Below are 57,671 nucleotides of genomic sequence, written 5' to 3'. Positions count from 1 at the left end.
GGCACGCGATGCCACTTCCGATCTTAGTCGGGTCGTCGCCGGTGCGTCGACGCCGGACGGGTCGGGCCGGCCCTTCCTCACCCGCCCCGGTGCACCACATGCCCGCCGGTCACCGTCAGTGCGACCGGGGCCGCGGCCAGCTCGTCGCCGGGGGCCCGTACGGGGTCCACGGCCAGCGCGGTGAGGTCGGCCCGGCAGCCGGGTGCGATCCGGCCGGCGACGTCCGACTCCCCGGCCGCCGCTGCCGCGTGGCTGGTGCAGCCCTCCAGCGCCTGCAGCGGGGTCAGGCCGGGCCGGTGCGCCGCGGCGCCCTTCGGCCGGCGGGCGGTGGCCAGGACGGCGCGGACGTCGTGGTGCGCGATGGGCCAGTCCGAGCCGAGGGCGAGGGTGGCGCCCGCCTCGCGCAGGTCCCGCAGCCGCCAGGCGCGCCCGGCCCGTTCGCCGCCCAGCCTGCGGGACCACTCGTCGGTGCCGTCGTCGCGCGTGTATCCGGTGTGCGGTGGCTGGAGCGAGGCCGCCACCCCCAACGCGGCGAAGCGGGGCAGGAGTTCGTCGGGAGCGGTCTCGACGTGCTCGATCCGGTGGGCGCCGTACCCGCCCGGCCCGAGGGAGGCGACGGTGTCCAGGACATGCCGTACGGCGGCGTCCCCGATGGCGTGCGTGGCCGTGCGCACACCGGCCGCGTGCACGGTGCGGACGGCCTCGGCGTAGGCCCGCGGGTCCGGCCAGAACGCGGCGGTGCCCTGCCCGTGGCAGTCGGGGTGCTCCAGCCACGCCGTGCCGCCCTCGACGGTGCCGTCCATGAAGAACTTGACCCCGCCGACCCGCCAGTGCCGCCCGCCCCGCCCCTGGAGCCGCACCAGCTCCCGCAGCGCGTCGGCGTCGGCACCCGGCATGCACCACGGCGCGAACCGCAGCCGCAGCGGCAGCACCGTCTCGCGCGCCACCGCCTCGACCAGGTCGAGGTCGCCGCCGTCCATCACATGGGCGCCGGTGAGTCCGGTCGCGGCCATGGCGGACAGCAACTCCAGCAGCCGGAACCGCCGTTCGGCGTGCGACGGCAGGGGCGCGCGGTCCGCCACCAGGTCCATCGCGGCATGCTCGACCAGATGGCCGGTGGGCCGTCCCGTCGCGTCGCACACCACCTCCGCGTGCTGGGCGAAGGCGCGCGGACCGGTCACCCCGGCGGCGGCCAGCGCGGCGGCACTGGCGAGCGCCGAGTGGCCGTCGTAGAGGCGGACGAAGGCCGGGGCGCCGTCGAGGACGTCCGCGATCAGGTCGTGATGGACCGGGCGGCCCTCGAACGCGTTGTGGTCGAGGCCGTACCCGAGGACCCAGCCCCCGATCCGCTCGGCCCGCGCCAGCGCCGCGCGCAGCCCGGCCAGGTCCGTCACACCGGACAGGTCCACACCCGTCGCCATGTCCAGCCCCCACACCGGATGGCTGTGCGCGTCGACCAGACCGGGCACGAGGTGCGCACCGTGCAGGTCGACGACCTCGGTGCCGGGCCCGCGCCAGTCCCGTACGTCGGCCGCCTCGCCGACCGCGGTGATCACCCCGTCGCGCACGGCGACCGCGCGGGCGGTGGGGCGGGCGGGATCGAGGGTGCGGACCTGGGCGCCGGTGAGGACGAGGTCGGCAGCGGGCATGGTGACAACTCCATTACGGATGGCGGGTGTTGACGGTGGTGGGGGTCAGTCGGCGGGTTCGGCGGCGAACCGCGCGTACACGTCCGGGCGGTGCCGGCGCAGCCACCGGGCCAGCGGCAGGCCGAGCAGGAAGACGGCCGGTGCCAGGACGACGAGGAGGGTGTTCACCGCCGGGGAGGCGCCGGTGAACAGGTCGATGTGGGCCACGACCAGCGTGATCGCGGTCGCCAGCAGCACGGCGGCGAGCACCGGTGCCACGACCGTGCGCACCCTGCCCTCCGTGTGGCGCACCCGCCGGAAGTAGCAGGGCACCGCGAGCGCCGCCAGCAACTGGAGCAGCAACAGGCCGATCATTCCCGGGGTGTTCACCCACAGGAGCAGTTGCTGGTACGGGTCGGCGTGCGCCGCCCAGAACGCGAGCACGACCACCGCGCCGAGCACGGTCTGGGCGAGACCGGCGAGGTAGGGGGAGCGGTGCCGGGGGTGGATCAGGCCGAGCCGGCGTGGCAGGACGCCCTCCTCGGCGAGGGCGAGGGCGTAGCGGTTGATGGCGTTGTGGAAGGCGAGCAGGGAGGCGATGACGCTGGTGACGATGAAGACGTGCATCAGGTCGGCGGCCCAGCCGCCCACATAGGTGGTGATCGCGGTGAAGAACAGCCCGGCCGGGTCCTTCCCGGCAGCGCGTACGACCTGGTCGTCGCCGAAGGCCTGGACGGCGATCCAGACGACGAACGCGTAGAACAGACCGAGGAATCCGACGGCGAGGTAGGTGGCGCGCGGGACGGTGCGCCCGGGGTCGCGGGCCTCGCGGCGGTAGATCACGGTCGACTCGAAGCCGGTGAACGCCGCGAAGGCGAAGGCGAGTACGGCCGCCATCCCGGGCACCAGCACGTGCGACGGCGCCAGCGACGCCGGGGACAGCCCGTGCGCGCCGCCCTTCACCAGCACCCCGCCCGCGAGCAGCACGAGTATGCCGGTCTCGGCGACGAGCAGCACGCCGAGCACCTTCGCCCCGAAGTCGATCGAGCGGTAGCCGCCGTAGCCGATGAGCAGGAGCCCGGCCAGCGAGACCGGCAGCCAGGGCACGTCGGCGCCGGTGAGGGTGTGCAGGGTGTCGCGGGCCGTGGTGGCGAGCAGGCCGTAGACGCCGATCTCCATGCCGTTGTAGCCGATCAGCGCGAGGAGGGCGGCGCCGATGCCGGCCGGCCGGCCGAGGCCCCGGGTGATGTAGGCGTAGAAGGCGCCGCCGCTGGTCACATGGCGGCTCATGGTGGTGAAGCCGACGGCGAAGACGGCGAGGGTGAGCCCGGCGAGCAGGTAGCCGACGGGCGCGCCGATCCCGCCGAGCAGGATCGCGAGCGGGGCGACCCCGGCCATGACGGTCAGGGGCGCGGCGGCGGAGACGACGAAGAAGGCGATGTCGGCGGTGCCGAGGGAACCGGGCCGGAGGCCGGGCGCGCCGGACGGCGCCCGCTCCTCGGGGAGGTCCTCCGGGAGTTCCGAGGTGGACACGGACATGCGGGGGAGCCCTTCTGGCGGCGGAGGGGAGGGGGTCCCGGTGGTGGGGCGTCCGGGTTCGCGGGCGCCGGCGGGCGCGACGGGGTGGGCGGGGCGCGCCGGCGTCTCCCGGTGCCCGAGAGGGATGGCGGGCGCCCGGAGCCGTAAACCTAAAGGCTTTCGGTTTTCGCAATGTAACCTGCCGTTGGGCATCCGGGAAGACCCCGGGCGGACCTCAGGGAGAGACGACGACCATGGGACGGCCGCGCACACCGCTCCTCGACCGCGAGCGCATCACCACGACGGCGCTCCAACTGATCGACGAGAGCGGCGACTTCAGCGTCCCGCAGATCGCCCGTCGGCTCGGCGCCCAGACCGGCTCGGTGTACCACCATGTGGACGGCCGCGACGGCATAGTGGAACTGCTGCGCGAGCGCGTCGCTTCGGCGATCGATCCGGGCACCCTGGAGCTGACTCCGTGGGACGGGGCCCTGGAGGCCTGGGCCCGCTCCTACCGCGCCGCCTTCGCCGCGCACCCCCGGGCCATCCCGCTGCTCATGACCTCGCCGGTCCGTGCGCCCCGGGTCCTCGCGCAGTACGAGCGTGCGGTGAGCCTGCTGCTCGCGGCCGGTTTCGGCCATGCGCAGATCATGCCGCTGATCATCGCCCTGGAGAACCTGGTGCTGGGCTCCGCCCTCGACCTCGCCGCGCCGGAGACCATGTGGGAGCTGACGGACCACGCGCCGACCCCGCGCCTCGCGCAGGTGCTCGCCGCGGTGGGCGAGGGCCGTGCCGACCGTGCCTTCGAGGTGGGGCTGACGGCGTTCCTGAACCACGCGCGGGCGCTGCGCGAGGACGGCTGAGGGCGCTTCGCGAGCGTGGTTACCGGCGAGTTTCCCAGTACCGCCAGTAACATGATCACCTTGGCTCCGGTGTTACTCGTCAGTCAACCAGGCGTCGTCCCGCGTGACGCGCCCTGCCCGGAGATCTCCATGTCCTCTTCCCACGAAGCGCTGGAAAACGCGCGCCTCACCTATGAGCAGCACGTGCGGACGTGCCGTCAGTGCCAGGCCGACGGTGCCGCCTGTGCCGTGGCCAAGCTTCACCTGCGGGCCTACAACAACGCCCGCAGGGAGCACATGCGGTCGGGCGGACAGGGCATCGCGACCGGCTGAGCAGTTCTGCCTGACGTCACGTCAGGTGTCGTACACCGCACGCACGTTGGCCCGCGGCCGCGGGGCGTGCCGGGCCGCCGGTCCACGGGCGAACGTGCGCAGGAGGTTCTCCGTGGTGCGGGTGACGAAGTCCCGGGTGCGGCCGTCCATCCCGTGGTCGCCGCCGAGCACGCCGGTCCCGGCCACCAGGCCCTCCACCCAGCGCATGGTCCCGGTCGCGAACACACCCGACCCGGCGGCGGTCGTGTAGTAGGCCGAGTCGCTGTGGCTGGGCCGCCCGCCGCACACCAGCGGCGAGTGCGCGGTGATCTCCAGCGGGCCGGGCGTCGGTGCGCCGGGCGTCACCCGGTCGTACTCGACGCCGACGAGATGCGCGAAGCCCTCGCCGGAGCGCACACCGGTGCCCTCGTACAGCCAGTGGTCGGCGGCCCGGACCGCATAGGGCGCGTCGACCGGATAGCCCTCGTAGAGCACCCCGGTCAGCGAGGACTCGGGGTCGGGCGCGGGCGGCAGGCGGTAGTCGGTGGTGACCAGCGCCGGCCGCGAGCCGTAGAGGGGATCGGCGCGGCAGTCGGACTTGTAGCAGACCACCGTACGGTCGTCCGCCCCGTCCCCCGCCGCGAGCCGGATCCGCCGGAAACACGTGTTGGCGCCGAGGAAGGCGATGTTGGTCCCCGCGTCCCGGGCCGCGGTGACATGGGCCCGCTGCTCGGGCGTCCAGTACTCGTCGTGCCCCAGGCAGACGACCGCGTGCGCGCCTCGCAGCACGCCCGGATCCCGGTGGACGTCGATGCCCGTGCTGTAGGCGAGCGGGACGCCCAGCCGCTCGGCCAGCACCACCAGCGCCCGCTCGTACACCAGGAACTTCTCGGCGCCGTCGGCGTCGTAGGGCCGGTCGAAGCTCACCGCGAGGGACCGCGTGGCGTACGCCCCGGACGCACCGGCGTACAGACTGCTGCCGCCCCAGCGGTTGTACGCCTGCCAGGTCGCCGGCGCGTGCAGCAGGACCGTACGGCCCGCACCCTCGGTGGAGCGGACGATCAGCGGCACGTACCGCTGGTGGCCGGTGTCCGCCTCCAGCCGCAGCAGATACGCGCCCTCCGGCCAGCCCGTGGTGTCCACGGTCAGTGCCGCCGGCCAGTCCGCGCGCACGGTGCGGGTGGCGGGCAGGACGCGCGGGGCCGGCCGGGCACGGCCGGGGATGCGCCGCGACGCCCAGATCCGGCGGGCCTGCCGGCCGCCGTACCAGCCGACCCGGAACGCGGACACCCGGAACGACGCGGCGGTGGTCGACACATGCAGCGCGAAGGTCTCGCCCGGGGTCACGCTCACCCGGTCCGCGTACCCGGCCACCGCGTCCGCCGGGCCCGTCGAGCCCAGCCGCCAGTCGGCCGTACCCGGCGCGTCCCGCTCCGACTCGGGGCGCAGTCGTCCGCCGGGGGAGGCGCCGGGGCGCGTGTGCGGAGGTGCGGCCGTGCACGCGGCGGCTGTGCCGAGGCCGAGGCCCGCGCACACGGTCAGGAAGCTCCGGCGGCCGAGACCGGAGCCGTCGCGCGCGGGTGTGGGGCCGGGTTCCAGGGCCACGTCACCTCCCGGATGCGCCCGTGCCGGATACGTCTGTGCCGGATACGTCCGATACATCCGTGCTCCAGCGTCCGGGAGCTCACCCGTCCGGCGCAACCGCAGGGCGGCGCCGACGCGGGAACGCCGGGGCCGGGTGCGTCCGTACGGGTGACGGCAGGTCCCGTCAGGTACGGAAGCCGACGTGCACGTGGTCGTGGTGGGTGGCGTCGCTGAAGAACTGGTCGGCGCCGCCGCCGGACAACAGCACCGGGCCGCCCACGTTGTACGACCCGGCGGCGGCCGCGTCCCGCATGAACCGCTCGATCAGGGAGCGCGGGGTCGCCGGGTCGACGACCGCGTGCCCGTCGATGCGCCACACGTCGAAGGCCCGCCCGCGCGGATGGTCGCTGGGCCGGCCGGTGCCGAACACGTCCAGCGGATGCCCGGAGCGGACCACGCTCACCTCCAGCCGGTACGTCCGCGCCAGCGCGAGCATCGCCTGCGCCACGCTGCTGTGCACCTGACCGCTGCGCAGGTCGGCCGCGGCGGCGGGCGGCAGCACGATCCGGTCGTCGGCCAGCGCCGCGCGGACGTCCGAGGCCAGTGAGCGGGCCGCAGGTCCGGGCCGCGCCGGATGCAGCGCGTCGACCGTCCAGGCACCCCCGGACGCGGAGAGCCGCACGTCGAGCGTCGTCCCGCCGGCCCGCACCGTGCCGCCGTGCCGGGTCCACTGCCGGCAGACCACCAGCACACTGGCGGACCGGGAGAGGATCCCGCCGTACTGGGCGTCCACGACCTGAAGGGCCGCCTGGTCGGCCGTCGGCAGCAGCGGGCCGGCCTGCCCGACGAGTCCGCTCGGCAGCCCGAGCGCCGCGACCCGCGCCCGGGCCGCCGCCGCTCCGCCCCGCCCGGCGGCCCAGGCGCCGATGGCCTCCACCAGTTGTACGGCCCGCAGCTTGGCCGCCGGCTGCACCTCGGCCGAGGTCGGACGCCAGGGTGTGGTGTGCGGCAGAGCGGAGGAGGCCGAGGCGGGTGACGGGGACGAGGAGGCGGGCGCGGGCCGCGATGCCGACGGTGCCGGTGTGCCGGACTGCCGCGCCGTGCGGGACGCAGGCTGCGGCGTGTGACGGGAGCAGCCCGCGACCGCGATGCCGGCCAGGGACACGAGTACGGCCCGGCGGCCGGGCGGGGGAGCCGCGGGCACGGGAGTGCGGGTCATACGGTCCAGTGTCCGCCGTGGGCGGGGCGTGGGCGAGGGCAGGCGCGGGTCCGGCTCGCGGCGGGACCCTGGAGCAGGCCGTCCCGCGTTGACGGGGTGGCCGGTCAACGTGCCGGGAACGGCGGCTCGTTGAGGAGTTCCAGCAAGGACTGCGCGCCCTGGGCGGCGACCGGGGGCGGGCCCGACGGGCCGGGGAAGACCCGGCCCCAGGACGCGGCACGGCTCAGGGCGCTCAGCCGCCACCCGAGCCGGGCCGCGCGCCGCAGGTCCGCCGGGGTGCGGCCGGGCCCCGCCCACGGCTCCAGATAGGCGTCGAGCAGCCGCGGCAGGACGTCCGGGCCGTACCGCGCCATCGCCTTCTCGGCGGGGATCCGCAGGCTGCAGAACGGGTGCGAGACGGCCGCGTCGCCCCAGTCGAAGAAGGTGAACCGGTCCGGCGCGGGCCGGAAGAGCTGGCCGTCGTGCAGGTCCGCGTGGTCGAGGGTGTCCTCGATGCCGAGGGACGCGAGTTCGGCACACCAGTGCGCGAGGCGGGGCCGCAGCCGCTCCAGCCGGGCGCGCGCCTGCGGTTCCAGCGCCGACGCCCCGGCGAGCAGCCGGTCGAAGACCTCGGGCAGAGCGGCGGTCCGGGCGCAGGGCACTCCCAGTCGCTCGATCTCGCCCGCGTACGGGACCAGCGCCCGCTGCATGCGCGCGTACTGGCCCAACAGCCGCTCCCAGACGAGCGGTTCGACCGCGGCCCGGGACAGCGCGGTCCGCAGCAGCTCGCCCCCGTCGGGCAGCAGCACCCACGCGCGCCCGGCGTCGACCGCCAGCGGCTCCAGCACGTGCTCCGGCACCCAGCGGGCCAGCGCGGCCGTCAGCGGGCCCTCGAAGGCACTGGCCGGCGGATTGGCCTTGAACCAGACCGCGCCCGGCCCCTCGGCACCACGCCCGTCGACGGGCACCCGCACCAGCACCGACCACGGTCGCAGCCGCACCGCGAGGTCACCGCTCACCCGCAGCCCTCGCTCGGCGAGCCGCTCCTTCACCCAGTCGAGCGCCGAGGCCCGCCAGGGCTCCTGCTCCCACGGAGTCACCGCGTCCGCGTAGGCTCCCCGGTCGACGGTGACCGAACGCCGTTGTCGCATCGTCACCACACCATCCCACCAGCACGAACGCCCCATGGCCAGCCATTTTCCCGCTCGGCCGCCGGTATGCGGACGCGCCCCCGGTCACCGACCGGGGGCGCGTCGTCATGCGATGGATCAGGCGCGCTGCTTGCGGCGCAGCGTCAGGTACGTGCCGGTCGCGCCCGCGGCCAGCAGGGCGCCCACGCCGAGGCCGACCGGGAGGGTCGGGAAGCCGGAGGCGTCCGTCGTGGCGGCGGCGTTCTGCATCGCCGGGCCCGGGGTGATGCTGGTGCTCACCGGGGCGACGTACCGGACCGGGCCGACGTGCTTGACCGACCCGTCGGAGTTCAGCAGCACCTGCTTGTCGTTCGGGTGCCGGAAGTCGAACATGCCGGACAGGGAGCCCGCCGTGGCGTCGAAGGAGTGGTCACCGATGCGGCCGGTCTTCCAGTTGTCCTCGATGAAGCGGGTGATGGACGCCTGGTCGGTCAGCGTGTGGTCGACCTTGTTCACCTTGCTGTACGGCGAGACGACGAGCAGCGGCTGCCGGGTGCCGGGGCCGCAGCGGTCGGCGTAACCGCCGGCGGCCTTCGGGCCCTTCTGGCAGGCGGGGCTGTCGGTCGCCTTGCCGTTGGAGGCGGTCGCGGAGTCCGTCGAGCCGTTCTTCGGGGTGACGTAGGCGTGGTCGTACCAGCCGTCGGAGTCGTCGTAGGCGACCACGATCGCGGTGGACTTCCACTGCGGCGAGCTCTGGATCGCGTTGATCTCGTTGACCAGGAAGTGCTGCTCGTCGGTCGGGTCCGAGTAGCCGGCGTGGCCGTCCTGGTACTCGCCGGCCTTCAGGAAGCTGACGGACGGGAGCTTGCCCGCCTTGAGCGCGGCGGAGAAGTCGGTCAGGTCGTAGTTGTGGTTGGCCTGACCGTTGTGGCCGATCTCGGAGACGGACTTCGGCGCCAGGTGGTGCGGGTTGGCCGTCGACTTGTAGTACGAGAACGGGTTGTGGTGCGGGCTGTAGTCCGACACGGCCGCGCCGCCCACGTTGGTGTGCGTGGTGTCGCACTTCGCGTACGAGCCGGACGCGCCGTTCCACGCGGTCGAGGGACGGAAGCCGCCCTGGAACCAGCCCCAGGTCACCTTCTTGCCGTTGAGCAGGTCACCGATGTTCCTGCCCTGCAGCGACGCCAGCGCGTTGGTGCTCGTGTGGTCCTTGCCGGAGCAGTCGTCCCAGGCCGGGTCGGGGTCGTTGATGACCGTGCCGACACCCTTGGCGTCGGGCGACTGGATGGCGTACGCGTCCGGCTTCGCGGTCTGCTGCCCGGTCTTGGGGTCGATGGAGACCGCGCCGTGCGTGTTGCCCGAGATCAGGTTCAGGGCACCCGGCGTGGACGGGCCGTAGTTCGAGCTGTAGGACCGGTCGCTCAGCGCGTAGTGCTGGGCGTAGTTCCACAGGCCGGTGACGGTGTTGCCGTCGTAGTAGTCCATCGCCAGGCCCGGCTCGCCGAACAGGCCGCCGCTGCACTTGTCGACCTCGGTGTTCTGCACGAACTGGTCGGCCTTGCCGCCGTTGTACGCGTACTGCTCGGCCCCGTACGAGTGGTTCTGGTCGCAGGTCATCGCCTGCGACGGCGAGAGCCGCTTCGGTGCGTACTGGTTCGGGTTCTTCGTCAGCAGACCCGCGTGGGCAAGGGTGTCGATGTCCTTGGGGGTGTTCTTCGACGCCGTGAACTTGGTGCCGTCGGTGTTGGCGGCCTTCGGGTAGGTCGCGAAGTAGTGGTCGAACGAGATGTTCTCGTCGAACAGCACGACCACGTGCTTGATCGGCGTGGCGGTCGAGGAATGCCCGCCGTGCGTCTCGGGCGCCGCGGCCCAACCGGGCGCGTTGCTGCCGAGCACGGTGAGCGCGGCGGCGCCCGCGAGCGCTCCCAGGCTCCGCATAGCGGCTCGTCTTCCTCTGCTGGCCATGATGGTCAACCCCTCCGGACAGAACGTCTGTACGTCGTACGAGCACGGATGCTGTGCCTGTCGCGCGGCGCGCCGGCGGAGCCATGATGGCCTGCGAGTGAACACCGAGTCATGGATGTTGGGGCAAAACTTGACTGTGTGTTGACCCTACGGGCCGCCAAGTTGTCCGGACAGGTTCGGCCGGGCGGAGCGCGGCGGGTTCAGCCGAGCAGGGCCCGTCCGTACCAGTCGGCCGCGTCCCGTACGCCGGGCAGGGCGAAGAAGTAGCCGCCGCCGAACGGCTTGATGTAGTCCGTCAACGGCTCGCCCGCCAGCCGGTGTTGCACGGTCTCGAACTGCCGCTTGAGGTCCTGCTGGTAGCAGCAGAACAGCAGGCCCATGTCGAGGTTGCCGTTGGCGTCCATGCCCCGGTCGTAGTTGTAGGCACGGCGCAGCAGGCGCTGGTCGGCGGTGGCGGGTGTGCGCGGGTTGGCCAGGCGGATGTGCGCGTCCAGCGGGATGACGTCACCCTTGGGGTCGTCCGCGTACTTCGGTGTGTCGTGCTCGTGGTCGCCGTCCAGCGGTGCGCCGGAGACCCGGGCGCGGCCGAACATCCGCTCCTGCTCGCCTAGCGAGACCCGGTCCCAGAACTCCACCAGCATGCGGATCAGCCGCACCACCTGATAGCTGCCGCCGACCGCCCACTCCGGCTCGCCCGCGCCCGTGCCGACCCAGATCAGCCGGTTCATCTCCCGGGCGCTCGTGGCGTCCGGGTTGGCGGTGCCGTCCTTGAAGCCCAGCAGGTTGCGCGGGGTGCCCGACGGGCGGGGCGGACTGCTGAAGCCGTCCAGCCGCCAGCGCACCTGGAGAGCGCCCCGGGTGTGCCGGGCGATGTCCCGCAGCGCGTGCAGCGTGGTGTCCGGGTCGTCGGCGTGCAGGTGCAGGCTGAGGTCGCCGTGGCACCAGTCCGCCCGGAGGTCGTCGTCCGGGAAGGCGGGCATCGCGGTCAGCCGCCGGGGCCTGCGGGCCGCGAGCCCGTACCGGTCGTCGAAGAGCGAGGCGCCGACGCCCACGGTGACGGCCAGCCGGCCTGCGGGCAGTCGGTCACCGAGGACCCCCGAGTCGGCGGGCGGACCGGTGATGCCGACGGGCGCCGGTGTTCCGCCGGCGGTGAGGAAGCGGGCCCGGTCGGTCAATGTGCGCAGCACGTCGGCGAGTTCGGCGCGCGACTCGGCGGTCACGTCCAGGGACGCGAAGACGCTGGTACGGCGCGGGGCGGCGATCGCCGATGCCTGGTGCACCCCGTGGAAGGGAGCGATCGCGTCCGGCGTGGCGGCGGTGGTCTCCGGTGCGGCCGCGGCACTCGTGGCGAGACCGGCCCCCGCCAGGGCGGCACCCCGCAGGAAGCCGCGCCGGGCCAGGCCGTCGGGTCGTCCGTCGCCGCTCACACGGTCCTCCGCGGGTCGCACAGGGTGGCCACCGACGCCAGTCGCTCCACCAGATCTCCGAGGACCGCGTCGCCCTGCTCCCGCTGGGCGCGGGTCAGTTCGTCGAGCGAGGTCCAGCCGTCACCCTTCCGGAAGCCGTCGAGGGTGTGCTGGGCCCGGTCCAACTCCTTGTCCAGGCCCGGCAGATCGGCGTACCGGGTGGTCAGCAGCGGGCGCAGCCGGGACAGCACCTCGCGGGTGCCGTCGAGGTTGGCGCGGGCGGTGGCGAGGTTGCTGCCGCTGCCGTAGTCGGTGCGGCCGGTCAGCTCGAACTGCACGGTGTTCTCCAGGATCTCGTGCGCGCGCAGCCCCAGTTGGGCCGGGTCCATCCGGGTCTGCGACCAAGTGTCGCGCAGCCCCGTCACGGCCTTGACCAGCGCCGTCGCCGGGGCGCGCAGCCCGTCGGCCGACTCGCCGTGCCACAGCCCGTACTCGATCCGGTGGAACCCGGCGAATCCCTTGTCGTGCACCCCGCCGGCGAGCCCCGCGTCCGTGCCGTTGACCTGCGCGTCCGCGTCCCCGAATGCGTCGTAGGCGGCCCCGAGGCGCTCGTACTCCAGATGTGCGGGCAGCCAGTCCGTGCGGGCGGTGGCGAGGTCGCCGCCGTCGATGTCCCGCTGCAGCCGCGTGGTCAGCCGGACGACGTCGTCGAGTCCGCCGCCGACCCACTTCTGGTAGGCGAGGGCGGGCGGGATGAGGTCGTGTTCGGTGACCGGGGCCGCACCCGGGCCGCGCTGCCCCGAAGCGATGTGCACGGTGGGCCCGGTGACCGCGTCGGCGTCGTCCGGGACGCACTTGAACGCGTACGCCCCCTTGCCCAGCCGCACGGTCAACTGCCGTGTCGTGCCGGGCCCGATGCCCTCCACCTCGCCGTACACCGCATGGCTGGCCGGATCTTCGAGATAGACCTCGGCGGCGCCGTCGGAGGAGTTGTGCAGATCGAAGGTGCGCACCCCGGGCCCGGGCCGGGTCCAGCCCCTGCCGCAGTGGCTCTGCGACACGTCGATCACGGTGTGCCGGGTCGCGTCGGCGCCGGTGTGGCCGCCGCCGGGCCCGTCCCCGGGGGACAGCGCCAGGGCCGTGCCCGCGAGGGCCACGGAGAGGGCGACGAACACGACGGGTGCCGTCCGGAGACGAACGGACCGCGTGCCGAGGCGAGGCAACGGCATGGCGAGCCTTTCCGGAACGACGTGTGCAGTGGCCTCATGGTAGGCGTCGCTCCGGATCCGAACAGCCGCACCCAGGAATCGGTGGCCAAGATTTCGCCCTGGGTTCACCAGGGTGTTCCCGGACGTGATCGCAGGCCATCGGGCGTGGCCGCCCGCTACGGCGGCCCGTCCAGCGGCCCGTCCAGCGGCCCGTCCAGCGGCCCGTTCAGCGGACCGGGAAGCCGAAGGAGTAGCCCTGCTGCTTCAGCTGCGGCAGCAGGATGCGCAGCGCGGCCACGGTCTGCGAGCGCTCGCCGCCCGCGTCGTGGAACAGGATCGTCGGGCCGTTGGACAGCTCGCCGCGGACGGTGGCCACGATGGTCTGGGTGCCCGGCCGCTCGAAGTCCTTGGAGTCCACGTTCCAGCCGAGCGGCCGCATCCCGTGCGCGGCGGCGAGCTCCCGGCTGTACGGCGTGAACGCACCGCCCGGGGCCCGGTAGTACATCGGCCGGACGCCACCGGACGCCTTGGTGATCTGCTGCTCGGCGTCCAGGATCTGCTGCGACTGGTAGGCCTCGGACTTCTTGTCCATCGTGGTGTCGTGCGACACCGTGTGGTCGCACAGCCGGTGCCCGGCCGCCACCACCTGGCGGACCAGGTCCGGGTGCGCCTGCGCCTGCGGGCCGATCATGCAGAACGTCGCCTTCACCCCGTTCTCGCGCAGCACTTGGAGCACCTGCGGGGTCCACACCGGGTCCGGACCGTCGTCGATGGTGATGTTGACCGCGTGCGCGCCGCCGTCCGAGGCGTGGGCGATGTCGGGGGACACGGTGACCGACGTCGGTGCGGTGTGCCGCGCCGAGGCACCCGGCGCCGCCGCCGCGCTGCCGCCCGACGACTGACCGGCCTGCGCGGTCCACACCGAGGTGGCGGCGGCGACCGCGGTCACGCCGACCGCCGCTGCGATCATCCGGCCGTACCAACCCCGCCCGTTGTGCCGCGCCATGTCCGCCCCTGTTCTGTTTCCGTGTCGTACCGCCGAGTTCCTGTGCACCTGTCAGGACGGGCCGGGTTGATCACGGGATCCCTCTGTTACCGATCACGGACAATTCCGGGGCGCTTCCGCGACAGAGCGGACCGAGCGTATATCCCCGAGCGGCACGCTCCCGCCTGCGCTACGGTGCCCGGATGCCTCTGTATCCGGAGCTCGAACCGTACGAGAACGGCATGCTCGACGTGGGCGACGGCAACCACGTCCACTGGGAGACCTGCGGCAACCCCGACGGCAAGCCCGCCGTCGTCCTGCACGGCGGCCCCGGGTCCGGCAGCACCCCGTACTTCCGGCGGCTGTTCGACCCGGCCGCCTACCGGATCGTCCTGCTCGACCAGCGCGGCAGCGGCCGCTCGATCCCGCACGCGAGCCGCCCCGACACCGACATGAGTGTCAACACGACGGGCCAACTCATCACCGATCTTGAGGAGTTGCGCCGTCACCTGGGCATCGACCGGTGGCTCGTGTGGGGTGTCTCCTTCGGGTCGGTGCTCGGACTGCGCTACGCCCAGACCCACCCGGGCGTCGTCTCGGAACTCGTGCTGACCGGGGTCGCCACCGGATCGGACGCCGAGGTCGAGCTGTTGACCCGGGGGCTCGGCCGGATCTTCCCCGAGGCCTTCGAACGGTTCCGGTCCGCGGTGCCCGAGGGCGAGCGCGACGGCAACCTCGCCGCCGCCTACAACCGGCTGCTCGAATCGCCCGACCCCGAGGTGCGGGAGCGCGCCGCACGGGCCTGGACCGACTGGGAGACGGCCGTGATCCCCGCACCGCCGCGCTCGGTCACCCGCTACGAAGACCCCGTGTTCCGCATGGGGTTCGCCCGCACCGTCACGCACTACTGGGGCAACGGCCACTTCCTCGGCGGGGGTGCGGGCGGGGGCGAGGCCGCGAGCGGCGACGGTGTGATCCTGCGCGACGCGCACCTGCTCAAGGGCATCCCCGGCACGCTCGTCCAGGGCGAACTCGACTTCGGCAACCTCCTCGGCATCGTCTGGCGGCTCCATCACGCCTGGCCCGACAGCGAGTTGGTGATCGTGGGCGACACCGGGCACAACGCCGGGGCGGCGGGCGTGGCCGAGGCGGTGGTGGCGGCCACCGACCGGTACGCCCGCGGCCCGGCGCCGGTCCGTCCCACGAGGAGGCACTGATGACGACACCACCGCCCCGACTGCGGCCGCTGCTCGACCAGTTCGACTTCGCCCGCGAGCGGCTCCTGCGCCGGCTGACCGGACCCGTCATGGACAGCGGCGACGGCACGGACACCCGGGTCGAACCCCTCACCGACGAGGAGTACTTCTGGGAACCCGTCCCCGGCTGCTGGTCCGTCCGCCGGCGCGCGGACGGGCCCGGACCCCGCGCGACCCTCCTGGCGGGCGGCGGCACCTGGGGGCGGGATGCCGCGGCCTACCCGCATCCGTGGCCGCCGCCGGTCACGACCCTCGCCTGGCGCCTGAGCCATCTCACCGAAATGCTGGCCCTCCGCACCGACCACACCGCCGGAAGCCGCTCGGCGACCCGGGAGGAGCATCCCGTCGACGGGGACGCCGCCGGGGCCGTCGCGGCCTTCGCGGACGGCGCCGCCGCCTGGCGTCAGGCCCTGCTGGGCGCGGACGACGCGGCCCTGGACACGGTGGGGTACTGCGGCTACCCGTACGGCAGCGACGCGGAGGAGCCGTTCCTCGACATCGTGTGGTGGGTCAACCAGGAAGTCCTGCACCACGGCGCCGAGATCGCGCTCCTGCGCGACCTCTACCGCGCGGGCCGGCCGGCGACCTGACCGCAGCACGCGGGGGCTCGGGGTCACACTTCCAGCGACACGTACAGCCGGGTGCCGCCCAGCCGGAAGCCGACCCTCCCGTACACGCGGCGCGAGCCGCCGCCCGAGTACTCCGGCCACACCGACCGCGTGCCCCGGCCGAGCGGGGGCGCGGCCGGGTCGTGGGTGACCGCGGCGGCGACGCCCCGGCCCCGGCGCGCCGGGACGGTGCCGACGCCCACCGCCTCCGCGGTGCCCCCGGCGGGCGCCGAGCGGACGGCCCCGCCGGCACAGCCGTCGGCCGCGTCGCGGGTCACCGCCGCCCTCCCCGGTGCGCCGCAGCCGTGCCGCGCCCTGCGGCGACGGCGGGAACTCACCGCCGAAGGCCTCGGAGAGCGCGGTGTGGTCCGCGTCGGCGCCGGGCCGCTCCGCCTCCGTACGGACCTCCGCGAGCGAGGCGGGCCGTGTGCGGGACAGGCGTCGCCCCGCCCGGCGCCTCGGTGGAGATCGTCCGCGCCGGCCGGGGCAGCCGGCCCCCGCTGTCCACCGGTTGCCTGCACACCGGCGGACAAGCACGCTCATAGTGGTGTAAGGGTGGAATCGATGGAACCAGCGCGACAGGGCGGCGCCGCATCGCCGGCGGTGAGACCGGGCGATCTGTTCGACGCGTCCACCGACGCGACCGCGGTGATCTCGGAACACGGCGTCGTGGTCGGCTGGACCCGCTGCGCGACGGCACTGCTCGGCTACCCGGAACGGGAGGTCGTCGGGCGCTCCGCCGCGCCCTTGCTGGCCATGCCCGAGGACCCGGCCCGGCTCGCCGGCATCGTGGAGCGGTGCCTCGCCGGAAACGGCTGGAGCGGGCGGATCACCGTACGCCACCGGGACGGCCGCGCCTTCGACGTCGAGCTGCGCGTCTCCGCCTCCTTCCGGGTGGGCGCGGACGCGTGCTTCCTGGTGTCGGCGCGGGAACGGCACCGGCAGTGGACCATGGGCCAGTCCGTCCTCGACGGTTTCCTCACCCGCTCCCCGGTCGGCATGGCCGTCATGGACCGCGAGCTGCGCTACGTGTGGCTGAACGACACCCTGGAGCACTTCGGCGGGGTGCCCCGTGAGGAGCGGCTGGGACGGCGCCTGAACGAGCTGCTCCCGGGACTTCAGGCAGAGGCCCTGGAGGGGCTGATGCGCAAGGTGTTCGCGACGGGACTGCCGGTCACCGACTACGAGTACGAGGGCTGGAGCTGGGCCGATCCGCACCGCCGGCACGCCTACTCGACCTCGTTCTTCCCCCTCGTCGACGCCGACGCCGCCATCACCGGCGTCTGCTACATGGTCCAGGACGTCACCGAGCGCTGGCACGCCCGGCAGTTGCTGACGCTGGTCAGCGAGGCCGGCACGAGCATCGGCCGGACGCTCGACGTGGTGGCCACCGCAGAGGAACTCGCCGACTTCGCCGTCCCCCGCTTCGCCGACTTCGTCGTGGTCGACCTGCTGGAGCCCGTGCTCAGCACCGAGGGCCACGGCGCCTGGCTGCCCGACGCCGGCCCCGCGCCCGCCAAGCCGCTGATGTGCCGCGCGGCGATGCGCTCGGTGCGCGAGGGCTGCCCCGAGGCCGTCGCCCAGGTCGGCGACACCGTCGACTTCGTCCCGCCGCCGTACGACGCGAACCTGCTGATCGACGGCGAACCGCTGCTCATCCCGGTCCTCGACCCCGCCGACGAGCAGTGGGTCACCCGGGAGCCCCTGCGGGCGGAGCGGATCCGGCAGTACGGCCTGCACTCGCTCATCGCCGCGCCGATGCGGGCCCGCAACACCGTCCTCGGCCTCACCACCTTCGCCCGCACCCTCAACCCGGTCTCCTTCGGCCCCGACGACGTCCTGGTCGCCCGCGAGCTGGTGGCCCGTGCGGCGGTGTGCGTGGACAACGCCCGCCGCTACACCAGGGAACACACCGCGGCCGTCACGCTCCAGCGCAGCCTGCTGCCCCCGACGCTGTCCGGCGGCACCGCACTCGACGTGGCCTCCACCTATCTGCCGGCGGACCTGTCCGGCGGCGTCGGCGGCGACTGGTTCGACGTGATCCCGCTGTCCGGCGCCCGGGTGGGCCTCGTCGTCGGCGACGTGGTCGGCCACGGCATCACCGCGGCGGCCAGCATGGGCCGGCTCCGGACGGCGGTGCAGACCCTCGCCGAGATGGAGATGCCCCCCGACGAAGTGCTCGCCCACCTCGACGACCTGGTGCTCCGGCTGAGCGACGCGGAGACCGCCGCCGGCGCGGCGGCCCGCTCCACGACCACCTTCATCGGCGCGACCTGCCTCTACGCCGTCTACGACCCGGTCAGCCGACGCTGCACGATGGCCCGGGCCGGGCACCCGCCGCCCGTGGTCGTCACCCCCGACGGCGAGGCCGGCTTCCCGGAGATCCCCGCCGGGCCTCCGCTCGGGCTGGGCGGCATGTCGTTCGAGGCCACCGAGATCGAACTGGCCGAGAACAGCCTGCTCGGGCTCTACACCGACGGCCTCATCGAGGGCCCCGACCACGACGTGGAGCGGGGCATGGCCCGCCTGTGCGCGGTCCTCGCCCGCACCGGGGACGACCTGGGCGCGCTGTGCGCGTCCGCCGTGCGGCAGCTCGTGCCCGTGCCCCAGCCCGACGACATCGCGCTCCTGCTCACCCGCACCCACGTCCTCGGCGCGGACCGGGTCGCCTCCTGGGAGGTGCCGCCCGACCCGGCCGCCGTCGGCGACCTGCGCGCCCGGGCCATCCGGCAGATGCGCGACTGGGGCCTGGAGGAGCTGGCCCTGACGACCGAGCTCGTGGTGAGCGAACTCGTCACCAACGCCATCCGCTACGCCGCACCGCCCATCCGCCTCCGGCTGCTCCACGACGCCCGCCTCACCTGCGAGGTCTCCGACGCCAGCAGCACCGCGCCCCGGCTGCGGCACGCCCGCAGCACCGACGAGGGCGGCCGCGGGCTCTTCCTGGTCGCCCAGCTCGCCCTGCGCTGGGGCGCCCGCTACACGGACCAGGGCAAGATCATCTGGGCCGAACAGGACATCCCGGATCCCCTCCCCGATCCGCCCCCTGACCCGTGATTTGCCTTGGAGTGGACTCCAGGCGCCAGACTGTCGCCGACGCGACATCCGTACCGGACATCCGTACCGGACATCCGTACCGAGAACAGAACAGGACGGCGGCAGCCGATGGCAGCGACCAGCGGGCAGGGACACCCCCTGCCGTACGACACCTACCGCGAGGCCGTCGCCCGCGAGACCCTGCGTTTCGCCGCGGCGGTCGAGGACGCCGACCTCGCGAGCGCCGTGCCGGCCTGCCCCGGCTGGACGCTCGCCGACCTCACCCGGCACGTGGGCTCCCTCCAGCGCTGGTTCGCCGCGCTGCTGACCCAGCGCGTGCAGGAGCCGCCGCGCAGCCGCGACGTGGAGCTGGGGCTACCCGAGGACGAGCGGGAGTGGCCCGGCTGGGTGGCCGCCGGGGAGCAGGCCGTCGCGGCCGTCCTGCGGGACACCGACCCCGAGGCGCCGATGTGGGTCTGGGGCGCGGACCGCCGCGCGGGGTTCTGGGCGCGCCGGATGCTCTTCGAGACGCTGGTGCACCGGGTCGACGCGGAGCAGGCCGTGGGCGGTCGGGCGGGTGCGGAGGCGGACATCGAGCCGGCCCTCGCGGCGGACGGCGTGGACGAGTTCCTGGTCAACCTGCCCTACGCGGGCCTCTTCGCCCCCGGTGTGACCAAGCTGCGCGGCGACGGCGAGACGCTCGCGTTCGTGAGCACGGACACCGGCGAGGAGTGGCGGGTGCGCCTGGACCCGGACGGGTTCCGCCCGGTGCCGCGGGAGGACGCCGAGGCGACGGCGGTCGTGCGCGCCCCGGCTGCCGGCCTCCTGCTGCTCCTCTACGGCCGCCGCTCGTACCAGGAGCCGGGCTACGACGTCTCGGGACCGACCGCGGTCCTCGACAACTGGTTCGCCCACACCGCCTTCTGACGCTCACTCGGCCGTCGGCGGCGGGGCCGTCGTCGGCGGCTCGCCCGGCAGCAGGCACACCGCGAGGGCCGCGGTGTCGTCCTGGAGGCCGTGGTGCCCGTAGGCGAGCAGGTCGTCGTGGAGGCGCGCGAGCAACTCCACGGGCGGCAGCGGGCCCCAGGAGCGCACGCGCTCGGCCAGGGGATAGAACCTGCCCGACGCGTCCCGGGTCTCCGTGACACCGTCGGTGTACAGCAGCAGCTGATCGCCGGGCCAGAACGGGTAGACGTCGACGTGGTACGGGTTCGGGACCAGCATGCCGACGTTCAGCGGCGGCGCCGACCGCCCGCTGTCCAGCTCGCCCACCTCGCCGGCCCGCAGGCACAGCGGCGGCGGATGGCCGCAGTTGACGACGTAGACGAGTCCGCCGTCGGCCGGGATCTCGGCGAAGACCGCGGTGACGAACCGCTCGACGGTCTCGTCCCCGCCGAGCCGCTCCGCCCTGCGGGCCATGCTCGTCTCCATCCGGGCGGCGAGCGTGGCCAGGTCGGGTTCCTCGTACGCGGCCTCGCGGAACGCGCCGAGCAGGGTGGCGGCGGTCTCCACCGCGAGCAGTCCCTTGCCGCGCACGTCTCCGATGAGCAGGCGGACCCCGAAGCCGGTGGGGACGGCCTCGAAGAGGTCACCGCCGATCCGGGCCTCCGCGGCGGCCGAGAGGTAGAGGCTCTCCAGCTGAAGGTGCCCGATCCGGTGCGGCACCGGCCGCAGCAGGACGCGCTGCGCGATGTCGGCCACGAACCGGACGTCGGCGAGGGTGCGCTCGCGCCGGATCCGGTGGGCGGCCAGGACCGTGCCGAGGGCGCCCACCAGGGCCGTACAGATGTAGGAGGCGACGTAGTGCCGGTCCCACAGATAGCCGACGGACCGGCCCGCGCAGCACGGGGTGCCGGCCAGCACCCCCTCGAAGACCACGGAGAACACCGTGGCCACGGCGACGCCGACGGGACCGTAGGCGAAGGCCGCGAGCAGGGGTACGGCGATCAGCGCGTAGCTCACCGGCCAGTCAACCGGCGTCACGGGCTCCACGGCCAGTAAAGCCGCCACCCACAGGACCGGCAGCCAGCGCAGCCACAGGGGAGCCGTCGGCAGCCGAGTCCGCGGGTCGCCGAAGCTGTCCGACTCCCGGTCGGCGGGTTCCCGGCTCATCCGTCGCTCCGGGGCACGGACGATCCGGCTTCGGCCCCGCGGTGTGCCGTCTCTTCGGAGGGACGGCACACCTGACGGTTCGGCCTACGTGGTTCTCGCACCCGGACTCCTGTGTCACACGACCTCGACAGCCCTCCAGCCTGGCGGGTCGTGCCCCGGAATCCCGGCCATTGCTCCACCGGGCGGCATGTTCCGGACGGCTCAGCCGGTGCCGAAGCCGATCGCGAAGACGTGCAGCCCGCCGGAGGCGACGTCGGACGGCAGCCGCACGGCGGCGACCGTCCTGCCCGCGGCCAGCGCCACCGGCTTGGTGGCGAACACGTAGGTCGTGGTGGGGTCGGACGACGTGCCGGTCTGGTTGCGGTAGGACGTGGTCACCGCGATGGTGTTGTCCGCGAGCGGCGAGGCGCTGCCCGCCGCCAGCGTCCAGTCGGAGAAGGCCAGGGGCACCGACTGGGTCGTGCCGTCCGTGTACGTCACGGTCGCGGTGCCGGAGGCCGGGCCGTTGTTGGCGGCGCCCAGGAAGGAGATGGCGCCGGAGCCCGACACCCGTACCGTCTGCCCGTTCGCCACGTAGTTGTCCGCGGCGCCGGCCGCCGCCTTCGGCCAGGCGAAGGTGACCCCGCCGGCCGCGACCTTCGCGCCCGGGGTGACACCCTGTCCGGCCAGGGCGCGCGCCGAGTAGCTGAAGCCCGCGCCGTCGAAGTTCGCCGAGCCGGCCGCGGTGTCTGCGGAGGTGCCCACGTCGGTGTACGACGGCGCGCCGGGGTAGGAGCGCGGCGCGGCGGATGCGTCCGACGCCCACGAGGTGTTGGCGGAGGTGCCCAGCACATACGTGAGGGTGCCGCCGCCGGTGAGGGCGCCGTCGGGTGCGTGCGCCGCGTTCCACGCAGTGCCGTTCCAGGTGGCCGACTGGACGTAGGGGGCGTCGTCGGCGGCACCGGTTCCGTTGACCGTGAGGGTGTGGCCGGACGGCAGGGTGATCACGGCCTGGGTGAACAGCGGGCTGCCGAGGGCCAGATCGGCGGTGCCCGGGGTCTCGGGGTACATGCCGAGGGCGGACCACACGTACCACGAGCTCATCTCGCCCAGGTCGTCGTTGCCGGCCAGGCCCGACGGGCTGTCGGTCCAGATCTGGTCCTGGACCTGCCGGACCACCGCCTGCGTCCGGTACGGCCGGCCGATGTAGTCGTACTCCCAGGGGATGTTGAGGCTGGGCTCGTTGCCCAGGTTGGTGTAGCCGCCGGCCCCGGTCAGCGAGGACAGGTCCTGGTCCAGGAACTTCGCCAGCGCCGCGTCGCCGCCCATGGCGGTGGCCAGGCCGCGCACGTTGAACGGCACCATCGGCGTGTACTGCCAGGAGTCGCCCTCGACGAAGTTCTTGCCCGAGGTCGGTGAGAAGCCCGAGGTCCAGGTGCCCGAGGCGTCGCGCGGCTGGACGAAGCCGCTGCCGTAGTGGAACAGGTTCTGCCAGTCCTGGGCCCGGTTCGCGAAACGCTGCTGGTCGGCGCCGTGGCCGAGGGCTCCGGCGAGCGCGGACAGGGCGAAGTCCGCCGAGTCGTACTCCAGCGTGGTGGACGCGGGGCCGTAGAAGTTGCAGCAGCCGTACTTGCCGTTGCTGGGCAACCGGCCGGTCTGTTCCAGGTAGTTGAGGCCCGGGCGGTTGTTGTTGGCCGTGGTGGCCTCCGCGATCAGACCGTTGAGGGCGGCGGCGGTGTCGAAGCCGCGGGCGCCGAAGGCGTAGTAGTCGGCGATGATCTCGTCCGCGGGGTCGCCGACCATCACGTACGTCTCGCCGTTGTTCTCCGACCACTTGGGGAACAGCCCGGTCTGGCGGTAGTCGTCGACCATCGACTGCGCGGTGTCGGAGGCGGCCTTCGGCGCGATCAGGGCTTCGAGCTGGGCCTGCGAGCGGTAGACGTCCCAGCCGGAGTAGTTGGCGTAGGCGGCGGTGTGTCCCTTGTCGACGGTGTGGGGCTTGCCGTCGAAGCCGGGGTAGTGGCGGTCGGTGTCGCTGATGACGTTCGGGTGCAGCAGGGCGTGGTAGAGCGCCGTGTAGAAGACGGTCTGCCAGGCCGCCGTGCCGCCCGCGATCCGCACCCGGCCGAGGAGCGACTTCCAGGAGGTGTGCGCCGCGTCGCGCACCGTGGCGAAGCTCCAGCCGGGGTTCTCCGCCGTGCGGTTGCCTACCGCGCCGGCGGCCGACACGTACGAGATGCCGACCTTGGCCTGAACGGTGCGGTGGGCGGAGGTGTCGAATGTGACGTAGCCGTCGGTGCCGCTCGCGGCTTTGGCGAAGGAGTGGGCCGGGCCGGGGACGACGCCGTGCAGCACGGGCTTGTTCGGCGCCTCGGGGGTGCCGGCCGGGACGTCGGTGCGCGGCGTGGTGGGCGCGGCGGCGGCCGGGGCGGTGCCGCTGTGCTTGAACGGCTGGTCGAAGACCATGTCGAAGTAGACGGTGTAGGAGTTGCCCTCGCCGCAGAAGTTGCCGCTCGTGACGCTGCCGCGCACTTCCTTGCTGTTCACCACGTGGAACTGGGCTGCGGTGTCACCGTTTTGACTGTTCGTCAGTTTGAACAGGAGGTTCGCCTGGCTGGTGGCCGGGAAGGTGAAGCGCGCCATGCCGCTGCGGGTGGTCGCGGTCAGCTCCGTCTTGACGCCGTTGTCCAGCGACACCGTGTACGAGCCCGGGGAGGCGGACTCGTGGGCGTGCGAGAAGCTGTCCGTGGCGCGGGCGTCCACCGTGCCGAGGGTCGGCAGGACCGGGATGTCGCCGCCCGCCCGGCACCCCGGTCCGGCGATGTGGGTGAGGCCGAAGCCGGTGATGGCCGAGTCGTTGTACTCGTAGCCGCCGCCGTCCGGCTTGTGCGGGGTGTCGGGGCTCCACTGGACCATCCCGAACGGGGTGTCGGCGCCGGGGAAGTCGTCCGCGGCGTTCGAGGTCCCGATGAAGGGGTTCACGAGGGAGGCGGGGTCGGCGACCAGCCGGGGCGCGCCCGCGGCGGCGTGCGCGGGAGCTGCGGCGACGCCCACCACGAGGGCGCCGACGGCCAGTACGGACGGGAGTCGGAAGGGCGGCAGAACGCGGGCCGGGAACAGGCGAGTTCTGCCGTCTGCTCTGAGTCGGGTGGATCGAGTCATCGTGACCGTGTCCCTTCGACAACGTTGTCCCGAAAGCTGGCGCCTTCCGTCCCTGCTGTCAAGGACGCGCGACTGACGTGACGTCATGTTTCGTGCCCACCGCACACATTGACTCAATCCCGGAGCTTCTCATAAGGCAAAAGGCAACAAATCTTGACGCGGGTCATCGGCGTGCGTAGCTTCCGCAACGGCCGTCGCAGGGAGGAGCCCAGCATGCGCGGAAACCGCAGAGGACCGAGACCGCTCGCGTCGTTCCTGGCCGTCGTCGCGCTCGTCCTGGGCGCCGCGCTCGGCCTGCCCGGCACCTCGCGGGCCGCCGGCGCCCAACTGCCGTGCGACATCTACGGCGGCGCCGGTACGCCCTGCGTCGCCGCGCACAGCACCGTGCGCGCGCTCTTCTCCGCCTATGACGGCCCGCTGTAGCGGGTCACCCGCGCCTCCGACGGCGCCGGCGCCGACATCGGCCTGCTGGCGCCGGGCGGTTACGCCGACGCGGCGCAGCAGGACCGGTTCTGCGCCGACACCACGTGTGCCGTCACGCGGATCTACGACCAGACCGCACGCCACAACGACCTGACGCCGGGTCCGGCGGGCACCTCAGGGATGGGCGCGGACCGGGGCGCGGACGCCGCCGAGATCGCCGTCACCGCCGGCGGTCACAAGGTGTACGGCGTGTGGATCTCGCCGGGAGTCGGCTACCGCTCCACCGGAGCCGCCTCCGGCGTCGCGGTCGACGGCCGGCCGGAGGGCGCGTACATGGTGGCCAGCGGCACCCACGTGGGCTCCGCGTGCTGCTTCGACTACGGCAACGCCGAGAGCACCCCGGCCGACACCGGCAACGGCCACATGGACGCGGTGAGCCTCGCGACCACCTGCTACTTCGCACCGTGCACCGGCTCCGGCCCCTGGGCCGAGGCCGACCTGGAGAACGGCATGTTCCAGGGCGACAACGGCTCCAACACGGCCAACCGGGGCAACGGCAGCACCTACGTCACCGCGGTGCTGAAGAACGACGGGCAGACCCGGTACGCGCTCAAGGGCGGCGACGCACAGGCGGGCGGGTTGACGACCTGGTGGGACGGCTCCCTGCCCACCCGCGGCGGCTATCGGCCCATGCACCAGGAGGGCGGGATCATCCTCGGCACGGGCGGCGACAACAGCAACTGGAACATGGGCACCTTCTTCGAGGGCGTGATGGTCGCCGGCTACCCGAGCGACGCCGCCGAGAACGCGGTCCAGGCGAACGTCGTCTCCGTCGGCTACGCGGGCGAGACGAACGTCCCCAACGGCCCCCAGGGCACCATCACCGGCCCGGGCGGCACCTGCGTCGACGTGGCCGGCGACGACACCGGCACCGACGGCACGGCCGTCCAACTCTGGGGCTGCCAGTCCTGGGCCGAGGACCAGCACTGGACCCACCGCGCCGACGGCAGCCTCGCCACCATCGGCCGCTGCCTGGACATCAATGGCAACGGGACGGCTGCCGGGACGCAGGTGGAGTTGTGGGACTGCAATGGCGTGGGTGGGCAGAAGTGGGTGCAGCAGGCGGACGGTTCGTTGTTGAATCCTCAGTCGGGGCGGTGTCTGGACGCGCCGGACGGGGCGACGGCGAACGGCACCCGGCTGCGGATCTGGGACTGCAACGGCTCGGCGGCCCAGAAGTTCTCGGTCGACGGAGGAGCCCCCGTCACGGGCCCGGGCGGTGCGTGTGTGGACGTCGCCGGCGACGACACTGGCACCGACGGCGCGGCCGTCCAGCTCTGGGGCTGCCAGTCCTGGGCGGTCGACCAGCACTGGTACCGCCGTGCGGACGGATCCCTGAGCACCCTGGGCCGCTGCCTGGACATCAATGGCAACGGGACGGCTGCCGGGACGCAGGTGGAGTTGTGGGACTGCGACGGGGTGGGTGGGCAGAAGTGGGTGCAGCAGGCGGACGGTTCGTTGTTGAATCCTCAGTCGGGGCGGTGTCTGGACGCGCCGGACGGGGCGACGGCGAACGGCAGCCGGCTGCGGATCTGGGACTGCAACGGCTCGGCGGCCCAGAAGTTCCGGTTGGGGTGAGGCCGGGCCGGGGTCAGAGGATCTCCTCTTCCTCCGGGACCACGACCTGGTCGATCATGTGCTGGATCTGCTCGGCCGGCAGGGCCACCGCCAGCGCCCAGTAGTAGACGACGAGGCTGAAGGCGGCGGTCACACCGATGTCCCACCACAGCGGGAACCAGGGGTGCTTGAGCGGTCCGAAGTCGCTGAGGTAGACGATGAGACCCATCCCGACCAGGTAGACCGGCAGCCACTGGGCGGCGCGCAGGTCCAGTTGGGGCGTGATGGGGTTCATCCTGAACACACGGTTGGCGATCAGGATGACGTAGCCGAGGAGGATGGCGACGCCCAGCTTCCAGTCGGTGGTCCAACCCGACCACAGGATCAGCAGGTTGGCGACGACGAAGGCCAGAGGTGACATCCAGCTGCCGCCCGGTAGCCGGTACGGGCGGTGGGTCTGCGGCAGACGGTTGCGGAACACCCCGAAGGACAGTGGCGCGCCGGCGTACATCAGCACGCTCGCGCTGGTGATGAGTCCGACGAGGGAACGCCAGCTGGGGAACGGCAGGAAGCAGACGCAGCCGGTCACGAACGCGGCGATCAGTCCGACCCAGGGGACGCCGCGCCGGTTGGTGGCCTCGAAGGCGGAGGGCACGTAGCCGTTGCGGCTCAGGCCGTAGGAGACCCGGGAGGAGCCGGTGATGTAGATCAGACCCGTGCCGGCAGGGGAGATCACGGCGTCCAGATACAGGACCGCGGCCAGCCAGCCGAGGCTGATGAGCGTCGCGACCTGGGCGAACGGCCCGCTCAGGGCGGTGAACGCCGAAGTGGCCCAGTGGCCGCCGATCTGGGAGGCGGGCAGCGCGGCGAGGAACACGACCTGGAGTCCGACGTAGATGAGGATGCCGAGGATGATCGAGCCGATCACGGCACGCGGGATGTCCCGCTTGGGGTTGGCGCTCTCGCCGGCGAGCTGGTCGGCCTGCTCGAAACCCAGCAGCGCGAAGATGATGCCGCTGGTGGAGACGGCGGACAGGATGCCCTTGGCGCCGTACGGGTCGAAGCCGTCGGCCGCGGTGAAGTTGGCGGTGTGGAACTGGGCGACGGCGAACACGAAGATGGTCAGCAGCGGGATGCCGACCTTCCACCACGTCGCCGCGCTGTTGGTGCGGGCGAGCAGCCGGATGCTGAGGAAGTTGATCGCCGTGATGACGGCCATCAGCCCGACCGCGATGGCGATACCGGGCGGGGTGAGGACGTGCTCGCCGCTCCTGACCTTCTCCCAGCCGCTCGCCCAGGAGTAGTGCTGGGCGTAGGTGATCATCGCCAGCACCTCGATCGGCGCCACCGTGGCCGCCTGGAGCCAGGAGAACCAGCCGAAGGAGGCCCCGGCGGCACCGCCGAACGCGTAGTGCGGGAAGCGGGCGGTGCCGCCCGACACCGGGTACATGCCGCCCAGCTCCGCATGCACCAGCGCCAGGATCAGGATCGCGACACCGCCGATGGCCCACGAGATGATCGCCGCCGGTCCGGCCGCCGCCAACGCCCCCTGCGCGCCGAACAGCCAGCCCGATCCGATGATCGAGCCCTCCGAGGCCCAGATCAGCCCGACGAACCCGATCTCGCGCCGCAGCCCGGGCCGCTGGGTCTTCGGACCAGGCGTCGCATCGGACACGGCCATGGCGCGCACCCCCTCATATAGGGTGAATGTCATCACCATCGTGCCACGGTGACGGGCTTTTGGCCGTGGCCGCGCGGGCACTTTCCGGGGAGGCGGGGCTCAGCCGGCGGCGGGTCGCGGGCCCGCCGGCGCGGCACCGCTGACCGCCGCGTCGTACAGGGCCCGGGTGGCGGTGCCGAAGTAGGCGCTGTAGGAGACCTGGGGCGTGTTGCCGCCCGTGTGATAGCCGCCGATCACGCCGATGACGGCCCAGCCGTCCGGCAGGGGAAGCAGCATGGGGCCGCCGCTGGTCCCGCCCACGAAGGCGTCGCAGGCGATGCGCGGGAAGGTGCCCGGGTCGGCCGGGTCGTCGCTGTCCCACCGGGTGGTCCAGCTCCAGCACTCCAGCGGCTTCTCGGCCCCCGCCGGGTAGCCGATCATCCGCACCGGGGCGTGGTAGTAGCCGGTCCCGGTGAGCAGCCGTACGCCGCCGACCGCGTCCTGGAGCAGGGTTCCGTCCTCGTTGGGTTCGGTGACGGCGAAGGCGAAGTCGTACGCGGCTCCGGCGTGCTCGCCCAGGTCGTAGTACTCCTGCGACACATAGACGCCGTTGGTGCGCACCGGGAAGACCCCGAAGGGCTTTTGTGTGTCGTGGTATTGCGGGACGAAGGCCAGGTGCCGCTTCGGCGAGGTGCCGGCGTACCCCTTCAGACAGTGTCCGGCGCTCAGCACGAGGTCGCGCCCGGGACTGCGCACGACCGAGCCGCTGCAGGTGCGGCCGGTCCCGGTGGCGTCGGTCCAGAAGAAGGTGCCCGCCTGTGGGATGCCGTCGAAGCTCCGGCTCGGCGGGATGTACTCGCCCGGCTGCGGCCCGTCCACCGCGGGGGACGCGGAGTGCGCCGCCGCACCGCCCTCGGCGCCCTTGAGGACGTCGGCGGGCAGGGCGGCGGCCATCCGGGCCGGGCTCCAGTAGGCGTCGAGCTGTTCGGCGACCGGGTTGGGGCCGGCCGTGGTGCTGTCGGCGGATGCCGTCGTGGTGAGTCCGGCACTGATCAGCAGGGCTGCCGCGCAGCCGGTGGCGTAACGGACGAATCTGGTCCCGAGCAACATCAGTTCCCCTCAGGGCGGCCGCAGGTGACGGCTCACCATAAGCCCGCGGCCCCGCGCGTCACAGCGTGCACGGCCGAATCCGGTTAGGCCCGGTGTCGGACGGCCGACGGACCGTCAACTTCCGTCGACCGGCCGGGTGTACGGGGCGTGAACCGCTCAGGCTCGTCCGGCGGCGGGCCGGGCTCGGACGGTCACGACAGCGCCCGGTGCGCGCTCTTGAGGGCCTCGCGGAAGTGGGTGACCTCCTGCGGCGTCAGGTCCTGGAGCATGCGGTGTTCGAGTTCGCGGGCCGGTTCGGCGTAGGCGCTCAGGAGGTCGCGGCCCGACTCGGTGAGGAGGATGACCTTCTCCCGGCGGTTGCGGGGATTCGGCTCACGGCGGATCAGATCGCGGGCCTCCAGGGCGCGGACCATGTCGGCCATGGACTGGGCCGTGACGAAGGAGTCCCGGGCCAACCGGGCGGCGGAGACGCCGTCGTGCCGGTCCAGCACGGTGAGGGCGGTGTACTGCAGCGCGGTGATGCCGGCCGGCCTGACCAGTTCCTCCAGCCGGGCACGGACCACGAGTTCGGTGCGCTTGAGCAGGTAGAGGACGGACGGGCCCGCCTCGGCAGGGCCCGCCTCCCGGGGGCCCGCTTCCCCCGTGGCTTGTGCCGTCGCGGGTTTCGTCGGTCGCGTCATGCCGTGCCTTTCCGGTGCCTTCCCCGATGCCGATCCGAGTCGCAGCGGCCAGCCTAAGCCATTGACAGGATTCCTGTCGGAAGAGAACACTGGCGCAACCAACAGGATTCCTGTCGATCTGTTCGACCGGACTCCAGGAAGGCCGACCGTTCCCAAGGAAGAGGCGCATTCATGGATCTGCACGGCAAGGTCGCCGTCGTCACCGGCAGCGGTCGTGGGCTCGGTCTGGCCTACGCCCGGGCCCTCGCCGCGGCCGGGGCCCGCGTCGTCGTCAACGACCTCGACCCCGGCGCCGTCGACGCCGCCGTGGACGGCATCACCGCAGCGGGCGGCACCGCCGTGGGCGTCGTGGCGGCGGTGGGGGACAGCGAGGCAGCCGAGCGGCTCGTCGAGACCGCCGTGACGGAGTTCGGGCGGCTCGACGTCCTCGTCACCAACGCCGGCATCCTCCGCGACCGGGTGCTGTGGAAGATGACGGACGACGACTTCGACGCCGTCGTCACGGTGCATCTGCGCGGCACCTTCACCTGCGCGCGCGCCGCCGCGGTGCGCATGCGCGAGCAGGGCACCGGCGGCCGTATCGTCCTCATCTCCTCCCCGGCCGGCCAGCGCGGCAACTTCGGCCAGACCAACTACGCCGCCGCCAAGGCCGGCATCGTCGCGATGGCCCGCACCTGGGCCCTGGAGCTGGCCCGGGCCCGGATCACCGTCAACGCCGTCGTCCCGGTCGCGGCCACCGAGATGACCAAGACCATCCCCGCCTTCGCACCGCTCATCGAGGAGTCCGAGCGCACCGGCGCCCCGCTGCCCGCCTGGCTGCGCCGGGACGAGGGCCTCGGCACCGTCGAGGACGTCGCGAGCCTGATCACCTACCTCGCGTCGGACGCCGCCGAGGACGTCACCGGGCAGGCCATCGGCATCGGCGGCGACCGGCTGGCCCTGTGGGCCCACCCCCGGGAGAAGTCCGTCGACTTCGCCGACGGCGGCTGGAGCGCCGACGCCATCGCCGAGCGCTGGCACGCCGGCGTGGGCGCCGAGCCCGAGACCTACGGCATCCCCGCTCCCCAGGTACCGGAGGCATGACATGGGTGACAGGCACCGTGCGACGATCGATGTCGGTGCGCTGACCGCCATCGACGTCCACACCCACGCCGAGGTGTCCAAGGACGGCCACGCCTCGCTCAGCCCCGAACTCCTCGGCGCCTCCGCCGCGTACTTCAAGGCGCACGGCCACCGGCAGCCCACCGTCGAGGAGATGGCCGCCCACTACCGTGAACGCCGCATGGCCGCCGTGGTGTTCACCGTCGACGCCGAGCACGCCACCGGCCGTCCCCGCATCGCCAACGAGGAGATCGCCGAGAGCTGCGCGGCCCACGCCGACGTCCTCCTCCCGTTCGCGAGCGTCGACCCGCACAAGGGCCGCGCCGGCGTACGGGAGGCCCGGCGCCTGGTGACGGAGTACGGGGTGCGCGGCTTCAAGTTCCACCCCAGCCTCCAGGGCTTCTCGCCCGACGACCGGATGGCCTACCCGCTGTACGAGGCCATCGAGGAACTCGGCGTACCGGCCCTGTTCCACACCGGCCAGACCGGCATCGGCGCCGGCGTCCCCGGTGGCGGCGGCATCCGGCTGAAGCACTCCGACCCGATGCTCGTCGACGACGTCGCCGTGGACTTCCCCGAGCTGCGGATCATCCTCGCGCACCCGTCGTTCCCCTGGCAGGACGAGGCACTGGCGGTCGCCACGCACAAACCGCACGTCTACATCGACCTGTCGGGCTGGTCGCCGAAGTACTTCCCGCCGCAGCTGGTGCGCTACGCGAACACCCTGCTGAAGGACAAGGTGCTCTTCGGCTCCGACTACCCCGTGATCACGCCCGACCGGTGGCTCGCCGACTTCGCCGCCCTTGACATCAGGCCCGAGGTCAGGCCCAGGATCCTCAAGGAGAACGCCGCCCGACTGCTCGGCCTGCTCAAGGACTGAGGGAGACGCCGTGTTGAACCGAGGCATCGGATCCTGGCCCGCCCGCCGGGCCCGCAAGACCCCGGACCGGATCGCGATCGTCCACGAGGACGACGAGATCACCTACCAGGCGCTGCACCAACGGGTCCTGCGTCTCGCCCACGTGCTGCGCTCCCTCGGGGTCGCGCGCGGCGACCGCGTCGCCCACCTGGGCCGCAACCACCCCGCCCACCTGGAGACACTGTTCGCGGCGGGCGTGCTCGGCGCCGTCTTCGTCCCCCTCAACACCCGCCTCGCGGCAGCGGAGTTGGCGTACCAGCTCACCGACTCCGGAAGCACGGTCCTGGTGCACGACACCGAGCTCGGCGACACGGCTGCCACGGCGGCCGCGGACACCGGGGTGCGCCACCGCATCACTCTCGGCCCGGCCGCTCCCGGCGCCCTCGGGTACGACGACCTGCTCGCCGGTGCCGCGGCCGACCCGCTGGACGAGGCCGTGGCCCCGGACGACCCCTGCATGATCATGTACACCTCGGGGACCACCGGCCGTCCCAAGGGCGCCGTCCTGACCCACGCCAACATCACCTGGAACAGCGTCAACGTCCTCGTCGACAGCGACCTGGCCGGCGACGAGGTCACCCTGGTCGTCGCCCCGCTGTTCCACACCGCCGCGCTGAACATGACGTGTCTGCCCACCCTCCTCAAGGGCGGCCGGGTCGTCCTGATGGGCGCCTTCGACGCCGAGCGGGTGCTGGAGGTGGTCGAGCGCCGGCGCGTGACGTACCTGTTCGGGGTGCCCACGATGTACGACGCCCTGGCCGCGCGTCCCCGGTGGACGACGACGGACCTGTCCAGCCTGCGCACCCTGACCTGCGGCGGCGCGCCGGTGCCCGCCCGCACCATCGACACCTACCTCGCGCGCGGGCTGGCCTTCAGCCAGGGCTACGGGATGACCGAGGCGTCCCCCGGCGTCCTCTTCCTGGACCGTGAGCAGACCTCGGCGAAGGCGGGCTCCGCGGGTGTGCCGCACTTCTTCACCGACGCGCGCGTGGTGCTCCCCGACGGCCGTGCGGCGCGGCCGGGGGAGCGGGGCGAGATCCTCGTCGACGGCCCGAACGTCATGGCCGGTTACTGGAACCGCCCGCAGGACACCGCGGCCGCCCTCACCGACGACGGCTGGCTGCGCACCGGTGACGTGGCACGCACCGACGACGACGGATATGCCTACATCGTCGACCGGGTCAAGGACATGTTCGTCTCGGGCGGCGAGAACGTGTACCCGGCCGAGGTGGAGGCCGCCCTGCTGACCCACCCCGCCGTCCGCGAGTGCGCGGTCGTCGGTGTGCCGCACGAGGTCTGGGGCGAGGTCGGCCACGCGGTCCTGGTCCTGGACCCCGGGGCCCGCGCCGACGTCGGCGAGATCCTCGCCCACGCACGGACCCTGCTGGCCAAGTACAAGATCCCGCAGACGGTGACCCTCGCCGAGAGTCTGCCCCGTACGGCCTCGGGAAAGATCGTCAAGGCCGCCGTACGGGCCTCCTACGCCCAGTCCTGATCCGACCAGTACCCAGGAAAGGCAGCACCCCCATGCCCACCGAAGCACGCGGTCTCGAAGAACTCCTCGCCCTCGCCGGCCGTGACCTCGGCCGTACCGACTGGCTGGAGATCACCCAGGAGCGCGTCGACACCTTCGCCGACGCGACCGGTGACCACCAGTGGATCCACACCGACCCGGAGCGGGCGAAGACGGGCCCCTTCGGCGGGCCCATCGCCCACGGCTATCTCACCCTCTCCCTGATCATCCCGCTCTTCGGCGACCTGCTGCGCATCACCGGCATCTCGATGAGCGTCAACTACGGCCTGGAGAAGGTCCGTTTCCCCGGCCCTGTGCCGGTCGGCGCGAAGATCCGGCTGCACGGCGTCGTCGACTCCGTGGCGGAGGTCAAGGGCGGCGGCGTCCAGATGCTGCTGACCTTCACCGTCGAGGCCGAGGGCAGCCCCAAGCCGGTGTGTGTGGCGCAGGCGGTCTACCGGCACTACGCCTGAGGCACGGCGTCGCCGCGCAGGCCCGCGACCAGGAGTGCGACCAGACGGCGGGCGTCGTAGCGCGTGTCGCTCTCCGCGCCGACGCAGAGGTTGCCGACGCCGCGCATGAGTTGGTAGGCCGTCAGGCCCGGCCGGATCTCGCCGGCCGCGGCCGCGGCGTCGAGCAGCTCGGCGCAGACCGGCAGGAGGCGGTCGAGGAAGTAGGAGTGCAGCGCCTCGAAGCCGGTGTTGTCGGACTGGAGGACGGCGGCGAGGCCGTGCTTGGTGACCAGGAAGTCCACGAAGAGGCCGATCCAGCGGCCGAGCGCGGCGTGCGGACTCCCGGCGGCCGCCAGCAGGCGCGGACCGGCCTCGGCGAGGCTCTCCACCTGGTGCCGGTAGACGGCGATGATGAGCTCCGCGCGGGTCGGGAAGTGCCGGTAGATCGTGCCGAGCCCGACCCCGGCCCGCGCCGCGATGTCACGGACCGGCGCGTCGACGCCCGAGGTGACGAACACCTGCGCCGCCGCGTCGAGCAACGTCTCCTTGTTGCGCAGGGCGTCCTTGCGCTGGGTGCCCGTGCGCCGGGCGTCCTCCGCGCGCGGGGGCGGGGTCCCGCGCTCCGCGTCCTCGTGGCTGCCGTCGTTCACCGCGTCGCTCCTCCGCTGCCGGCCTGTGCGCCTGCTCGCCTTGCTAAGCGGAACCGTGTTCCGTATCGTCATTACCGGAACACGGTTCCGTTTGCTCATGGTGTCAGAGCGGCGGCCGGCAGCCAAGTCGTGCCCTGCCGCCCGGCACCCTCCCTGTTGAGGAGAACGGTCATGCAGTACCGCACCCTGGGCCGCACCGGCGTACAGGTCAGCACCCTCGCACTCGGCGCGATGAACTTCGGCGCGATGGGGCGCACCACCCAGGACGAGGTCACCGCCCTCGTCGACACCGCCCTCGATGCCGGGATCAACGTCATCGACACCGCCGACGTGTACAGCGCCGGAGAGTCGGAGGAGATGGTCGGCAAGGCCCTCGCCGGCCGCCGTGACGACATCGTGCTGGCCACGAAGGCGGCCCTGCCGATGGGCGACGAGCGCAACCACCGGGGCGGCTCGCGCCGCTGGCTGGTCACCGCGCTGGACAACAGCCTGCGCCGGCTCGGTGTGGACCACGTCGACCTCTACCAGATCCACCGCTGGGACCCGGACAGCAGCGACGAGGAGACGCTGTCGGCCCTGACCGACCTGCAACGCGCGGGAAAGATCCGCTACTTCGGCTCCTCGACCTTCCCGGCGTACCGCATCGTGCAGGCCCAGTGGGCCGCCCGCGACCATCGCCTGAGCCGTTACGTCACCGAACAGCCCAGCTATTCCGTCCTCCAGCGCGGCATCGAGGCCCATGTGCTGCCGGCGGCCGAGGAGTACGGGCTCGGGGTGCTGGTCTGGAGTCCGCTGGCCTCGGGCTGGCTGTCGGGCGCCGTCCGCGCGGGCCGGGACGTCAGCACCCACCGCGCGACCTTCCTGCCCCGGCGCTTCGACACCACGATCCCCGCCAACCGGGCCAGGCTGGAGGCCGTCGAGAAGCTGGTGAAGGTCGCCGACGAGGCCGGTCTGACCCTGATCCAGCTCGCGCTCGGCTTCGTCACCGCGCATCCCGCCGTGACCAGCGCCCTCGTCGGCCCGCGCACCCTGGACCACCTGCACGCCCAACTCGCCGCAGCCGACACCGTGTTGCCGCCCGACGTGCTCGACGCCGTCGACGCGATCGTCGCCCCGGGTACCGATCTGGCCCCGGACGAGAAGTCCGACACCCCGCCCGCGCTGCTCGACCCGGCCCTGCGCCGGCGCCGCTGACCCGCAGACGACCGAAGAGGCACACTCATGACACCCACCCCCCGGCCCCGCTTCGGGATCATGACCGCGCCGATGCAGGTGACGTACGACGACGTCCTGCGGGTCTGGCGCGAGGCGGACGCCATCCCCGAGATCGAGCACGCCTGGCTGTTCGACCACCTCATGCCGATCGCCGGCGACCCGGACGGCCCGATCCTCGAAGGCTGGACCCTGCTCGCCGCCCTGGCCGCGCAGACGCGGTGGCTGCGGCTCGGCCTCCTGGTGACCAGCAACCGCTTCCGGCCGCCCGCGATGCTGGCCAAGATCGCCACGACGGTCGACGTCGTCTCCGGCGGACGGCTGGACTTCGGCATCGGCGTCGGCTCACGGCCGAACCCGCCCGAGGCCCGGCGCGAGTATCCGGCACACGGCCTGCCCTTCCAGGACACGGCGGACGCCGTCGAAAGCCTCGCCGAGGCCTGCGCGCTGATCCGCCGCCTGTGGACCGAGCCCGCACCCTTCGACTTCCACGGCACCCAGCACCGGCTCACCGGAGCCTTCGCCAACCCCAAGCCGGTCCAGCGCCCCCACCCGCCGATCCTCCTCGGCGGCCGCTCGGCCGCGACCCTCCGCGTGGTCGCCGAGCACGCCGACGCCTGGAACATCCCCGGCGGTGACATCGCCGACGCCGTCCGGCGCAGCGCCCTGCTGGACCGCGCGTGCGCCGAGATCGGCCGCGACCCGGCCACGATCACCCGCTCGATGCACCTGCCCGTCTCCTACGACCGCCCCGACACCACCCGCGACGCCGTCGCCGAGGCCCTCGACGCCGGCTTCCGGCACATCGTCCTCGGCCTGCCGGCGCCGTACCCGGTGGGTGTCGCCCGGTGGGTCACCGACGAGGTCATCGGCGCGGAGGCGGTCGCGTAGGGCAGGGCAGGCGGGCCGAAAGTCAGGCGAGGCCGCGCAGCATCAGGTTCCAGTAGAGGAACGGCAGTCCGTACCGCTTGAGGTACCACATGTCCCGGCGCTCGCGGGTCGTGTCGAGGAGGGGGAAGGTGGGACGGGGCCGCAGCGTGTAGTCGAACTCGGCGAGCAGCATGCTGTGCCGTGACGTGGTGATCGGGCAGGACGAGTATCCGTCGTACGACGCGGGCAGCGCGCCCGTGCCCGCCAGGCTCGCGGCGACGTTGCGCGCGACGACCGGTGCCTGCTTGCGGATCGCGGCCCCGGTCTTGGAGTTGGGCGAGGAGCCGGCGTCACCGAGGGCGAAGATCTCGGGGTGGCGCACATGGCGCAGGGTGTGCCTGTCGATCTCCACGTACCCGGCGGGATCGGCCGGATCGGCCAGCGGCGTCGCCTTGAGCCAGTCGGGCGCCGACTGCGGCGGCACCAGGTGCATCATGTCGAAGCGGATCGAGTCCCTGGCACCGGACGCGTGGTCGACGACGACGGCGGCGCGGCCGTCCGGATCCACCTCGGTCAGCTCGCTGTTCGTGCGCACCTCGATGCCGTAGCGGGCCGCGACCCGCTCCAGTTCCCTCGAGAACACGGGAACCCCGAACATGCCCGGCGTGGGCAGCACGAGCACCACCCGTATGTCCTTCAGGACTCCCTGCTCGCGCCAGTGGTCCGCGGCGAGGTAGGCGATCTTCTGTGGCGCTCCACCGCACTTGATCGGGCCCGCCGGCATGGTGAACACGGCGGTGCCCGAGCGCATCGAGCGGATCAACTCCCAGGTCTTGGGAGCCAGTTCGTACGTGTAGTTGCTGGAGGTGTGCGGTGTCGTGACGGCCTCGGCCATCCCGGGCACCCGGTCCCAGTCGAGCTGGATGCCGGGGCAGACGACGAGCCGGTCGTAGCCGAGGGTCCTGCCGTCGGAGGTACCGACCGTCCGCTGCCCGGGGTCGACGCTCTCCGCGCGGCCGCGGATCCAGGAGACGCCTCGCGGCAGCACGGACCGCTGCGGGCGGGCGCTGGTCCGGGCGCCGGCCCGGCCTCCGCCGACCAGCGTCCACAGCGGCTGGTAGTAGTGCGTCGCCGACGGCTCGACCAGCCCGATGCCGTCGACACCGCCGCGCCGCAGGCGGGCCGCGACGCTGATGCCGGCGCTCCCGCCGCCCACGATCAGGACCCTGTGGTGAGCGTCGATCGTCATGTGCGCCTTCCCTCGTGCGTCCGTCCGAGTTAATGTACGTACATTAGCTTTCCGAATGTACGTACACAAGAACGGTGATCGCGGGTGAAGGGCATGGGTGGTGAGCGGCATGGGTGAGGACCCCACTGCCTCGGCGAGCCGGGGCGGGACTCCGCTGTGGCGGCATGTGCGGGACGACCTGAGGGGCCGTCTGGCGCAGGGGGAGTTCGTCGACTCCTTCCCCGGCGAGAACGAACTGGCCGCGCGGTACGGGGTGAGCCGGCACACCATTCGCGCGGCGCTGCGCGAGCTGCGGGAGGAAGGCCTGGTCACCGCCGCGCGAGGGCGACGGCAGCGGCCGGTGGGCGAGGCCGGCATCGAGCAGCCCCTCGGCGCCCTCTACAGCCTGTTCGCCTCCGTCGAGGCGGCCGGGCTCGAACAGCGCAGCATCGTCCGGACCCTCGACGTCCGCGCCGACGCCCATGTGGCGGTGCGGCTGGGCATGGAGGAGTCCACACCCCTGCTGTATCTGGAGCGCATCCGCCTCGCCGACGGGGAACCGCTGGCCCACGACAAGGTGTGGCTGCTCGCCGCGGACGCCCGCGCGCTGCTCGACGCCGACTTCGGTCACACGGGGCTCTACGACGAACTCGCCGAGCGGTGCGGCATCCGGCTCGTCGGCGGCGAGGAGCGCATCCACGCGGTCGTCCCGACTCCCGCCGAGCGACGGCTGCTCGACCTTCCCGAGGGCGTGGCCGCGTTCTCCATCCAGCGGCTCGGCCGCACCCACGGCCGCACCGTCGAGTGGCGCACCACGCTGATCCGCGCCGACCGCTTCAGCGTCCTCGCGCAGTTCGACGCCCGGGCCGGCTACCGCCTCGACCCCGTGGGATCCCGGTTCACCCGCCCGGCCCGGAGCGCACGGCGGCTCGATGCGGTGCGGTGACGGAACGGTGCCGCGCGGCGAATCAGCCGTCGCCGCACACCAGTTGACGGTGGGTCCGCGTGGAGGGAATGCCTGACATGTTCTTCGTCGACACGATCGAGGTGGCCAGGCTCGGCAACCGCAGCTATCTGGCGGGCGGCCGGCGCACGGCCGTGGCCGTCGACCCGCCGCGCGACGCCGACCGGGTGCTGGAGGCCGCGGCCCGCAGGGGCGTGCGGATCTCCCATGTGGTCGAGACCCACCTCCACAACGACTACGTCACCGGCGGCCTGGCACTCGCCCGGCTCACCGGCGCCGCCTATCTCGTGCCGGCCGGGGCCGGTGTGTCCTTCGCGCGCATACCCGTGCACGACGGCGACCGCACGGTCCTCGACACGGACCTCGCCCTCCGGGCCCTCGCGACCCCCGGACACACCCCGCACCACACCGCCTACGTCCTGGAGGAACGCGGCACGGCGGTCGCGGTGTTCACGGGAGGCTCGCTGCTGATCGGCACCGTCGGCCGCCCCGACCTGGTCGAGCCCCGCCTCACCGGACACCTGGCCCGCGCCCAGCACGCCTCCGCCCACCGCCTCGCCGCCGAACTGCCCGACACCACCGCCGTGTTGCCGACGCACGGATTCGGCAGCTTCTGCTCCGCCGGACGGGCCGGCGGGAGCGAGACGACCATCGGCAAGGAGAAGGCGTCCAACGAGGCACTCACCGAGGACGCCGACACCTTCGTCCCCCGCATGCTCGCGGGACTCGACGACGTCCCCGCGTACTACGCGCACATGGGCCCCGCCAACTCCGCCGGACCGGCACCCGTCGACCTCACCCCGCCCGCCGTCGCCGACGCCGGGGAGATCGCGGCACGGCTGGCCGCCGGGGAGTGGGTGGTCGACCTGCGCAACCGCGTCGCGTTCGCCGAAGGGCATGTCGCCGGCACCTACAACTTCGAGGCCGAGGGTCAACTCGCCACCTATCTGGCCTGGTTGATCCCCTGGGGCAGGCCGGTCACACTCCTGGCGGAGTCGCCCGAGCAACTGGCTGGCGCCCAGCGAGAGTTGGTGCGCGTCGGCATCGACCGACCGGCTGCCGCCGCCACCGGAGACCCGTCGGCCTGGACGACCGACGGCGAGGCCCTGGCCGCCTTCCCCCGCGCCCGCTTCGCGGACCTCGCCGCACGGCACCCGGCCGAGGGCACGGTCGTACTGGACGTCCGCCGTGACCGGGAGCGGGCCGCCGGATTCATCGAGGGCTCGGTCCACATCCCGCTGCACACCCTGCACCGCCGCCTCGGCGAGGTGCCGGCCGGCGAGGTCTGGGTGCACTGCGCGGGCGGCATGCGCGCCGCCATCGCTGCCTCGCTGCTCGACGCGGCAGGCCGTGCCGTCGTCGCGGTCGACGACACCTTCGACACGGCCGGGGCGACCGGGCTCCCCCTCCGCACCGCCTGAGCCCGCCCGACATCCCGATCCGCACGAGAGGCGAGGAGCGCCCCCCATGGAGTCACCTACTTCCGCTACAGGCCGGATCACCGTGCAGGAAGCGGCCGAACGCACCGGACACGCCGTGCGGGACACGGCGTGCGACGACGCCGACACGCCCGTCCTGCTGGACGTCCGGGAACCGGACGAATGGCACGCGGGCCATGTCCCGGGAGCCGTCCACCTGTCCCTCACCGCGCTCTACGAGGGCAGGCCGCTGCCGTACGAGGTCCGGGGGCGGTGCCTGATCGTCATCTGCCGCTCGGGCAACCGCTCGCGGCAGGCCGCCGAACTGCTGGGCACCCACGGCGTCGAGGCCGTCGACGTCATCGGCGGCATGCGGGACTGGGCGGAGGCCGGGCTTCCGGTGGTGGACGCGCGAGGCCTGCGCGGCACGGTCGCGTGAGTGCCCTGATCCTCGCCCTCGTGGCCGGCGCCGTGATCGGGCTGGCGCTGGGCGCGCTCGGCGGCGGTGGCAGCGTCCTGGCCGTACCCGCCCTGATCTACCTGCTCGGCTTCACCCCGGTGGCGGCCACCACCGCCGGACTCGTGATCGTGGCCCTCACCTCGGGCACCGCACTGACCGCGCACGCCCGGGACGGTCATGTCCGCTGGGGCACGGGGCTGCTCTTCGCGGCGGCAGGTGTCGGCCCGGCGATGCTGGGCTCCGTGCTCGCCGGGCACCTCCCCGCGGGTGTGCTGTCGGCCGGCTTCGCGCTGGTCGCGGCCGTCGCGGCGGTCCGCATGCTGCGACCCGCGGCGCAGGACGGCGCCGGACGGGAGATCAGGGCCGGGCGCGCGGCGGCGGCCGGCGCCGGACTCGGCACGGTGACCGGCGTCCTCGGGGTCGGCGGAGGTTTCCTCGCCGTGCCGGCCCTCGTGGGCGTGCTCGGCCTGCGCATGCGCGAGGCGGTGGGCACCAGTCTGTTGGTCATCACCGTCAACTCCCTGGCGGCGCTGGGCCTGCGCGGCGGCACCGTGGACCGCCTCGACTGGGCGGTCGTCGGCCCCTTCGCGGGCGCCGCGATCCTCGGGGCGTGGGACGGCAGACGCCTGGGAGCGAAGGTGAAGGGCGGGACTCTGCGGCGGATCTTCGCCGTGGTGCTGCTGGCGGTGGCCGCCTTCATGTTCGCCGACGCGGTGATCTGACGCGACGGCGCCGAACCCGCGGGCCCGGCCGGCCGGGCGAGGGGTGCCGCTCCTCGCCCGGCCGCACGGGCGTGCCGGTCGGTGGACGGACCCGCTAGTCGGCGGCGGGCAGCGCGAGTCGCTGTCCCGGACGGATCAGGTCCGGGTCCGGGCCGATGACGTTCCGGTTGGTGTCGTACAGCCGGTGCCAGCCGCCGGGGACGGCCGCCCGCTGCGCGACTGCGGACAGGGTGTCGCCCTCGTGCACGGTGTAGGAGGCACCGGAGCGGTGGCCGGTCGCGGTGTGCGGGCGGGACTCGGGGGCGGTGCGCGGGTGAGCGGCGGTGCGCAGGGGAGTGGCGGGGCGTGCGACCGGCGCACTCCGCCCGCTGCTCCGCGTGAGGTTCGCCCGTACCGAGCAGACCGGCCATGCCCCCGGCCCCTGCTGGGCGAGGACCGCTTCCGCCACGTTGATCTGCTCCGCCCGGCTCGCCAGATCGGCCCGCGGCGCGTACGCGGTCCCGCCGTATGCCGCCCAGGTCGACCGGGTGAACTGCAACCCGCCGTAGAACCCGTTGCCGGTGTTGATGCTCCAGTCTCCGCCGCTCTCGCAGCCGGCGACCCGGTCCCACGCGGTGCCGGAGGCCGCGTGGCCGGCGGCCGGTGCGAGGAGCGGCAGAACGATGCCGAAGCTGCCGAGGGCGAGGGCGGTGCGGAGCGACGGCAGGAGCCGTGGGGGCACGGTGCGGCGTTGGGGCCGTCGTGCGGTCATAGGCCTTCCTCTCCACTGCGGTTCCCGCCCGCCGGTCGGTCCGACGGGCTGTAGGCAGTACGGCAGTGCCGCCCGGGCGCTCACAAGGCGCGCAGAGCTCACGCGATCCAGTGCGCCGCCGCGTGCCACCGCCCGATTTCCTGACGACCCATCAGCTGGGCTGGCAAGTGCGCACACAAGGAGGCACGGGAGCACGGAAGTCGGACCGGCCGTCGTGGCGCGGCGTCGCCCCGACGCGGGACGGGCCGTCGGGCGGCGCACGCCTACGACGGGTGGGGGAGCGCTCGGCCCGGACACGACGGCCGGGATGCAGCAGACGCGGTACCGGGCACTGCGGCGAACCGTCCAGGAGGCGCACACGGCCTCCGGCCGCGCGATGAGCCGCAGTTTGGACATCGCGCGCAGCGCGGCCGTCCGCACCGCCGCGACGGCGGCGTCACCGCTGCGGGCACACCGGCGTCCCGCGGGCACTCGGCGAACAGCGGGCTCTCCCGCACCCGGCGCGGCGCCCGCTCATCCCTCCAGAGCGATGCGGTCCCTCTGGCGCGGAGCCCGGACGGGCGCGGGACCGCGCCGTGCGCACGCGAGTGCGGCGGCGACGGCGAGCGCGGTCACCAGGGTCAGCGTCCACCGCGGGCCGGCCAGCCGGACGGCGGCCGCGCCCAGCGCGGCGCCGCCGACCAGGGTGAGAATGCTGAGGGCCTGCCGCCGGGTCGTCGACGAGGCGCGTTCTTCCGGGCGGTTGGCGATCAGGGCGGTCAGGGCGCTGGTCATGACCGTGGTGGTGACTCCCGGTACGCCGATCCGCCTGACGACGGCGTTCTGCATCCCCAGTGCCACGGCGCACACGAGGACCGGGACGAGCGCGGGCTCGGGACCGGCTCCGCAGGACCGGGCGAGCGTTGCCACGGTGAGCAGAGCGGCCTCCAGCGCCGCGCACCCGCCCAGCAGCGTCCGGTGGCCGGCGCGGCGCGGCGCCCCGTGCCGGACCAGCAGGGCTCCGAGGAGGAATCCGCCGAGCGCCGCCAGGGCGCCCACGGGCGAGGAGCCGGGCGAGCCGGCGAGACCCAGGCCCACGAGGACCAGGTTGCCGGTCATGTTGGCCACGAACACATGGCCCGGACCGAGCAGGCCGACGGCGTCGATCACCCCGCTGAGCAGGGTCAGCAGGACGAGCGGAGCGAGCAACCGGCCGGTCGTCCCGGCGGTGCCGGGACCGAGGTGCCCGGCCGCTGCGTCGCTCATGTCGTCACCCGTTCCCGTCGGCCGGCCGTCGCGTCCTCTCCCAGGATGGCGACGACGGTTCCATGCGTCCAATGCCTTGATGTGAGCGGAACCATGCATCAGTAGCATGGGTCGCATGGACGTGCAGGTACTGCGGTGTTTCGTCGCGGTGGCCGACGGTGCGACGGTGACGCAGGCCGCGGCGGAGGCGCACCTGACACAGCCGGCCCTCTCACGGGCACTGAGACGTCTGGAACACGAGGTCGGGGCCGAGCTGTTCCAGCAAGTGGGCCGCGTCCTGCGGCTGACCACGGCCGGCCGGGCCTTCCGGCAGCACGCGGACGCCGCGCTGGAGCAACTGGACCGGGGGCTGCGCACGGTCCACGAGACCGTGTCCCCGGAATCGGGCCTGATCCCGCTGGCGTTCCTGCACTCCCTGGGCACCTGGCTGCTGCCGCCGCTGATCACCGGCTTCCGGGAACGCTTCCCCCACGCGCGCTTCGAACTGCGCCAGGCCGGCGAGGGCGTGCTCGTCCAGATCCTGCTGGACGGAACCGCCGACCTGCTCCTCACCGCCGGTGACCCCGGCCATCCGCTGATCACCTGGCGGCGTCTGCTGGTCGAACCGCTGTGGCTGGCCGTACCCCCGGGACACCGGTTGGCGAGGCGCCGGCGGGCCCGGCTGGCCGAGGTCGCCGACGAGCCGTTCATCATGCTGCGGCACGAGCAGGGCCTGCGTGCCGTCACCGAAACGCTGTGCCGCACAGCGGGGTTCACCCCGCACGTGGGCTTCGAGGGCGACGAGGTGGCGACCCTGCGGGGACTGGTCGGCGCCGGGCTCGGCGTCGCTCTCGTGCCGCGTCCGCACGCCGCCGTTCCCGCGGACGCGCCCTCGTATCTGCGGGTCACCGATGTGCACAGCGCCAGGGACATCGGCATCGCCCGGCTGACCTCGCGCACGCTTCCGCCGAGTTGCGCGCGGTTCCTCGACCATGTGCGCGAGCACGCCGCGTCGGTGGCCGAGCGGCAGCACGCCCACGGCCCGGCACCGAAAAATGCCCGCACAGGTCCATGACAACCTGACTACTGTGCTCACGTGACGGAATTCGGCGTGCTCGGCGACACCACGCAATGGCGACAGGACTTCGAACGACGGCGACGCGCCTCCTACACGGCGGTCGGGCTCGACGCGGCCGCGGGGGAGCGGATGCTCGACGGCGTATGTGCCGACATCGGCGACTGGACCGTCGCCGAGATCACGGACGCCGGGATCCGGGTGGGACACGTCGCCGTGCTCGTGGCCGACAGCAGGGGCGAGCTCGCGGGCCGCATCTGCGACCTCCGCGTGGACCCGCACCATGCCGGCCGGGGGTACGAGCAGGCGGCCCGGGACTGGGCCGAAGGGTGGTGCGCACAGCGCGGCGCGCGCCGGCTGGACGTCCCGCTCGCCGAACCCGCGTGCGACCTGTTCGACGGTTACGGCGTGCGCGGCCAGCTCAGGGTGCGCCGCATCGACACCCCGCCGGAACTCCTCGACGGCGTCGGCGCGCGACCGATGACGCAGGACGAGTATCCCGGCTGGCTCGCCGCCGAGAAGGCCTCCTACGCCGGTGACATCGTCCGCTCGGGGACCCTGGGCGCGGAAGAGGCCGAGCGGAAGTCCGGCCGCGACTTCGCCAAGCTGATTCCCGAGGGACTGGCGACGCCCGACAACACGTTCCTGGTGCTCGAAGCGGAAGGCGAGACGATCGGCACCGGCTGGCTGAGGCACGGTCATCTGCCGGGAGTCACCTACGGATACTCGCTGCACGTCCGGGAGGAGCATCGCGGCAAGGGATACGGCCGGGCCGCGATGGCGGTCGGCGAGCGGGCGACGCTCGCGGGCGGCGACGCGGCGCTGATGTTCACCGTGTGGGGCGGCAACGAGGTGGCGATGAACCTGTACACCAGCGCCGGCTACCACGTCATCGAGGAGATCCGCTCCATCGACTTTCCGGAGTGACACCGCCGCCCGCGTGCGAGTGCGGGCTCAGTACCCGACCCGAAAGGTCGCGTCCTGCTGGTCCTCGGCCGTGGAGATCGGGTCGATGCGCAGGACGTAGTCGAAGTGGCGGATGTGGCGGGTCGGGTTGTTGTACGACCGGAACGAGGCCCAGCTCGCGTCCGCCAAGCCCGGTGTGCGGTAGAAGGTCGCGTCCCCGGCGAACGTGGACGTGCCGTCGCCGACGTCGAGTCGGAGCTGGTAGTCGTAGTGGCGCAGGTAGCGCGTCGGGTAGTTGACCGACTGGAAGGAGACGCCTGCCGGGTCCGCGAGACCGGGGACCAGCCTCCACTCCGAGTCGAGATACGGGTCGATGGGGTAGGCGTCGATGCGGCCCACGAAGTCGGAGTGACGGACGTAACGGTCCGGGTGGTTGTACGACTTGAGGCGGTTCCACTGCGGAGTGCCCCAGTACGCCAGGAGCTTGGCGTACTCGGCCGAGGTGATCGCGCGGATGCCGCAGTGCTTGGAGTTGACCGGCTGGGTGTAGGTCTTCTGGTCGCGTGCGGTCCACGTGCCCGTGGACAGGTCACCGGACTGCCAGACGTAGAAGACGCCGTTGGGGGTGTAGGTGTCCCCGTAGAGGTACCAGGTGCTGGAAGTGGGGGACTTGACCAGTTCCGGTGCCTCGGTGCCGCCGTGCGCGACGGCCGTGCCGAACTCCGTGAAGCTCCCCGGGGCGAGGGACGTGGAGCGGGCGCCCACCAGCGTCTGGTTCTTCTTGAAGTAGAGGTAGTTGACGCCGCCCACGCCGACCGCCATGTCGCCGTCGATGACGTCGTAGCCCGGGTCGAAGAAGACCTGGGGTGCGGAGGCGGTCAGGAAGTCGGTGGTGTAGTTCACCATGATGACGTTGTGGCCGCTGGCGTCGACGGCCGAGTAGATCACCGCGTACTGGCCCCGGCTCGCGTCCCAGAACGCCTCCGGCGCCCAGGCGTGGGTGTTCATGTCGTGCAGCTTCAGCCGGTGGTAGCCGGTGAAGGTGCACAGGTCGGTCGAGTACCAGACGTGGATGTACTGGCTGACGTAATTCCAGTCGGTGCCCTTCAGGTCGGTGGCGAGGACGACGAACGTGCCGTCCTGCCTGCGCAGGACGAACGGGTCGCGCAGGCCGAGGTCGCCCTCGGTGGGCGTGACGACGGGGTTGTTCTGGTTCAGCGGTGTCCATTCCAGCGCGTCCTGGCTGACGGCCAGGTGGAGGCCGTAGTCCGTGCCGTCGCCGAGGCTGGTCGACTCGGTGAAGTAGCACATCACGTACGCCGGGTCGGCCGCCTGCGCGGCTGTGGCGCCGAGGCTCAGCGCACCGGTCACGGCCAGGGGCGTGGCGGCCGTGAGGCCGAGGAACTGACGGCGGGAGGTGGCCATGCGTGCTCCAGGAGGGGTGCGGGCCCTTGAGGACGAACAACAGTCATGATCGGTATATCGAACGTGGTTCGGTAGGTCGCTCAGAACGTAAGGCGTGGCCATGTTCGCGTCAATAACTCAGGCGAGTTTCCTCAGGTCGTCGACGGCGTTCTCGATCTCCGGCAGTGCCAGCATGGCCAGCCGGGCCTCGCGGGTCCGGGCGCGGATGTGCGCGTCGGTCAGCGTCTCGCGTACGGCCGCGGCGATGCCGTCCGGCGTGCTGTCGTCGACCGTGCGGCCGAGCCCGAGCTCCTGCACCCGGCGCGCGTTGGCCAACTGGTCGCCGAACTGCGGCAGTACCGCCATGGGGGTGGCCGTGCGCAGCGACTCGCGGACGCTGTTGAAGCCGCCGTGGGTGAGGAACGCGTCGACGCACTCCAGCAGCAGGGGCTGCGGCACCCGGTCGGTGACGCGCACATGCGCGGGCAGCCCCTCGGTGTCCGCCGGGAGGCCGGAGGCGGCGACGACGACGGTGCACTCCTCCAGCCGCTCGGCCGCCCCGATCATCGACCGCAGCGTCACCACCGGGTCGGGCAGCGGGACCGGCGGCTGCTCCTGAGCGGGGGCGGCGGCCGTCTGCTGCCGGATCATCGGGAGCGCGGTGCCGAGCGCGGCGAACACCAGGGGGCGGTCGGTGGGCAGTTCCGCGATCCACCGCGGCAGGACCGAGTGGCGGTCCACGGCAACGGTCTGCCGGTACGCCCGCGACGGGGGCAGGTGCCGGGCGAACGAGAAGGCCGCCGGTACGTAGTCGATGCGCCCGTGGGGGACGATCGACAGCGGGTCCTCCTGGGCGGGCAGCCCCTGTTCCCGCCGTACGGCGTTGAGGCGGGGCAGCACCTGGGCGGGGTCGACGGCGTTCCCGGCGCCCGACGGGGTGGGCAACTGCGGGATGCTGAGATGTTCCGCGATCAGGCAGGAGCCGAGGTCCATGCCGTCACGCAGGATCAGCTCGGGGCGGAACTCCCGTGCCACCGGCAGGATCCGCTCCAGGAGACTCCTGGCCATCGGCCCGGACATCGCCAGGAGCAGGGCCCGCTCCAGCAGATCCTGCCGCGCCTCTCCTTCCGGACCGCTCTGGGACGCCGACGCGAGCACGTCCGCCGTGATGAAGGACCCCACGGAGAACTCGCCGACACAGGTGCTCACCCGGACGTCGTCCTGTGCGAACAGCGGGACGAGGGACGGAGCGGTGGCCACGAGCACGTCGTGGCCGGCCGCCGCGAGCGCCCGGGCCAGGGGCAACTGGGCGCGGCCGTGGGAGGGACTACCGAGCGTGGTGAACAGGACCCGCACGACAAACCTTTCTGTGCTGGCACAGAAGGTAAGCCGACGAAAGCCGGGCAGCGGGGATGTGACGCACACTCAGCGCGCCGCCGGGCGGCCCGCTCAGACGCGGACGCCGAACATGAACGGTCCGCCGATGGTGTCCATCGACTCGTACCGGACGACCGTGCCGGTCCGGGGGGCGTGCAGGATCTGGCCGTTGCCCGCGTACAGGCCCACGTGGTGCAGGTCGTTGAAGAAGAAGACCAGATCGCCGACCTGGAGCTGGCCACGGGTGAGGCGGGTGCCGGCGCCGGTCTGGGCCTCGGAGGTGCGTGGCAGGGAGACGCCGGCCTGCGCGTAGGCCCACGAGGTCAGGCCGGAGCAGTCGTAGGAGGCGGTGCCGGTGGCGCCGTAGACGTACGGCTTGCCGAGCTGGCTCTGGGCGGCTGCGAAGGCGGCGGAGGCGCGGCCGGAGGCGGAGCCGGCGTCGCCGAGGTCCACGCGCTGGGTGGCGGAGCGGTCGGCCCGCGCCTGCTCGGTGGCGAGCGCGGCCTTCTCCTTGGCGGTCAGCGTGTTGAGCAGCTTCTGTGCCGCCGCGAGCTTGCTCTGGACTTCCTTCTTCTTGCCGCCCAGCTCGGTGCGGGTGGCGGCGAGGTCCCTGAGCTTCTCGGTGGCCTCGGCGCGCTCCTGGGTGAGTTCGCGCTGTCTGTCCTGGATCTTCTTCAGGGCCTCGACCTGCTGGCCGCTCAACTGGTCGAGCGTGGAGGCCTTGTCGAGGAAGTCGTCCGGGTCGGAGGACAGGAAGAGCTGGACCGAGGGGTCGATGCCGCCGGAGCGGTACTGGGCCGTGGCCAGCGAACCCAGGCCGTCGCGCAGCTTGTTGAGATCCTGCTGGCCTCGCGCGACACCGTCCTGGAGGGTGGAGATCTCCTTCTGCAGCTTCTGCTGCTTCTCCTTGGCCCCGTTGTACTTCTCGGTGGCCTGTTCCGCCTGCTCGTAGAGCTTGTCGACCTTCGCCTTGACCTCGTCCTTGCCGAGCTTCTCGCGCGGCGCGGCATCGGCGGCGTTCGCACTGAGCGCGACGGCAGCGGCGGCCGCGGTGGTCAGCACGGTCACACGGGTGCGGCTCGGCTGCTTGGGTCGACGATGGGACGCCACAGGGGTGAGCTCCTTCGGCCTTGAGTGATCACCTGAGCGAGGACTGGAGCATGACCTTAATGACTTTCCCATGGAGAGATCAAATGTTTGCATGAAGGATCTTGCCTGATGGGCACGTCGCCACGCCGCGCGGTTCACGAGTTCGAGTGGATCTTGCGCCCGCGCCATTCCCGGGAAGTCCGATATGGCGCACTCTGGGTGCCCAACTCCCCGGCGGAAGGACCGACTTGAGCACAGGCAGTGATTCTGACGAACCCGCCTCCGACGAACCCTCCTCCGACAAACCGGCCGAGGAACTCCGGTTCGAGTCACCTCGGCTCACCGTCCTGCGCCGCCACCCCGTCACCACGTGGGGGATGGCCCGGCGGCTGCCGTACCTCATGCGCCGCGCCCTGGCTCTCGCCTGGAAGATCGACCGGCGGGCCGTCGTCTCCCTGCTCACCTGCCAGGGACTCTCTGCCGGTCTGGAAGCGTTCGGCCTGGTCGCCACGACCAGCACCATCACCGCGCTGGTCGCCTCCGGGCACATCCAGGACCGGCTCACCAGCGCCGTCCCGGCCATCACCGCCCTCGCCGTCGCGGCCGGCGCCCGGGCGCTCCTCGCCATCGCCATCACGAACCTGTCCTGGCGGCTTTCCCCGCGGATCTCCCGCGAAGCCGAGCTGGAGATGCTGAACGCGGCCGTGGCGGCCGAGCTGACCGCCTACGACCAGCCGGGCTTCAACGACAGGTGGGACAACGCCGACCGGGGCGCCGAACTCGCCCAGGACCTGATCACCCAGTCCCAGCAGCTCATGGCCTGCCTCGCCTCCATCATCGCCGCCGCCGGCGTGCTGACCGCCCTGCACCCGGTCCTCCTCCCGCTGCTCCTCCTGGCCGTCCTCCCGCAAGGGCTCGCCAGCATGAAGAGCGCCCAGGTCACCTACGAGGCCAGCCGTGCCATGTCGTCCGAGCGGCGCATCCTCGCCCTCCTGCGCTGGTACATCGTGGACAAGGAGACCGCCGACCAGGTCCGGGCCGGCACCATGGCCCCCTTCCTCCTCGGCCTGTACCGGAAGATCGGCGCCCGCGTGGACACCATCACCGACCACGCCATCAACCGGGGAGGCCGCTTCCAGTTCCTCGGCGCCCTCGCGGGCGGCGTCGGCTCCCTCGTCGTCTGGAGCGCGCTCGCGGCACTCCTCGCGACCGGCCACATGTCCGTGGCCTCCGCCGGAACCGCGGTGTTCGCCCTGCGCACCGTCGGCTCGTCCCTGCGCGGCCTCGTCGGCTACGGCACCCAGCTCTTCCGCACCGGCCTGTACTTCGACGACTGGGTCGACTTCATCGAGGAAGCCGGCGGCCACCGCATGAACCGCGGAACCCGCTCTCCCGCCTCCCCGGACACCGTCAGGACGGAGAAGCTCACCTACGTCTACCCCGGCGCCGACAAGCCCGCACTGGACGGCGTCACCCTGGAGGTCCGCCGCGGCGAAGTCCTCGCCCTGGTCGGCGAGAACGGATCCGGCAAGACCACCCTGTCCAAACTCCTGTCCGGCCTGTACCTGCCCACCCGCGGCCGCGTCACCTGGGACGGCCGCGACACCGGCGAGTTCGACCCCCACGCCCTGTGGCAGCAGACCGCGGTCGTCCCCCAGGACTTCGCGCACTGGCCGCTCACGGCCCGTGAGAACATCACCCTCGGGCAGCCCCACGGCGGCGACCGGACCGTCCACCAGGCCGCGGAACGCGCCGGAGCCCACGAAGTCGTCGACACCCTCCGTAGCGGCCTCGACACCCTGCTCGCGCGTGAATGGTTCGGCGGCGTCGAGCTCTCCGGCGGACAGTGGCAGCGCATCGCCATCGCCCGCGCCTTCCACCGCCGAGCCGGACTCCTGGTCATGGACGAACCGACCAGCGCCCTCGACGCCCGCGCCGAACACCGGATCTTCACCGGCCTGCGCGAAGTCGCCGAGGACCGCGCCGTCGTCCTCGTGACACACCGGCTCGCCAACGTGGCCATCGCCGACAGGATCGTCGTCCTGGACCACGGCCGGATCATCCAGACCGGAACCTTCGAAGAACTCACCACGACACCGGGCCTGTTCCGCGAGCTCTGGCTCCTTCAGAACGACCGCGCCATCCCCGCCCAACGCGCCGACACGGAGAAGGAGCAGTCGGCATGACCGCGACAGCCTTGCCCGCCGCTGCGGATCAGGGGCGCTCAGCCGCGTTCGGCGACGACGTCACCTTCCGGCACAGGGCGACCACCTGATCCAGCGTCGGCTCTCCCACGATCCGCGCCAGCTCCGCCATGAAGGCTTCCTCTCCCTCGGCGTCCAGCACGGACCTGCACACCCCGGCGATCATGGTGAGCAGGGACAGCGAGTCCCCGCCCAGCCGGTGGAAGTCCGAGCGGCCCTCCAGCCGGGAGCGCTCCACCCCGAGGGTGCGTGCCCACACCTCGGCCACCGCCTCCTCCATCGGGTCGAGGGGCCCCTGCGGAGCCGCGACCGCGTCCGCATCGGCCCCCGGAGCCTCCCCGAAGGCGTCCGGAAGGGCCTTCGTGTCGACCTTGCCGCTCACCGTGTAGGGGAGTTCGGACAACGCCGTGATCGCCGCGGGAACCATGTACCGAGGCAGACGCTCCGTGGCGTACGCCGTCAACTCCTCCGTCAGGGAGTCCCGTTCCTCCGCCGCGAGGCCGGTGACCACGTACGCGTACAACGCCTTCGACGTACTCCCCGGCCGGGCCTTGGCGATCACCACCGCCCGCGTCACCTCGGGATGGTCCTCCAGTGTCCGTGCCACCTCGGCCGGCTCGACCCGGTGGCCTCGCACCTTCACCTGGTCGTCGATGCGCCCGACGAACTCCAGGCTGCCCGAGGGCATCACGCGGGCGAGGTCACCGGTCCGGTAGACCCGGCTGCCGTCGGCGAGACGGACGAAGCGTTCACGGTCCAGATCGGGACGGCCCAGGTATCCACGGGCCAGTTGCACGCCGCCCAGGTACATCTCGCCGACCTCCCCGGGTGCCACGAAACGGCGCCCCGCGTCCAGCAGATGCACACGGGTGTTGTCGCCCGGCAGCCCGATCGGTACGGCGATGCCCGTGTCGTCGCCGGCCCTGAAGGTGTGGGTGGTGCAGCCGATCGTCGCCTCGGTGGGACCGTAGAGATTGATGATCCGGCACTGCGGCCCGAACATCTCCTGGGCCCGCGCGGCGACTTCCACCCGCAGTTGCTCACCGACCACGACCACGCTGCGGTACCCGGCCGGCGCGATGTCGAGCTGTCCGATGAGGTCCAGATGGGACGGTGTCAGATTGAGCATGGTGGCACCGGAGGTCTGCAGCAACTGCCGCAGCGACAGATGGCTCGGTTCCTGCGGCATCAGGACGACCTCACCGCCCGCCAGCAGCGGCAGGAAGACCGAGGTGCCCGTGACGTCGAACGACGGAGAGGTGACCAACGGCAACCGGGTGTCCGCGGCCACCCCGAACTCCCGCGTGGCCCACTCGACATAGTGCGTCAGGCTGCCGTGCTCGATCTGTACACCCTTGGGCCGGCCGGTGGAGCCGGAGGTGTAGATCACGTAGGCCAGGTCGTCCGGGGACACCTCGACGTCCACGAACGGCGGTTCGTCGCCGTCCTCCGGACCGGCAGGCGCCGCCAGCTCGCCGAGCGCCAGCCGCTCACAGCCCTCCGGTACGACCGCCCGCTGCCCGTGGGCCTCCTGCACCAGGCAGTACGCCGCCCCCGCATCCGACAACAGGCCGGCCAACCGTGCGTCCGGATGCTGCGCGTCCAGCGGCAGATAGCAGGCACCCGCCCGCAGGACTCCCCACACGCCCGCCACCAGCGCCGCCGAACGATCCGCGAGCAGCCCCACCACCGTCCCGGGACCCACGCCGCGGTCCCGCAGCGCCCTGGCCACCGCGTCGGCCCGCCGGCTCAACTCGCGGTAATTCACCGGCCCTTCGGGACCGCTCAGCGCGACACGGTCCGGCGTGCGCCGCACCTGCTCGCGGAAGCGCCGCACCACCGAGGCGCTCGACACCAGCTCGCGCGCGGTGTCGTTACCCGCCCACACCCGGTTCGCCCGGGGCGACAGGGCCTCCTCGACCACGTCCAGCAGCGCCCCCGCGCGCTCCGCGACACCGGGCCCGTCCTGCCATGTCAGGGTCACCTCGGTCCGGCCACCGCTCTCGACCATGTCGATCGAGGGCGGTGCCCCGGGGCCCGTACCGCCCAGCGCGTACAGGGCGGTCGCCGTGAAGTCGTCCGCGTCGAAGGAGGCGAGGTCGTAGGTGCCCAGATGCGTGATGTGGGACAGCGCGGAGTACCGGTTCTTCCGCACCGCGGTCCGGTCGACCGCCGAGGTGAACATCCGGATCAGCGGCAGCGGGGTCTTCAGCATCTTCGGGTCGGTGCGCACCGCCAGCTCCGCGCCGTCGGCGAGCGCCTTGAGGGCGCGTCCGTGCACCTCCTGCCAGCTGTCCCCGGCATCGACGGGCAGCACGAACGCCTGTGACAGCCAGGCCGTCGAGCGGATCCCGGGTGCGTGCCGGCGCAGGTCGACGGGGACCATGAAGCGGCCGTTGCCGTCCGGGCCGTACGCCGCGGCCACCGCCGCGGCCACCTTCGCCGTCGCCGCCGGGTGGCTTCCGTCGACCGACCGCCGACGCCAGATGATTCCGGACGGCCTGCGCGGCAACGGGCCCAGCGGCGAGGACCAGAGCAGTTCACCGACGTTCCGGGGGACCGGCGGCGGTCCGCCGGGCAGGTCCAGGTCTTCGAGGAACTCGTCCCTGCTCAGGGTGGACGGCGCACCCAACGGCTCCGAGCCGCGCAGGACCCGGAACACGTCCTCGATCCACAGCATCAGCCCACGGGCGTCCGTGACGCCGTGCGAGGCCCGGAAGACGACGGTGACGGACGCCTCCGCGCAGTCCGGACCCTGCGTGCCGACCGGGAAGACGAGCACCTCGAACGTGGACCCCGGACTGCGCAGTACGTCCCGCAGCGCCGGCGCGTCCAGCAGCCGTGCGTCGAACGAGCCCGCCTCCATGACCCGGACACGCGGCGGAACACCGCTGTCGACGAGGTGGCGGCCGTCACGCACCAGTCTGGTACCGGGACTGGCCTCCGAGGCACGGGCCACGGCGTCGGCCAGCCGCCGCTCGTCCATCGTCCCCGCGCCCTCCACCACGAACTGGACCATGTTGGAGTGACGGGGCGCCATGCCCGCGTAGAGCCACTCGCCGGCGGACATCGCCCTGCGGTAGCCGTGCTGTTGTCGAGAGATAGGACTCATTTTGGCCTCCGGACCGGGTCCACCGTGGAGCCGGGCCCGCGTATTTTCGGCCGCCGGGGACTGGGGGTCCTCCTAGGAGTTGACGGGAACCGACACACCGGTTTCACCGTCGCTTCGTCCGGGAACGGGGCCGGGCCGAGGACGCCCGTACGCGGCGCCGCAGTACTAGGCAAACCCCTAACGAGGTCGTGGCGATACTGACGCTGCGATTCCATGCTGCGGCGTGTTGAAGGCCCGTGCGCGGCACGACCGTTCGGCTCGTCGGCGGCACCACACTTCCGTTCCCCACGCGATTGGAAACCGAGAGGCGTGAGCGTCACGTTGCGTACTGACCTGATCCGGCCGCTGCATGAGCTGCTCACCCACCATGCCCGTCGCTCCCCGGAGAAGACCGCGTTCCGGGACGCACGGCGCTCCGTGACGTACGGGGAACTGGAACGACGCACGCGCCGACTCGCCGGACACCTGGCGGACCTGGGCGTCCGGCGCGGCGACCGGGTACTGCTGCGCATGCACAACAACGTCGAGATGGTGGAGAGTTACGTCGCCGTCGCCCGCGCCGGTGCCGTCGGCGTCCCCGTCAACCCGCAGTCCACGGACGCCGAACTCGCCCACCACATCGACGACAGCGGCGCCGTCCTGGTCGTCACCGCGGCCGCCGGGGCGGAGCAGGTCCTCAGGATCGCCCGGCGCGGCGAGGCGGTCGGCGTCGTCGTGGCCGGAACCGGCCGGGCGCCCGGCGGGCTCCCGGACTTCGACACCCTCGCCACCACCGAGCCGGACAGCGCGGCGCGCGACGACCTCGGTCTCGACGAACCGGCCTGGATGCTCTACACCTCGGGCACCACGGGCCGTCCCAAGGGGGTGGTGTCGACCCAGCGGGCCTCGCTGTGGGCGACCGCGGTGTGCAACGCGCCCATTCTCGGCATGACCGCCGACAGCCGGGTGCTGTGGCCGATGCCGCTGTTCCACGCGGTGTCGCACAACATCGGCGTGCTGGGCGTACTGGCCGTCGGCGCCACGGCACACATCATGCAGGGCGCGGCACCCGACGAGATCCTGACCGCCGCACGCGAGGACCGCTCCACCTTCCTGGTCGCCGTGCCGACGCTGTTCCACCGCATGGTGGACGTGGCCCGGGAGAGCGGCACGGGCCGTCTGCCGGACCTCCGCGTGTGCATGGTGGCCGGCTCCGCCTGCCCGGCGTCGCTCCACGAGGCCTTCGAGACCACCTTCGGCATCCGGCTCCTGGACAGCTACGGCAGCACCGAGACCGGCGGAGCGATCACCACGCACGCCCCCGGCGGACCTCATGTCCCGGGCTCCTGCGGGCTGCCGCTGCCCGGACTCGGCCTGCGCCTGACGCACCCCCGCACGGGCGAAGAGGCCGTCGGCGGCGAGGAGGGCGAGGTGTGGGTCAACAGCCCGGCCCTCATGCTCGGCTACCACAACCAGCCCGAGGAGACCGCGGAGGTGCTCCAGGACGGCTGGTACCGCACCGGTGATCTCGCCCGCCGGGACCCGGCCGGCTACCTCACCATCACCGGGCGGGTCAAGGAACTCATCATCCGAGGCGGGGAGAACATCCACCCCCGGGAGGTCGAGGAGGTCCTGGTCCGGGTGCCCGGCGTGGCCGACGCCGCCGTGGCCGGTCGGGCGCACGACGTCCTCGGCGAGGTCCCGGTCGCCTATCTCGTACCGGGCCCCGAAGGCATCGACCCGCGCACCCTCCTGGAGACCTGCCGCCGGGAGCTCTCCTACTTCAAGGTGCCCGACACGTTCCACACGGTCGCGGAGATCCCGCGCAACGCGGCGGGGAAGACCGCCCGCGCACGACTGGCCGAGCTGCCCGCCACGCTGCTCACCGTGAACCCCTCGGTGGGCCTGAGGCCGGACGCCCAGGCGCCCGCCGACGCGGACACGACGGAATCCGGTGCGGCCGCGCCGCTCGTGGACGTCGCGCTGCCGACCGGGAGCAGGGCGCTGCTCGACCTGGTGCGCTCCGCCGTGGCCGAGGTCCTCGGATTTGGCTCCGCCCAGGAGGTGGACCCGGACCGGGCCCTGCACGAACTCGGCTTCACCTCGCTGGCCGCGGTGGCCCTGCGCGACCGCCTGTCCGCCGCGACCGGCCGCACTCTGTCGGCCGCCCTCGCCTACGACCACCCGACGGTGAGCGCGCTGGCCGCCCATCTGGCGGGCGAACTGCTCGACACCGCACCCCCGGTGGACGACGCGGCGCCGGTACGCCACGACCCGGACGAGCCGGTGGCCATCGTCGCGATGGGCTGCCGATACCCCGCGGGCGCGCACTCTCCCGGGCAGCTGTGGGACCTGCTCATGGCCGAGACGGACGCCGTCGGCCCGCTGCCGACGGAGCGCGGCTGGGACCTCGACCGGCTCCTGGACCAGGAAACCGGCGGCGCCGGCACGTCGTCCGCGCGTCAGGGGGCGTTCCTGGAGGACGTGAGCCGGTTCGACGCCGCGTTCTTCGGGATCTCGCCGCGTGAGGCGCTGGCGATGGATCCGCAGCAGCGGCTGCTGCTGGAGACCGCCTGGGAGACCTTCGAACGCGCGGGCATCGCGCCGTCCTCCCTCAAGGGCAGCCGGACCGGCGTCTTCGCCGGAGTCATGCACGGCGGCTACGGGCCCGGACTCTACGAGCGCGCGCCCGAGAACCTGGAGGGATACCTCGGCAACGGAGCCGCCGCCAGCATCGCCTCCGGGCGCATCGCGTACGCGCTCGGCCTCGAAGGACCGGCCATCACGCTGGACACGGCGTGCTCGTCCTCCCTGGTCGCCCTGCACCTGGCCGCGCAGTCGCTGCGCCAGGGCGAGTGCACGCTGGCCCTGGCCGGCGGGGCGACGGTCATGTCGACGCCCGCCGCACTCGTCGAGTTCAGCCGGCAGGGCGCCCTGTCCGCCGACGGCCGCTGCAAGGCGTACGCGGCCGCCGCCAACGGCACCGGATTCTCGGAGGGCGTGGGACTTCTGCTGCTGGAGCGGCTGTCGGACGCGCGACGCAACGGCCATCCGGTGCTGGCGGTGATCCGCGGTTCGGCGATCAACCAGGACGGCGCGTCCAACGGTCTGACGGCGCCGAACGGCCTGGCGCAGCAGCGCGTCATTCGCACGGCCCTCGGCAGCGCGGGCCTGAGCCCCGACGACGTCGACGCCGTCGAGGGCCACGGCACCGGCACCACCCTCGGCGACCCCATCGAAGCACGGGCACTGCTGGCCACATACGGGCAAGGACGTTCGGCCGACCGGCCGTTGTGGCTGGGATCGGTGAAGTCCAACATCGGTCATACGCAGGCCGCCGCGGGTGTGGCGGGCGTCATCAAGATGGTGCAGGCGATGCGTCACGGCGTGCTGCCGCGCACCCTCCACGTCGACGCGCCGTCCCCGCACGTCGACTGGACCACCGGAGAGATACGACTGCTGACGGAGACGCGGTCCTGGCCGGACACCGGACGCCCCCGTCGGGCGGGCGTGTCCTCCTTCGGCGCCAGCGGGACGAATGCGCATGTGATCGTGGAGGAGGCGCCGGGGGGTTCGGTGTCGGGTGCCGAGGGTGCTGTGGGTGTGGTGGGTGGGGCTGGTG

The 57,671-nt window shown here is 72.7% G+C and carries 44 protein-coding genes and 1 pseudogene; 22 read left to right on the top strand and 23 right to left on the bottom strand.

Annotated elements, in window-relative coordinates:
- Positions 1-77 precede the first annotated feature (77 nt).
- Positions 78-1,649 carry an amidohydrolase gene (locus ACFC8N_RS32640; RefSeq protein WP_376292117.1) on the bottom strand — a complete coding sequence of 524 codons (1,572 nt, stop codon included), beginning with the start codon at positions 1,647-1,649 and terminating at the stop codon, positions 78-80.
- 45 nt (positions 1,650-1,694) lie between these two features.
- Positions 1,695-3,167, bottom strand: coding sequence for an APC family permease (locus ACFC8N_RS32635; protein WP_376292115.1), 1,473 nt, complete (start codon positions 3,165-3,167; stop codon positions 1,695-1,697).
- Positions 3,168-3,400: 233 nt separating this feature from the next.
- Here ACFC8N_RS32635 and ACFC8N_RS32630 point away from each other — a divergent pair, with 233 nt between their 5' ends.
- Together ACFC8N_RS32630 and ACFC8N_RS32625 are read left to right on the top strand one after the other, a co-directional pair.
- Positions 3,401-4,009, top strand: a complete 609-nt coding sequence (locus ACFC8N_RS32630) for a TetR/AcrR family transcriptional regulator (protein ID WP_376292112.1) — start codon at positions 3,401-3,403, stop codon at positions 4,007-4,009.
- A 51-nt stretch (positions 4,010-4,060) separates the two neighbouring features.
- Positions 4,061-4,321, top strand: coding sequence for a hypothetical protein (locus ACFC8N_RS32625; RefSeq protein WP_356037023.1), 261 nt, complete (start codon positions 4,061-4,063; stop codon positions 4,319-4,321).
- A gap of 21 nt (positions 4,322-4,342) precedes the next feature.
- On the opposite strand, the gene ACFC8N_RS32620 is transcribed toward ACFC8N_RS32625, so the two are convergent.
- From ACFC8N_RS32620 to ACFC8N_RS32590, 7 genes are all read right to left on the bottom strand, one after another.
- Complete coding sequence (locus ACFC8N_RS32620) at positions 4,343-5,962, bottom strand: N,N-dimethylformamidase beta subunit family domain-containing protein (protein ID WP_376292109.1); 1,620 nt, start codon at positions 5,960-5,962, stop codon at positions 4,343-4,345.
- 106 nt (positions 5,963-6,068) lie between these two features.
- The gene (locus tag ACFC8N_RS32615) at positions 6,069-7,103 is read right to left on the bottom strand and encodes a hypothetical protein (RefSeq protein WP_376292106.1); all 1,035 of its coding nucleotides are present in this window, start codon (positions 7,101-7,103) and stop codon (positions 6,069-6,071) included.
- A gap of 104 nt (positions 7,104-7,207) precedes the next feature.
- Positions 7,208-8,233 (bottom strand): aminoglycoside phosphotransferase family protein, encoded by a 1,026-nt coding sequence (locus ACFC8N_RS32610; RefSeq protein ID WP_376292103.1) that lies wholly within the window; start codon positions 8,231-8,233, stop codon positions 7,208-7,210.
- 117 nt (positions 8,234-8,350) lie between these two features.
- Positions 8,351-10,150, bottom strand: coding sequence for an alkaline phosphatase family protein (locus tag ACFC8N_RS32605; protein WP_362822820.1), 1,800 nt, complete (start codon positions 10,148-10,150; stop codon positions 8,351-8,353).
- A gap of 227 nt (positions 10,151-10,377) precedes the next feature.
- Positions 10,378-11,604 (bottom strand): iron uptake transporter deferrochelatase/peroxidase subunit, encoded by a 1,227-nt coding sequence (efeB, locus tag ACFC8N_RS32600; protein WP_376292100.1) that lies wholly within the window; start codon positions 11,602-11,604, stop codon positions 10,378-10,380.
- Positions 11,601-12,812 (bottom strand): EfeM/EfeO family lipoprotein, encoded by a 1,212-nt coding sequence (locus ACFC8N_RS32595; protein WP_376292097.1) that lies wholly within the window; start codon positions 12,810-12,812, stop codon positions 11,601-11,603. The genes efeB and ACFC8N_RS32595 overlap by 4 nt, the downstream gene beginning before the upstream one ends.
- A 205-nt stretch (positions 12,813-13,017) precedes the next feature.
- A complete protein-coding gene (locus ACFC8N_RS32590) occupies positions 13,018-13,797 on the bottom strand; it encodes a polysaccharide deacetylase family protein (RefSeq protein WP_356037038.1) in 780 nt (259 codons plus the stop codon).
- Positions 13,798-13,979: 182 nt separating this feature from the next.
- Between ACFC8N_RS32590 and pip the strand changes: the two genes are divergently transcribed.
- Positions 13,980-14,993 carry a prolyl aminopeptidase gene (pip, locus tag ACFC8N_RS32585; protein ID WP_376292094.1) on the top strand — a complete coding sequence of 338 codons (1,014 nt, stop codon included), beginning with the start codon at positions 13,980-13,982 and terminating at the stop codon, positions 14,991-14,993.
- A complete protein-coding gene (locus ACFC8N_RS32580; RefSeq protein WP_376292092.1) occupies positions 14,993-15,622 on the top strand; it encodes a DinB family protein in 630 nt (209 codons plus the stop codon). The genes pip and ACFC8N_RS32580 overlap by 1 nt, the downstream gene beginning before the upstream one ends.
- Positions 15,623-15,645: 23 nt before the next feature.
- On the opposite strand, the gene ACFC8N_RS32575 is transcribed toward ACFC8N_RS32580, so the two are convergent.
- The gene (locus ACFC8N_RS32575) at positions 15,646-15,918 is read right to left on the bottom strand and encodes a GNAT family N-acetyltransferase (RefSeq protein ID WP_376292089.1); all 273 of its coding nucleotides are present in this window, start codon (positions 15,916-15,918) and stop codon (positions 15,646-15,648) included.
- Between the two features lie 286 nt (positions 15,919-16,204).
- On the opposite strand from ACFC8N_RS32575, the gene ACFC8N_RS32570 reads away from it, so the two are divergent.
- Both ACFC8N_RS32570 and ACFC8N_RS32565 read left to right on the top strand, forming a co-directional pair.
- Positions 16,205-18,697 carry a SpoIIE family protein phosphatase gene (locus ACFC8N_RS32570; RefSeq protein ID WP_376292087.1) on the top strand — a complete coding sequence of 831 codons (2,493 nt, stop codon included), beginning with the start codon at positions 16,205-16,207 and terminating at the stop codon, positions 18,695-18,697.
- Between the two features lie 108 nt (positions 18,698-18,805).
- Positions 18,806-19,603 carry a maleylpyruvate isomerase N-terminal domain-containing protein gene (locus tag ACFC8N_RS32565; RefSeq protein WP_362822814.1) on the top strand — a complete coding sequence of 266 codons (798 nt, stop codon included), beginning with the start codon at positions 18,806-18,808 and terminating at the stop codon, positions 19,601-19,603.
- 3 nt (positions 19,604-19,606) lie between these two features.
- Here ACFC8N_RS32565 and ACFC8N_RS32560 read toward each other — a convergent pair whose 3' ends face one another.
- Together ACFC8N_RS32560 and ACFC8N_RS32555 are read right to left on the bottom strand one after the other, a co-directional pair.
- The gene (locus ACFC8N_RS32560) at positions 19,607-20,788 is read right to left on the bottom strand and encodes a PP2C family protein-serine/threonine phosphatase (RefSeq protein WP_376292085.1); all 1,182 of its coding nucleotides are present in this window, start codon (positions 20,786-20,788) and stop codon (positions 19,607-19,609) included.
- Between the two features lie 201 nt (positions 20,789-20,989).
- Positions 20,990-23,929, bottom strand: coding sequence for a lectin (locus tag ACFC8N_RS32555; RefSeq protein ID WP_376292082.1), 2,940 nt, complete (start codon positions 23,927-23,929; stop codon positions 20,990-20,992).
- A 213-nt stretch (positions 23,930-24,142) separates the two neighbouring features.
- Here ACFC8N_RS32555 and ACFC8N_RS32550 point away from each other — a divergent pair.
- Positions 24,143-25,183 (top strand): annotated as a pseudogene (locus ACFC8N_RS32550) (arabinofuranosidase catalytic domain-containing protein); the annotation flags it as partial.
- 48 nt (positions 25,184-25,231) lie between these two features.
- Entirely contained in the window at positions 25,232-25,990 is a 759-nt protein-coding gene (locus ACFC8N_RS32545) for a ricin-type beta-trefoil lectin domain protein (RefSeq protein WP_376292331.1), read from the top strand.
- A 13-nt stretch (positions 25,991-26,003) separates the two neighbouring features.
- Here ACFC8N_RS32545 and ACFC8N_RS32540 read toward each other — a convergent pair whose 3' ends face one another.
- The 3 genes from ACFC8N_RS32540 to ACFC8N_RS32530 all read right to left on the bottom strand — a co-directional run bounded on the left by ACFC8N_RS32540 (position 26,004) and on the right by ACFC8N_RS32530 (position 29,419).
- Complete coding sequence (locus tag ACFC8N_RS32540; protein ID WP_376292080.1) at positions 26,004-27,650, bottom strand: APC family permease; 1,647 nt, start codon at positions 27,648-27,650, stop codon at positions 26,004-26,006.
- Positions 27,651-27,749: 99 nt separating this feature from the next.
- Positions 27,750-28,739, bottom strand: a complete 990-nt coding sequence (locus tag ACFC8N_RS32535; RefSeq protein WP_376292079.1) for a trypsin-like serine peptidase — start codon at positions 28,737-28,739, stop codon at positions 27,750-27,752.
- A 191-nt stretch (positions 28,740-28,930) separates the two neighbouring features.
- Positions 28,931-29,419, bottom strand: a complete 489-nt coding sequence (locus ACFC8N_RS32530) for a MarR family winged helix-turn-helix transcriptional regulator (RefSeq protein ID WP_376292076.1) — start codon at positions 29,417-29,419, stop codon at positions 28,931-28,933.
- A 171-nt stretch (positions 29,420-29,590) separates the two neighbouring features.
- On the opposite strand from ACFC8N_RS32530, the gene ACFC8N_RS32525 reads away from it, so the two are divergent.
- The 4 genes from ACFC8N_RS32525 to ACFC8N_RS32510 are packed head-to-tail and all read left to right on the top strand — an operon-like array spanning position 29,591 to position 33,425.
- Positions 29,591-30,502 carry an SDR family NAD(P)-dependent oxidoreductase gene (locus ACFC8N_RS32525; RefSeq protein ID WP_362822810.1) on the top strand — a complete coding sequence of 304 codons (912 nt, stop codon included), beginning with the start codon at positions 29,591-29,593 and terminating at the stop codon, positions 30,500-30,502.
- Between the two features lies 1 nt (position 30,503).
- Complete coding sequence (locus ACFC8N_RS32520) at positions 30,504-31,400, top strand: amidohydrolase family protein (RefSeq protein ID WP_376292074.1); 897 nt, start codon at positions 30,504-30,506, stop codon at positions 31,398-31,400.
- 10 nt (positions 31,401-31,410) lie between these two features.
- On the top strand, positions 31,411-32,934 hold the full coding sequence (locus ACFC8N_RS32515) for a long-chain fatty acid--CoA ligase (protein ID WP_376292071.1): 1,524 nt from the start codon (positions 31,411-31,413) through the stop codon (positions 32,932-32,934).
- A gap of 32 nt (positions 32,935-32,966) precedes the next feature.
- Positions 32,967-33,425: a MaoC family dehydratase gene (locus ACFC8N_RS32510; RefSeq protein ID WP_356036036.1), complete on the top strand. Its 459-nt coding sequence runs from the start codon at positions 32,967-32,969 to the stop codon at positions 33,423-33,425.
- Here ACFC8N_RS32510 and ACFC8N_RS32505 read toward each other — a convergent pair.
- Entirely contained in the window at positions 33,416-34,054 is a 639-nt protein-coding gene (locus ACFC8N_RS32505; protein WP_376292069.1) for a TetR/AcrR family transcriptional regulator, read from the bottom strand. The genes ACFC8N_RS32510 and ACFC8N_RS32505 overlap by 10 nt on opposite strands.
- A gap of 171 nt (positions 34,055-34,225) precedes the next feature.
- Here ACFC8N_RS32505 and ACFC8N_RS32500 point away from each other — a divergent pair, with 171 nt between their 5' ends.
- Complete coding sequence (locus ACFC8N_RS32500) at positions 34,226-35,248, top strand: aldo/keto reductase (protein ID WP_376292067.1); 1,023 nt, start codon at positions 34,226-34,228, stop codon at positions 35,246-35,248.
- A 27-nt stretch (positions 35,249-35,275) separates the two neighbouring features.
- Entirely contained in the window at positions 35,276-36,157 is an 882-nt protein-coding gene (locus ACFC8N_RS32495) for an LLM class flavin-dependent oxidoreductase (protein WP_376292065.1), read from the top strand.
- A gap of 22 nt (positions 36,158-36,179) precedes the next feature.
- Here the strand turns inward: ACFC8N_RS32495 and ACFC8N_RS32490 are convergent, their stop codons facing one another.
- Entirely contained in the window at positions 36,180-37,385 is a 1,206-nt protein-coding gene (locus tag ACFC8N_RS32490; RefSeq protein ID WP_376292064.1) for an FAD-dependent oxidoreductase, read from the bottom strand.
- A 109-nt stretch (positions 37,386-37,494) separates the two neighbouring features.
- On the opposite strand from ACFC8N_RS32490, the gene ACFC8N_RS32485 reads away from it, so the two are divergent.
- The 4 genes from ACFC8N_RS32485 to ACFC8N_RS32470 all read left to right on the top strand — a co-directional run bounded on the left by ACFC8N_RS32485 (position 37,495) and on the right by ACFC8N_RS32470 (position 40,928).
- On the top strand, positions 37,495-38,310 hold the full coding sequence (locus ACFC8N_RS32485) for a GntR family transcriptional regulator (RefSeq protein ID WP_376292062.1): 816 nt from the start codon (positions 37,495-37,497) through the stop codon (positions 38,308-38,310).
- A 77-nt stretch (positions 38,311-38,387) separates the two neighbouring features.
- Complete coding sequence (locus tag ACFC8N_RS32480; protein WP_376292060.1) at positions 38,388-39,749, top strand: rhodanese-like domain-containing protein; 1,362 nt, start codon at positions 38,388-38,390, stop codon at positions 39,747-39,749.
- A 46-nt stretch (positions 39,750-39,795) separates the two neighbouring features.
- Positions 39,796-40,185 carry a rhodanese-like domain-containing protein gene (locus ACFC8N_RS32475; protein ID WP_376292059.1) on the top strand — a complete coding sequence of 130 codons (390 nt, stop codon included), beginning with the start codon at positions 39,796-39,798 and terminating at the stop codon, positions 40,183-40,185.
- Complete coding sequence (locus ACFC8N_RS32470; protein ID WP_376292056.1) at positions 40,182-40,928, top strand: sulfite exporter TauE/SafE family protein; 747 nt, start codon at positions 40,182-40,184, stop codon at positions 40,926-40,928. Before ACFC8N_RS32475 ends, ACFC8N_RS32470 begins: the two co-directional genes overlap by 4 nt.
- A gap of 94 nt (positions 40,929-41,022) precedes the next feature.
- Here the strand turns inward: ACFC8N_RS32470 and ACFC8N_RS32465 are convergent, their stop codons facing one another.
- Together ACFC8N_RS32465 and ACFC8N_RS32460 are read right to left on the bottom strand one after the other, a co-directional pair.
- The gene (locus ACFC8N_RS32465) at positions 41,023-41,679 is read right to left on the bottom strand and encodes a transglycosylase family protein (protein WP_356036013.1); all 657 of its coding nucleotides are present in this window, start codon (positions 41,677-41,679) and stop codon (positions 41,023-41,025) included.
- 513 nt (positions 41,680-42,192) lie between these two features.
- On the bottom strand, positions 42,193-42,924 hold the full coding sequence (locus ACFC8N_RS32460) for a YoaK family protein (protein ID WP_376292052.1): 732 nt from the start codon (positions 42,922-42,924) through the stop codon (positions 42,193-42,195).
- A gap of 115 nt (positions 42,925-43,039) precedes the next feature.
- Here ACFC8N_RS32460 and ACFC8N_RS32455 point away from each other — a divergent pair, with 115 nt between their 5' ends.
- Together ACFC8N_RS32455 and ACFC8N_RS32450 are read left to right on the top strand one after the other, a co-directional pair.
- On the top strand, positions 43,040-43,978 hold the full coding sequence (locus ACFC8N_RS32455) for a LysR family transcriptional regulator (protein ID WP_376292050.1): 939 nt from the start codon (positions 43,040-43,042) through the stop codon (positions 43,976-43,978).
- A gap of 21 nt (positions 43,979-43,999) precedes the next feature.
- Positions 44,000-44,905, top strand: coding sequence for a GNAT family N-acetyltransferase (locus tag ACFC8N_RS32450; protein WP_376292047.1), 906 nt, complete (start codon positions 44,000-44,002; stop codon positions 44,903-44,905).
- Positions 44,906-44,932: 27 nt separating this feature from the next.
- On the opposite strand, the gene ACFC8N_RS32445 is transcribed toward ACFC8N_RS32450, so the two are convergent.
- From ACFC8N_RS32445 to ACFC8N_RS32435, 3 genes are all read right to left on the bottom strand, one after another.
- Positions 44,933-46,309 carry a glycoside hydrolase family 43 protein gene (locus tag ACFC8N_RS32445; protein ID WP_376292044.1) on the bottom strand — a complete coding sequence of 459 codons (1,377 nt, stop codon included), beginning with the start codon at positions 46,307-46,309 and terminating at the stop codon, positions 44,933-44,935.
- A 117-nt stretch (positions 46,310-46,426) separates the two neighbouring features.
- Complete coding sequence (locus tag ACFC8N_RS32440; protein ID WP_376292041.1) at positions 46,427-47,644, bottom strand: glycosyltransferase; 1,218 nt, start codon at positions 47,642-47,644, stop codon at positions 46,427-46,429.
- Between the two features lie 93 nt (positions 47,645-47,737).
- A complete protein-coding gene (locus tag ACFC8N_RS32435; protein ID WP_376292039.1) occupies positions 47,738-48,775 on the bottom strand; it encodes an NlpC/P60 family protein in 1,038 nt (345 codons plus the stop codon).
- A 227-nt stretch (positions 48,776-49,002) separates the two neighbouring features.
- Here ACFC8N_RS32435 and ACFC8N_RS32430 point away from each other — a divergent pair, with 227 nt between their 5' ends.
- Entirely contained in the window at positions 49,003-50,940 is a 1,938-nt protein-coding gene (locus ACFC8N_RS32430) for an ABC transporter ATP-binding protein (RefSeq protein ID WP_376292036.1), read from the top strand.
- 28 nt (positions 50,941-50,968) lie between these two features.
- On the opposite strand, the gene ACFC8N_RS32425 is transcribed toward ACFC8N_RS32430, so the two are convergent.
- On the bottom strand, positions 50,969-54,070 hold the full coding sequence (locus tag ACFC8N_RS32425) for an amino acid adenylation domain-containing protein (protein ID WP_376292034.1): 3,102 nt from the start codon (positions 54,068-54,070) through the stop codon (positions 50,969-50,971).
- A 309-nt stretch (positions 54,071-54,379) separates the two neighbouring features.
- Between ACFC8N_RS32425 and ACFC8N_RS32420 the strand changes: the two genes are divergently transcribed.
- Positions 54,380-57,671: beta-ketoacyl synthase N-terminal-like domain-containing protein (locus ACFC8N_RS32420; protein WP_376292031.1), on the top strand; the 3,292-nt coding region annotated here is incomplete at its 3' end.

The sequence above is a fragment of the Streptomyces sp. NPDC055966 genome, assembly GCF_042269865.1.
Taxonomy (GTDB): domain Bacteria; phylum Actinomycetota; class Actinomycetes; order Streptomycetales; family Streptomycetaceae; genus Streptomyces.
This window is presented reverse-complemented; position numbering and strand designations above follow the sequence as displayed.

Coding starts and splice junctions, on each gene's coding strand:
- ACFC8N_RS32630 (WP_376292112.1), top strand. CDS start 3,401: ATGGGACGGCCGCGCACACCGCTCCTCGACCGCGAGCGCATCACCACG.
- ACFC8N_RS32570 (WP_376292087.1), top strand. CDS start 16,205: ATGGAACCAGCGCGACAGGGCGGCGCCGCATCGCCGGCGGTGAGACCG.
- ACFC8N_RS32595 (WP_376292097.1), bottom strand. CDS start 12,812: ATGCCGTTGCCTCGCCTCGGCACGCGGTCCGTTCGTCTCCGGACGGCA.
- ACFC8N_RS32425 (WP_376292034.1), bottom strand. CDS start 54,070: ATGAGTCCTATCTCTCGACAACAGCACGGCTACCGCAGGGCGATGTCC.
- ACFC8N_RS32525 (WP_362822810.1), top strand. CDS start 29,591: ATGGATCTGCACGGCAAGGTCGCCGTCGTCACCGGCAGCGGTCGTGGG.
- ACFC8N_RS32640 (WP_376292117.1), bottom strand. CDS start 1,649: ATGCCCGCTGCCGACCTCGTCCTCACCGGCGCCCAGGTCCGCACCCTC.
- ACFC8N_RS32590 (WP_356037038.1), bottom strand. CDS start 13,797: ATGGCGCGGCACAACGGGCGGGGTTGGTACGGCCGGATGATCGCAGCG.
- ACFC8N_RS32445 (WP_376292044.1), bottom strand. CDS start 46,309: ATGGCCACCTCCCGCCGTCAGTTCCTCGGCCTCACGGCCGCCACGCCC.
- ACFC8N_RS32605 (WP_362822820.1), bottom strand. CDS start 10,150: ATGCGGAGCCTGGGAGCGCTCGCGGGCGCCGCCGCGCTCACCGTGCTC.
- ACFC8N_RS32540 (WP_376292080.1), bottom strand. CDS start 27,650: ATGGCCGTGTCCGATGCGACGCCTGGTCCGAAGACCCAGCGGCCCGGG.
- ACFC8N_RS32495 (WP_376292065.1), top strand. CDS start 35,276: ATGACACCCACCCCCCGGCCCCGCTTCGGGATCATGACCGCGCCGATG.
- ACFC8N_RS32480 (WP_376292060.1), top strand. CDS start 38,388: ATGTTCTTCGTCGACACGATCGAGGTGGCCAGGCTCGGCAACCGCAGC.
- ACFC8N_RS32615 (WP_376292106.1), bottom strand. CDS start 7,103: ATGACCCGCACTCCCGTGCCCGCGGCTCCCCCGCCCGGCCGCCGGGCC.
- ACFC8N_RS32625 (WP_356037023.1), top strand. CDS start 4,061: ATGATCACCTTGGCTCCGGTGTTACTCGTCAGTCAACCAGGCGTCGTC.
- ACFC8N_RS32520 (WP_376292074.1), top strand. CDS start 30,504: ATGGGTGACAGGCACCGTGCGACGATCGATGTCGGTGCGCTGACCGCC.
- ACFC8N_RS32635 (WP_376292115.1), bottom strand. CDS start 3,167: ATGTCCGTGTCCACCTCGGAACTCCCGGAGGACCTCCCCGAGGAGCGG.
- ACFC8N_RS32490 (WP_376292064.1), bottom strand. CDS start 37,385: ATGACGATCGACGCTCACCACAGGGTCCTGATCGTGGGCGGCGGGAGC.
- ACFC8N_RS32500 (WP_376292067.1), top strand. CDS start 34,226: ATGCAGTACCGCACCCTGGGCCGCACCGGCGTACAGGTCAGCACCCTC.
- ACFC8N_RS32555 (WP_376292082.1), bottom strand. CDS start 23,929: ATGACTCGATCCACCCGACTCAGAGCAGACGGCAGAACTCGCCTGTTC.
- pip (WP_376292094.1), top strand. CDS start 13,980: ATGCCTCTGTATCCGGAGCTCGAACCGTACGAGAACGGCATGCTCGAC.
- ACFC8N_RS32620 (WP_376292109.1), bottom strand. CDS start 5,962: ATGTATCGGACGTATCCGGCACAGACGTATCCGGCACGGGCGCATCCG.
- ACFC8N_RS32580 (WP_376292092.1), top strand. CDS start 14,993: ATGACGACACCACCGCCCCGACTGCGGCCGCTGCTCGACCAGTTCGAC.
- ACFC8N_RS32530 (WP_376292076.1), bottom strand. CDS start 29,419: ATGACGCGACCGACGAAACCCGCGACGGCACAAGCCACGGGGGAAGCG.
- ACFC8N_RS32610 (WP_376292103.1), bottom strand. CDS start 8,233: ATGCGACAACGGCGTTCGGTCACCGTCGACCGGGGAGCCTACGCGGAC.
- ACFC8N_RS32560 (WP_376292085.1), bottom strand. CDS start 20,788: ATGAGCCGGGAACCCGCCGACCGGGAGTCGGACAGCTTCGGCGACCCG.
- ACFC8N_RS32465 (WP_356036013.1), bottom strand. CDS start 41,679: ATGACCGCACGACGGCCCCAACGCCGCACCGTGCCCCCACGGCTCCTG.
- ACFC8N_RS32475 (WP_376292059.1), top strand. CDS start 39,796: ATGGAGTCACCTACTTCCGCTACAGGCCGGATCACCGTGCAGGAAGCG.
- ACFC8N_RS32485 (WP_376292062.1), top strand. CDS start 37,495: ATGGGTGAGGACCCCACTGCCTCGGCGAGCCGGGGCGGGACTCCGCTG.
- ACFC8N_RS32455 (WP_376292050.1), top strand. CDS start 43,040: ATGGACGTGCAGGTACTGCGGTGTTTCGTCGCGGTGGCCGACGGTGCG.
- ACFC8N_RS32565 (WP_362822814.1), top strand. CDS start 18,806: ATGGCAGCGACCAGCGGGCAGGGACACCCCCTGCCGTACGACACCTAC.
- ACFC8N_RS32510 (WP_356036036.1), top strand. CDS start 32,967: ATGCCCACCGAAGCACGCGGTCTCGAAGAACTCCTCGCCCTCGCCGGC.
- ACFC8N_RS32460 (WP_376292052.1), bottom strand. CDS start 42,924: ATGAGCGACGCAGCGGCCGGGCACCTCGGTCCCGGCACCGCCGGGACG.
- ACFC8N_RS32535 (WP_376292079.1), bottom strand. CDS start 28,739: ATGTTGCTCGGGACCAGATTCGTCCGTTACGCCACCGGCTGCGCGGCA.